This window comes from Campylobacter sp. RM12642 (assembly GCF_020137635.1).
Taxonomy (GTDB): domain Bacteria; phylum Campylobacterota; class Campylobacteria; order Campylobacterales; family Campylobacteraceae; genus Campylobacter_E.
The window spans coordinates 57672-115342 of the sequence record NZ_JACGAT010000001.1; the positions used below are offsets into that span (position 1 = coordinate 57672).

53 protein-coding genes and 1 pseudogene (2 of these 54 cut by a window edge) are annotated in these 57671 nt (G+C 28.0%); 8 read left to right on the top strand and 46 right to left on the bottom strand.

The genetic code is table 11. The features are described from left to right. Window positions 1–6625, top strand: the 3' portion of a protein-coding gene (locus tag AVBRAN12642_RS00285; RefSeq protein ID WP_336607804.1) for a hypothetical protein. 1565 nt of this gene lie to the left of the window's left edge; only the last 6625 of its 8190 coding nucleotides appear in the window; its start codon lies beyond the left edge, outside the window; it ends in the stop codon at window positions 6623–6625. A gap of 157 nt (window positions 6626–6782) precedes the next feature. Here the strand turns inward: AVBRAN12642_RS00285 and ychF are convergent, their stop codons facing one another. From ychF to AVBRAN12642_RS00325, 8 genes are read right to left on the bottom strand one after another with little or no spacing between them, the layout of a single operon-like run. Further along, complete coding sequence (gene ychF / locus AVBRAN12642_RS00290; RefSeq protein ID WP_336607805.1) at window positions 6783–7886, bottom strand: redox-regulated ATPase YchF; 1104 nt, start codon at window positions 7884–7886, stop codon at window positions 6783–6785. Continuing rightward, window positions 7883–9295: a leucyl aminopeptidase gene (locus AVBRAN12642_RS00295; protein WP_214115784.1), complete on the bottom strand. Its 1413-nt coding sequence runs from the start codon at window positions 9293–9295 to the stop codon at window positions 7883–7885. Before AVBRAN12642_RS00295 ends, ychF begins: the two co-directional genes overlap by 4 nt. Further along, entirely contained in the window at window positions 9279–9929 is a 651-nt protein-coding gene (locus AVBRAN12642_RS00300) for a DedA family protein (RefSeq protein WP_250325095.1), read from the bottom strand. The genes AVBRAN12642_RS00295 and AVBRAN12642_RS00300 overlap by 17 nt, the downstream gene beginning before the upstream one ends. Window positions 9930–9931: 2 nt before the next feature. Beyond that, on the bottom strand, window positions 9932–10480 hold the full coding sequence (gene apt, locus AVBRAN12642_RS00305) for an adenine phosphoribosyltransferase (RefSeq protein ID WP_442862231.1): 549 nt from the start codon (window positions 10478–10480) through the stop codon (window positions 9932–9934). After that, window positions 10474–10806, bottom strand: a complete 333-nt coding sequence (locus AVBRAN12642_RS00310; RefSeq protein WP_214115786.1) for a hypothetical protein — start codon at window positions 10804–10806, stop codon at window positions 10474–10476. Before AVBRAN12642_RS00310 ends, apt begins: the two co-directional genes overlap by 7 nt. Beyond that, the gene (locus tag AVBRAN12642_RS00315) at window positions 10807–11247 is read right to left on the bottom strand and encodes an RpiB/LacA/LacB family sugar-phosphate isomerase (protein WP_214119885.1); all 441 of its coding nucleotides are present in this window, start codon (window positions 11245–11247) and stop codon (window positions 10807–10809) included. A gap of 32 nt (window positions 11248–11279) precedes the next feature. Next, on the bottom strand, window positions 11280–11717 hold the full coding sequence (smpB, locus tag AVBRAN12642_RS00320; RefSeq protein WP_336607806.1) for an SsrA-binding protein SmpB: 438 nt from the start codon (window positions 11715–11717) through the stop codon (window positions 11280–11282). A gap of 8 nt (window positions 11718–11725) precedes the next feature. Beyond that, window positions 11726–12631: a lipoprotein N-acyltransferase Lnb domain-containing protein gene (locus AVBRAN12642_RS00325; protein WP_336607807.1), complete on the bottom strand. Its 906-nt coding sequence runs from the start codon at window positions 12629–12631 to the stop codon at window positions 11726–11728. A gap of 51 nt (window positions 12632–12682) precedes the next feature. Between AVBRAN12642_RS00325 and AVBRAN12642_RS00330 the strand changes: the two genes are divergently transcribed. Then, window positions 12683–13762, top strand: a complete 1080-nt coding sequence (locus AVBRAN12642_RS00330) for an Mrp/NBP35 family ATP-binding protein (RefSeq protein ID WP_336607808.1) — start codon at window positions 12683–12685, stop codon at window positions 13760–13762. A gap of 32 nt (window positions 13763–13794) precedes the next feature. Here AVBRAN12642_RS00330 and AVBRAN12642_RS00335 read toward each other — a convergent pair whose 3' ends face one another. Then, on the bottom strand, window positions 13795–17937 hold the full coding sequence (locus tag AVBRAN12642_RS00335) for a hypothetical protein (protein ID WP_336607809.1): 4143 nt from the start codon (window positions 17935–17937) through the stop codon (window positions 13795–13797). Between the two features lie 95 nt (window positions 17938–18032). Between AVBRAN12642_RS00335 and AVBRAN12642_RS00340 the strand changes: the two genes are divergently transcribed. Continuing rightward, window positions 18033–18803 carry a DUF5718 family protein gene (locus AVBRAN12642_RS00340; RefSeq protein WP_336606802.1) on the top strand — a complete coding sequence of 257 codons (771 nt, stop codon included), beginning with the start codon at window positions 18033–18035 and terminating at the stop codon, window positions 18801–18803. A 4-nt stretch (window positions 18804–18807) separates the two neighbouring features. Here the strand turns inward: AVBRAN12642_RS00340 and AVBRAN12642_RS00345 are convergent, their stop codons facing one another. The 14 genes and pseudogenes from AVBRAN12642_RS00345 to aspA form a co-directional block, all read right to left on the bottom strand. Continuing rightward, complete coding sequence (locus AVBRAN12642_RS00345; protein ID WP_336606803.1) at window positions 18808–19182, bottom strand: hypothetical protein; 375 nt, start codon at window positions 19180–19182, stop codon at window positions 18808–18810. Beyond that, window positions 19182–20039, bottom strand: a complete 858-nt coding sequence (locus AVBRAN12642_RS00350) for a helix-turn-helix transcriptional regulator (RefSeq protein WP_267525300.1) — start codon at window positions 20037–20039, stop codon at window positions 19182–19184. Before AVBRAN12642_RS00350 ends, AVBRAN12642_RS00345 begins: the two co-directional genes overlap by 1 nt. After that, window positions 20020–21084 carry a 23S rRNA (adenine(2503)-C(2))-methyltransferase RlmN gene (gene rlmN / locus AVBRAN12642_RS00355; protein ID WP_214115794.1) on the bottom strand — a complete coding sequence of 355 codons (1065 nt, stop codon included), beginning with the start codon at window positions 21082–21084 and terminating at the stop codon, window positions 20020–20022. Before rlmN ends, AVBRAN12642_RS00350 begins: the two co-directional genes overlap by 20 nt. Beyond that, window positions 21081–21590 carry a phosphorylase family protein gene (locus AVBRAN12642_RS00360; protein WP_336606804.1) on the bottom strand — a complete coding sequence of 170 codons (510 nt, stop codon included), beginning with the start codon at window positions 21588–21590 and terminating at the stop codon, window positions 21081–21083. Before AVBRAN12642_RS00360 ends, rlmN begins: the two co-directional genes overlap by 4 nt. Next, the gene (gene dxs, locus AVBRAN12642_RS00365) at window positions 21587–23392 is read right to left on the bottom strand and encodes a 1-deoxy-D-xylulose-5-phosphate synthase (protein WP_214115796.1); all 1806 of its coding nucleotides are present in this window, start codon (window positions 23390–23392) and stop codon (window positions 21587–21589) included. The genes AVBRAN12642_RS00360 and dxs overlap by 4 nt, the downstream gene beginning before the upstream one ends. Further along, complete coding sequence (locus tag AVBRAN12642_RS00370; protein WP_336606805.1) at window positions 23382–24164, bottom strand: FliH/SctL family protein; 783 nt, start codon at window positions 24162–24164, stop codon at window positions 23382–23384. The genes dxs and AVBRAN12642_RS00370 overlap by 11 nt, the downstream gene beginning before the upstream one ends. Continuing rightward, the gene (fliG, locus tag AVBRAN12642_RS00375; protein ID WP_336606806.1) at window positions 24164–25192 is read right to left on the bottom strand and encodes a flagellar motor switch protein FliG; all 1029 of its coding nucleotides are present in this window, start codon (window positions 25190–25192) and stop codon (window positions 24164–24166) included. Before fliG ends, AVBRAN12642_RS00370 begins: the two co-directional genes overlap by 1 nt. After that, entirely contained in the window at window positions 25192–26880 is a 1689-nt protein-coding gene (fliF, locus tag AVBRAN12642_RS00380; RefSeq protein WP_336606807.1) for a flagellar basal-body MS-ring/collar protein FliF, read from the bottom strand. The genes fliG and fliF overlap by 1 nt, the downstream gene beginning before the upstream one ends. Then, a complete protein-coding gene (gene pheA / locus AVBRAN12642_RS00385) occupies window positions 26877–27941 on the bottom strand; it encodes a prephenate dehydratase (protein WP_336606871.1) in 1065 nt (354 codons plus the stop codon). The genes fliF and pheA overlap by 4 nt, the downstream gene beginning before the upstream one ends. 4 nt (window positions 27942–27945) lie before the next feature. Further along, complete coding sequence (gene lysA / locus AVBRAN12642_RS00390; protein WP_336607810.1) at window positions 27946–29157, bottom strand: diaminopimelate decarboxylase; 1212 nt, start codon at window positions 29155–29157, stop codon at window positions 27946–27948. A gap of 18 nt (window positions 29158–29175) precedes the next feature. Next, window positions 29176–30219: an LptF/LptG family permease gene (locus tag AVBRAN12642_RS00395; RefSeq protein ID WP_336607811.1), complete on the bottom strand. Its 1044-nt coding sequence runs from the start codon at window positions 30217–30219 to the stop codon at window positions 29176–29178. Next, window positions 30220–30660 carry a hypothetical protein gene (locus AVBRAN12642_RS00400; protein WP_336607812.1) on the bottom strand — a complete coding sequence of 147 codons (441 nt, stop codon included), beginning with the start codon at window positions 30658–30660 and terminating at the stop codon, window positions 30220–30222. Beyond that, a pseudogene (gene ccsA, locus AVBRAN12642_RS00405) lies at window positions 30657–32705 on the bottom strand (cytochrome c biogenesis protein CcsA); the annotation flags it as partial. The pseudogene ccsA and the gene AVBRAN12642_RS00400, both read right to left, overlap by 4 nt. A 1086-nt stretch (window positions 32706–33791) precedes the next feature. Further along, the gene (gene aspA, locus AVBRAN12642_RS00410; RefSeq protein ID WP_214115804.1) at window positions 33792–35192 is read right to left on the bottom strand and encodes an aspartate ammonia-lyase; all 1401 of its coding nucleotides are present in this window, start codon (window positions 35190–35192) and stop codon (window positions 33792–33794) included. A 61-nt stretch (window positions 35193–35253) separates the two neighbouring features. Between aspA and AVBRAN12642_RS00415 the strand changes: the two genes are divergently transcribed. From AVBRAN12642_RS00415 to AVBRAN12642_RS00435, 5 genes are all read left to right on the top strand, one after another. Next, window positions 35254–35973, top strand: a complete 720-nt coding sequence (locus AVBRAN12642_RS00415; RefSeq protein ID WP_214120322.1) for a TerC family protein — start codon at window positions 35254–35256, stop codon at window positions 35971–35973. Beyond that, on the top strand, window positions 35963–36217 hold the full coding sequence (locus AVBRAN12642_RS00420; protein WP_214115806.1) for a hypothetical protein: 255 nt from the start codon (window positions 35963–35965) through the stop codon (window positions 36215–36217). The genes AVBRAN12642_RS00415 and AVBRAN12642_RS00420 overlap by 11 nt, the downstream gene beginning before the upstream one ends. Window positions 36218–36308: 91 nt before the next feature. Next, window positions 36309–37619, top strand: a complete 1311-nt coding sequence (locus AVBRAN12642_RS00425; RefSeq protein WP_336607813.1) for a phosphoethanolamine transferase — start codon at window positions 36309–36311, stop codon at window positions 37617–37619. A gap of 59 nt (window positions 37620–37678) precedes the next feature. Then, a complete protein-coding gene (gene trxB, locus AVBRAN12642_RS00430) occupies window positions 37679–38611 on the top strand; it encodes a thioredoxin-disulfide reductase (protein WP_239803408.1) in 933 nt (310 codons plus the stop codon). Then, complete coding sequence (locus tag AVBRAN12642_RS00435) at window positions 38608–38841, top strand: hypothetical protein (protein ID WP_214150288.1); 234 nt, start codon at window positions 38608–38610, stop codon at window positions 38839–38841. The genes trxB and AVBRAN12642_RS00435 overlap by 4 nt, the downstream gene beginning before the upstream one ends. Window positions 38842–38860: 19 nt before the next feature. On the opposite strand, the gene AVBRAN12642_RS00440 is transcribed toward AVBRAN12642_RS00435, so the two are convergent. The 23 genes from AVBRAN12642_RS00440 to tig all read right to left on the bottom strand — a co-directional run. Beyond that, complete coding sequence (locus tag AVBRAN12642_RS00440) at window positions 38861–39454, bottom strand: hypothetical protein (protein WP_336606820.1); 594 nt, start codon at window positions 39452–39454, stop codon at window positions 38861–38863. Between the two features lie 4 nt (window positions 39455–39458). Continuing rightward, on the bottom strand, window positions 39459–39836 hold the full coding sequence (locus AVBRAN12642_RS00445) for a TM2 domain-containing protein (protein WP_336607814.1): 378 nt from the start codon (window positions 39834–39836) through the stop codon (window positions 39459–39461). 86 nt (window positions 39837–39922) lie between these two features. Beyond that, window positions 39923–40693: a rod shape-determining protein MreC gene (mreC, locus tag AVBRAN12642_RS00450; RefSeq protein ID WP_336607815.1), complete on the bottom strand. Its 771-nt coding sequence runs from the start codon at window positions 40691–40693 to the stop codon at window positions 39923–39925. Next, entirely contained in the window at window positions 40686–41723 is a 1038-nt protein-coding gene (locus AVBRAN12642_RS00455; protein WP_214115826.1) for a rod shape-determining protein, read from the bottom strand. The genes mreC and AVBRAN12642_RS00455 overlap by 8 nt, the downstream gene beginning before the upstream one ends. After that, entirely contained in the window at window positions 41720–42934 is a 1215-nt protein-coding gene (clpX, locus tag AVBRAN12642_RS00460) for an ATP-dependent Clp protease ATP-binding subunit ClpX (RefSeq protein WP_214115827.1), read from the bottom strand. The genes AVBRAN12642_RS00455 and clpX overlap by 4 nt, the downstream gene beginning before the upstream one ends. Beyond that, window positions 42924–43715 carry an acyl-ACP--UDP-N-acetylglucosamine O-acyltransferase gene (lpxA, locus tag AVBRAN12642_RS00465; protein WP_214150290.1) on the bottom strand — a complete coding sequence of 264 codons (792 nt, stop codon included), beginning with the start codon at window positions 43713–43715 and terminating at the stop codon, window positions 42924–42926. Before lpxA ends, clpX begins: the two co-directional genes overlap by 11 nt. Beyond that, window positions 43712–44155, bottom strand: coding sequence for a 3-hydroxyacyl-ACP dehydratase FabZ (gene fabZ / locus AVBRAN12642_RS00470; RefSeq protein WP_214115829.1), 444 nt, complete (start codon window positions 44153–44155; stop codon window positions 43712–43714). The genes lpxA and fabZ overlap by 4 nt, the downstream gene beginning before the upstream one ends. 147 nt (window positions 44156–44302) lie before the next feature. After that, the gene (locus tag AVBRAN12642_RS00475) at window positions 44303–45061 is read right to left on the bottom strand and encodes a pseudouridine synthase family protein (protein ID WP_214115830.1); all 759 of its coding nucleotides are present in this window, start codon (window positions 45059–45061) and stop codon (window positions 44303–44305) included. Beyond that, on the bottom strand, window positions 45048–46178 hold the full coding sequence (locus AVBRAN12642_RS00480) for a glycosyltransferase N-terminal domain-containing protein (RefSeq protein WP_336607816.1): 1131 nt from the start codon (window positions 46176–46178) through the stop codon (window positions 45048–45050). The genes AVBRAN12642_RS00475 and AVBRAN12642_RS00480 overlap by 14 nt, the downstream gene beginning before the upstream one ends. 17 nt (window positions 46179–46195) lie before the next feature. Beyond that, complete coding sequence (locus AVBRAN12642_RS00485; protein ID WP_214115832.1) at window positions 46196–46900, bottom strand: zinc ribbon domain-containing protein; 705 nt, start codon at window positions 46898–46900, stop codon at window positions 46196–46198. 9 nt (window positions 46901–46909) lie between these two features. Next, complete coding sequence (locus AVBRAN12642_RS00490) at window positions 46910–47635, bottom strand: Nif3-like dinuclear metal center hexameric protein (protein WP_214115833.1); 726 nt, start codon at window positions 47633–47635, stop codon at window positions 46910–46912. After that, on the bottom strand, window positions 47632–47985 hold the full coding sequence (locus tag AVBRAN12642_RS00495) for a diacylglycerol kinase (protein ID WP_336607817.1): 354 nt from the start codon (window positions 47983–47985) through the stop codon (window positions 47632–47634). The genes AVBRAN12642_RS00490 and AVBRAN12642_RS00495 overlap by 4 nt, the downstream gene beginning before the upstream one ends. Before the next feature lie 44 nt (window positions 47986–48029). Continuing rightward, window positions 48030–49262, bottom strand: coding sequence for an FAD-binding protein (locus AVBRAN12642_RS00500; protein ID WP_336607818.1), 1233 nt, complete (start codon window positions 49260–49262; stop codon window positions 48030–48032). Further along, window positions 49255–50886, bottom strand: coding sequence for a sensor histidine kinase (locus tag AVBRAN12642_RS00505; protein WP_336606826.1), 1632 nt, complete (start codon window positions 50884–50886; stop codon window positions 49255–49257). Before AVBRAN12642_RS00505 ends, AVBRAN12642_RS00500 begins: the two co-directional genes overlap by 8 nt. After that, a complete protein-coding gene (locus AVBRAN12642_RS00510) occupies window positions 50849–51040 on the bottom strand; it encodes a helix-turn-helix domain-containing protein (RefSeq protein WP_336607819.1) in 192 nt (63 codons plus the stop codon). The genes AVBRAN12642_RS00505 and AVBRAN12642_RS00510 overlap by 38 nt, the downstream gene beginning before the upstream one ends. 58 nt (window positions 51041–51098) lie before the next feature. After that, window positions 51099–51506 (bottom strand): response regulator, encoded by a 408-nt coding sequence (locus tag AVBRAN12642_RS00515; protein WP_336607820.1) that lies wholly within the window; start codon window positions 51504–51506, stop codon window positions 51099–51101. Continuing rightward, window positions 51503–52018, bottom strand: coding sequence for a cytochrome c3 family protein (locus AVBRAN12642_RS00520; protein ID WP_214115838.1), 516 nt, complete (start codon window positions 52016–52018; stop codon window positions 51503–51505). Before AVBRAN12642_RS00520 ends, AVBRAN12642_RS00515 begins: the two co-directional genes overlap by 4 nt. Further along, window positions 52015–52359 carry a cytochrome c3 family protein gene (locus AVBRAN12642_RS00525; protein ID WP_214115839.1) on the bottom strand — a complete coding sequence of 115 codons (345 nt, stop codon included), beginning with the start codon at window positions 52357–52359 and terminating at the stop codon, window positions 52015–52017. Before AVBRAN12642_RS00525 ends, AVBRAN12642_RS00520 begins: the two co-directional genes overlap by 4 nt. Further along, complete coding sequence (locus AVBRAN12642_RS00530; RefSeq protein ID WP_336606828.1) at window positions 52360–53847, bottom strand: FAD-dependent oxidoreductase; 1488 nt, start codon at window positions 53845–53847, stop codon at window positions 52360–52362. A gap of 658 nt (window positions 53848–54505) precedes the next feature. Further along, window positions 54506–55024, bottom strand: coding sequence for a peptide deformylase (gene def, locus AVBRAN12642_RS00535; protein WP_214115841.1), 519 nt, complete (start codon window positions 55022–55024; stop codon window positions 54506–54508). After that, window positions 55014–56027, bottom strand: a complete 1014-nt coding sequence (locus AVBRAN12642_RS00540; protein WP_214115842.1) for a GGDEF domain-containing protein — start codon at window positions 56025–56027, stop codon at window positions 55014–55016. Before AVBRAN12642_RS00540 ends, def begins: the two co-directional genes overlap by 11 nt. 9 nt (window positions 56028–56036) lie before the next feature. Further along, window positions 56037–56624: an ATP-dependent Clp endopeptidase proteolytic subunit ClpP gene (clpP, locus tag AVBRAN12642_RS00545; protein WP_214115843.1), complete on the bottom strand. Its 588-nt coding sequence runs from the start codon at window positions 56622–56624 to the stop codon at window positions 56037–56039. Further along, a protein-coding gene (gene tig / locus AVBRAN12642_RS00550; RefSeq protein WP_336607821.1) for a trigger factor crosses the window boundary here: on the bottom strand, window positions 56621–57671 show its 3' portion. The gene runs 239 nt beyond the window's last position; 1051 of the gene's 1290 nt are visible here — the last part of the coding sequence; the start codon falls outside the window, past its right edge; it ends in the stop codon at window positions 56621–56623. The genes clpP and tig overlap by 4 nt, the downstream gene beginning before the upstream one ends.

Genomic DNA, 57671 nt, shown 5'->3' on the forward strand with positions numbered 1-57671 from the left:
AGGTGACGCAACTAATGAAACTACCGGCACTAATAATACAATTAATATCAATTCAGCTGGCTTTAATATAAATTCTAATTTATCAAATGGCACGATAAATACAAAAGGCAGTGGTGTTGCTAATTTCACAAAAGACAATACAACCATAACAGGCACTAAAATCATAGGAGATAATCCTTCAAGCATTAATGTAATGATTGGTCAAGATAAAACTCTCACATTAAAAAATGCTAATGCTACCAATTCTTATTTTGGACAGACTACAGGTAGTGTTACCGGTGGTCTTACAATAAGTGGTGGTAATTATGAGAATGTTATTTTAGGACAAGGTGGTGGAGGAGCAACTATACAAAAACTAACTATCACAGATAATGCAAATATAAGTGGGGATAGAATAAACGCTGATAATCTTACAATAAAGAAAAGCTCTGTAACTACTAGCGGAAATATTAGCACCAATACAAATGTTAAAATTGATGGTTCAAATGTTGATTTTAAAGATGTTATTATGGGTAAAGATAAAGTTACATCAACAATTAATATCACCAATTCAAATCTTACTTCAAGCAATGCTAAAGGTGGTGGTATTTGGGCTAATATAGGCGATAATAAAATAAATGTAACTAACTCTACACTAGATTTAATTAACTTAAAAAGTTCCGGAGATATAACGATTAAAAATAACACAAATGACAAAGCCCTAATGTCAAAAACACAAGTTACATCGTCTAAAGGTAATATAACTTTAGATAATACAGATAGTAATGCAAAGAACATAAATGGTAAAAATATCAATATTACTAACAATTCAAATATACTTTCTGGAACACTTAAAGCTAATGAAAATGTAAATATTAACAATAACTCAAATATCCAATCGGGTAAAATAACAGCTGAAGGTGGAGATATTACGCTAGATAATTCAAACACAAGCGAAAACGCTAATTTAGAAAGTAAGTTTAATAATGTTACTTATAAAGGCAAGTCTAATATACAAGGCAATACCACAGCAGGAGCTGATATTATCATTGAAAGTGGTGCAAATGTAAGCAAAGGAACTCACACAGCTACTAATATTAAATTAAATAAAGATGGAAATATAAGTGGCTCATCAGAGCTAAATGCTACAAATCAAGCCGACATTGGTGGCAATGTAAGTGGTGGTAAAATCACTGCAAATAACACTATAAACATTAATTCTGGTGGTAATGTAAGTAGCGGAGAATTAAATGCAAATGATATATATGTTAAATCAGGTAGCAATGTAAATGGTGGAGTATTTACTAGCACAAATTCTATTAATATTGGAGAATTAGGTAAAGACAAAACTAATGTTAGTGGTGGAGAATTTACAAGTAATTATTTTAAATCTACTAATGCAAGTGTTAGTGGTGCAAATATCAATACAGACGGAGCTTATTTTCAAAACTCAACTTATAATGGAAATAGTTTCAAATCAACTGGCGATGTAATTATAGATAACAACAGCGAAATTAATTCAGCTCTTGATATAGGTGGCAATGCAACAATATCTTATGGAAGTAAGCTTAATGCAGATATTACAAATGTTAAAGACATTACTATTAGCGACAAAGATACAATAATCAATGCCAATATAAATGCAAGTGGATTTGTAGATATGTCAAATGATGCTACCTTAAATGCAGATAAAACAATCAAAGCAAATAGTGCAAGAATAGGAAGTGGAAATATAAAAGGTATTTTAGATATAGATGATAGTGTGGATTTATTAAATGCAAATGTAGAAAAAACTGCAACAATTAAGGCAAATAATAAAATCCAAGCATATTGGGGGACTATAAACGGAGAATTAGAATCTAAAAATAGTGATATACTCTTAGGATATGGAGCTAAGTCAGATGAAAATGCTAAGTTTATAACAAATAGTGGAAGTGTTATTTTAAGTAATAAAATGTTAGATAGCAAATACCCTGCACCTGGCACTCAAGATACCAATATAAAAGGGACAATTAATGCTAATAAATTGCTTGTAAAAGATGGTGCTACATTAAATGCTAATTCTACAATAACTACTACAGCAGAATTTGAAAGCAAAGCTATTTTAGGAGAAAGTGGTGTTGTAAATGCTAATAGCGTTACTTTAAACGATAGTAGCACTAAAACAAACTCACAAATCAATGCTATTAATGATATACAAGTAAATAATGGCTCAACTATACAAGGTGGCTTAAAAGCTAAAGATATAACGATTGATAATTCAAAAACAGACAATGCTACCATAAATGCTAATACAATAACCTTACAAAACAAAAGCGTAATCAACGAAGGCACAAAGCTTAGCACAAATACTAATGGTGGTAAAATCATAATAGATGGAAAAGATACAAAAGTATTAGCGTCAATTGAAGATACTGATAATTTAGAAGTAAGAAATCAAGCTACACTTAGTGGTAATGTAAATATCAAAAGCACTACTACTATAAAAGACGCTAATTTATCGGGAAATCTAACTTCTAATGAAGTTAATTTCATTAATTCTAAATTAGACAATTCAAAAGAAACTACAATCAAAGCTAATAAAACATTATTACAATTAGCTCAAGATATGCTTTTAGAAAAATTAAACATTCAAAATAAAGATGCTAATAAAAATAATGATGTTAGAATTGATGGGAATTTAAAAATTGCTAATTCTAAGATTAGTAATTCTAATATAAATGCAGCAAGTATAGATGATACATTAAATCTTAAAAATGTAGATTTAACTAATGCAAATATAGGTAATGATACTAGCAAACGCTTAAATGATTTAACCTTAGATGATGTTAAATTTACTGGGGATACTATCAGTGCTAAAAATACTAATATCTTAAATACACAAGAAGCTAAAGGAATTAATGCTAATTTAATTAAAGCTGATGAGAAATTAAGCATTACAAATTCTAAAAATATAACAACAAATACTCTAAATGCAAAAAATACTGATATAAGTTCATCTAGCGTAACTTTAAATAATGGTAATTCTAGTGATTTTTCAGCTACTAAACAATCAGTTGTAAATGTTTTAGGAGAATTATTTACAAATAAAGCCTTAATAGATTGCTCTACTACTAATGATGGTTTAATTAAAGGAACTAATTTAGTTACCGTGCAAAATGGCTCTATTGTTAATTCAAATATTAATAGTAGCGGTAGAGTAGATATAATAGGTGGTGGCTCTTGTGCTAATAACACAACTACTACAATTAATAAAGCAATAGAAACTAATGAATTAGTAGCTAGAAGAGGTGCAGTGATTAATGCAGATAGTAATTTTAACAATGCTACAATTGATAACGCTACTATAAAAGGAGATTTAACTAGCAAAAATCCTAGTGGAACGCTACTAATTGCAAATGGGGCTGAAGTTTCTGGCGGAAATATTGATGTAGCAGGTAATATAATCTTAAGCAATGACGCTCAAAATCTAGGAGAGCATAATGGAATTAGTCCAGAACCACCTGCTGCTAATAAGAAAACTACCATTAACTCTACTATAAAAAATGCTAATGATATTACTTTAGGAAAAGATACAACGATAAATGCAGATATTAATAAAGCTAATAATATTACAGCTACAAATGCTACATTGAACTCAAGTAATGTAAATGCTAATAATCTTAATGCTAATAATTCTCAAATAGGTAAAGATGATAAGAGTTCTAATATTATCTTGCAAGGAATGGCAAATATAGCAAATAGCGTAATTGATGCGACAATTAATACTATAAAAGATATTGTTGTAACTTCAGATGATAAGAATAATCCAAGCAAGATTAATTCTAAACTAACTTCAAAAGAAAATATCACAATCAAAGGAAGCGAGCCTACGCAAGTTAATGCTGATTTAAAAGCAGATAAAAATATCAATGTAACTAATGCAACTATAAAAGATAATACGAATTTAAATGCAAATAATGATATTAATTTAAACAACACTAAATCAAATAATATTAAAGCTACTTCAAATTCTGGGAATATTACTATTAGTGGTGGGGAGTTTAAAGGAAAAGACGCAATAATCACTGCAAATAATGGAAAAACCACATTAACTAATAATGCTAAAGTTTGCTCTAGCATTGATACTAAGGATTTGGATTTAAATAACAAAGCTAGTATTTGTAGCGATGATACAACTCCTGTTACAATCACTAGCACAGGCTTAAGCAATATTGATGGTAAAAATGGTGTTAATATAGGCAAAAATGTTACATTTAATGCGAATAATTTGGATATTAAAAATATTGATGATAAATCTAAATTAGACGCTAAATTAAATGCTAGTGGGGAATTTAAAGTAAGTAATTCAACTTTAAAAAATGATATAAGCGTTAAAGGAAATAAAGCTTGTTTTAAACCAGATAGCACGACAACTCTTAAAGGAAAAGTAGAAGTAGATTGTCTAGATTCTAATCAAACTACATTTGATGGCGAAGTTATAGCTAAGAATGTAAAAGATAATGGCTCACAATTTAACAATAAAACTACAATAGATGGTGGGACAAATAATTTAAATAATTCAACATTTAATGATGATTTAACACTAAAAGGCGAAGGCAATACTAAATTAAGCAATGCTTCTATGAAAGATTTAGTAAATGAAGCTATTAAAGTGGTATTAGATAATATTAAATCATTTAATAATATTACAAATCAAAATGGCGGAGATTTAAGCATTAATAATACTGATAAAATCGCTGGAACGAGTATTAAAAATAATGGAAATAAATCTAAATTAGACTTTAATAATATAGGCGAATTAGCAACCAAAATTACAAATGATGATGGCGGTATTTTAAGTCTTACAAATGTTAAAAATGTAAGCGAAGATATTACAAATAATTCAGAATTGAATGTAAATAATTCTATTATTAATGCTGCTATTAAATATGACAATAATAAGTGTGGGACATTAAAAACTAGCAATGGAATTTACAATAACAATGTAGAACAATGCAATATAAATGCGAACTTAAATAATACCTTTAATAAAGATATTTTAGTGCATAATAATTCAGATATTTCAGGTAATTTCACTGCAAACACATTTAAAACAAATACGCTAAATGCTGATAATGCCTTTATAGAAATTACAGGAACTAAACCTATATCAAGCATTGATGATTTGGCTACAAATACTTATGATAAGACAAGCGATTTAAAAAATAGCACTTATACAATCAAAAATTCAACAATAAGAGCTACTAATACAAATAGCAATGGTATAGGTGGAATTAGAGCTGATAATTTAATAGTGGATAATTCACACATTCAAGCACAAGTTGTAACTAATACTCTAAATGCTAATAATTCTAAGTTTTATATTTATGGTGGTGGAATTGATACTAGTTTAGAAGATAAATTCAGTGGTCCTATCATAGTAAATAAAGAAGCTTTAGGAGAAAATAACGAAATCGTTTTATACAATACGAACTTAAGTAAGTTAATAAATACAAGAGTTCCTATTGCTATTGTAAATGGTAAAAAAGAAGATAATGAAAAAGATAAAGCTTATTTTAAAGTAACTTATAAAACCGTTTTAGCTACTTATAATACTAAGGTTTTAAGCTTTGATGAAATAGGTAAAGATGGAGTATGGAGTTTAGGTTTAACAGATAAAGAACCAATAATTAATAAAGATAGCATTAGGTCTAATTTAGAAATAGATAAAGAAGCTTTAAAAGGTTTTGGTAAGGTTAGTGCTGATGATAAGGATTTATTGACTTTAGAATATCTTGACCCAGCTGTTACAAGTGCGATTAAAAACATAATGTATACACCATATTATGTTGCTAGATATTATATTGATGATAATGACTTAAGATTTAATTACTTAAGAAATGATGATAAAAATAAAGGTTTTTGGATAAATTCTGATTATGGTTATTTTGAAACAGATTCAAATAATTTAAAAGGTAGCAGAGTTAATGTCGGAGTAGATAATAAAGTATCTTTAAAAAATCTTGATGTAGCTTATGGTATAAAAGCTTCTAAAGCAAAACTAAAAGCTAATAAAGCATTAAGCACTGATGTTGGAATAACTGGCATTGGACTTTATGCTAGCACGAATTTTAATTCAGGATTTTTCGTTGATTATGACTTAAATTTACTAACTTTAAAGGGTAATTATAAGAGTGATTTAGCGATGATAAATACTACAAGATATGATAATTTATGGCAAGCAAAAGTTAAAGTAGGACAAAGATTTGGCTCTGATTATTATGTAGAACCTAATGTTAAATTAATAGCTACTCGCTATCCAAAAGTAAATATTGATGGAGCAGTATTAGGAATTCAAACAGAACAAGCAGCTCAATATACTGCAAAAGCAGGTATTAAAGCTGGTGCTAAAATCAATGATAAAGTAGGTTTAAATACTGAATTTGCTTATATTAAAGACTTAAACGAAAGTCCAAGTAATAGTGCTAATGATGGTATGACTTATTATTTTGAAAGGGTTCAAGATAGAGGATTTGAAATCAAATTCGGAGCTGATTATAAACCTAGTGCTAATACTAACATTAATTTAGATTTTGCTAAGAGCATTACAAATCACTTTAATAATAACTACAATATAAACTTAGGATTTTCTTATAATTTTTAAAATCAAGCAAGGCTTTTTTAAGTCTTGTTTGATTTATCTTCAATCAACAATGCTTTTAATATTTTTAACTTATAAAAATTTTTATCTTTTCTAAATTCTATAAATAAAAAAGGATTTTTAAAAGATTAGCAAGACTTTTAAGCCTTGCTAATAAGGTTTATACATTAAATCTAAAGTGCATTATATCGCCGTCAATTACTTCGTAATCTTTACCTTCTAAGCGTAATTTACCTGCTTCTTTAGCTTTTGCTTCGCCACCACAATTTACGAAATCATCATAGCTAATTACTTCAGCTTTGATAAAGCCTTTTTCAAAATCATTATGAATTACACTTGCAGCCTTAGGAGCTTTATAACCTTTATGAATAGTCCAAGACCTAACTTCTTTAACCCCGCAAGTAAAATAAGAAATCAAATTAAGCTTAGCAAAACTTGTCCTAATAATAGCTGCTAAACCGCTTTCATTTACGCCTAATTCTTTTAAAAACTCATTAGCTTCAGCTTCGTCCATTCCGACCAAATCTTCTTCAAGCTTAGCACATAATTTTAAAACGCTATGATTTGATTTAGCTGCATATTCACGCACCTTTTTTACATAATCATTATCATCTAATAATTCATCTTCGCTTACATTAACGCCATAAATTACTTCTTTAGCACTAAGTAATCTTAATTCTTTATTTAAAGTTATAAAAGCTTCACTATCACGATTTGCATATTCACTAGCTAATCTGCCATCTTCAAGGTGTTTTAATAAATCCTGTGCTAATTCAAGGCATTCTTTAGCACCTTTAAGATTTGCTCTTGCTTCTTTGCTAAGTCTATCAAGCTTTTTATTAAGTTGTTCAATATCAGCTAAGATTAATTCAAGATTTATGATTTCTATATCTCTTAACGGGTCAACCCCGCCTTCAACATGAGTGATATTCTCATCATCAAAACATCTTACTATATGTAAAATCAAATCAGTTTCACGAATATTTGCTAAGAATTTATTCCCTAAACCTTCGCCTTTGCTAGCACCCTTTACAAGACCTGCAATATCTACAAATTCTATCATTGAGTGCATTATTCTTTCAGGATTTACTATATTTGCTAAGACTTTTAATCTCTCATCAGGCACTTCAACAATAGCTTTATTTGGCTCAATGGTGCAAAATGGATAATTTGCTGCTTGAGCGTTTGCTGCCTTTGTTAAAGCATTAAAAGTCGTGCTTTTACCAACATTAGGAAGTCCAACAATACCTACACTAAGGCTCATTTTGCACTCCTTGCCATTCTAAGTAAGTTTATAATATTCATTCTAACTCCAGCTGCACTTGCTCCATAAGCATTCTCGCCCCACACTTTTTCTACATAAGCAGGTCCAGCAATGTCTAAATGCAACCATTTGTCTTTATATTCTTTTCTAATAAACTCGCCTAAGAACATTCCTGCACTAATAGCTCCACCATATCTTGAGCTACCTGTATTGCTAACATCAGCTATTTTGCTTTTGATAAGCTCTTTAATGTGTGGGTTAAAATGTAAAACGCAAGTATATTCGCCACTTCTTTTTGAATTGTTATAAAACTCGTTTTGCAAGTCTTCATTATATCCCATAATACCACTTGTATATTCGCTAAGCCCAACCACACAAGCACCTGTTAAAGTAGCTAAATCTATTAATAAATCAGGCTTTAAATCTTGAGCAAAACTCAAGCAATCTGCTAAAACCAATCTTCCTTCAGCATCAGTATTTCTTACTTCTATACTTACACCTTCTCTTGAAATCAATACATCATCAGGCATATATGATTTTTCGCTTATGCAGTTTTGTGCTGCACCTATAATTCCGTGTATTTCATAAGGTAGTTTTAACATACTAGCTGCTTTTAAAATACCTAAAACAGCAGCTGCACCACTCTTATCAGCTTTCATAGTTAGCATATAATCAGCCGGTTTAAGACTTAGCCCACCTGTATCATATACAAGTCCTTTTCCTACATAAACTATTTTTTTAATAGCGTTTTGTGGTTTATAAGCTAAGTGGATTAATTTTGCAGGATAACTACTTGCACGATTTACTGCTAAAAATGCGTTCATTCCTTCTTTTTGTAAATAATCATCGCTATAAACATTGCATTCTAAATCAAATTCTTTAGCTAATTTTAAAGCGTCTTTTTCAAAACTAAGTTGATTATAAGTGCTTGGAATTTCATTTACTATATTTTTTACATCTTCACAAGCATTTGCTAATACTTTACCTAGCTCAACGCCTTGTTGAATATCATCGTTTTGTTGTGTTTCAAGGCTTATTAATTCTATTTTAGAATTCTTAGGCTCTTTATGATATTTGTTAAACTCATATAAAGATGAAATAACAGCATAAATATGAGCATAAGCACTATAAAACTCACAACCAAGATTAATAAATTCAAGGCTAATGCTTTTTATATTTAAGTTCTTAATGCTCTTAATCGCACTACCTAAACTAGCTATAAAACTAGCATAAGTTAATTCATCATTTAAGCCAACATAAAGCGTTCTTTTAGCTAGATTGCAAATCGCTCCAACTCCTTTATAATCATTTATTTCAAAAAATTCTTTATCATCAAATCTACTTAAATCTTTGTTTTGTATCAAACAAACTTTAAAATCAGTATTTTTTTCATTAAATACTACTTTCATTTTTTTTACCTTTCTTACTTAATAATTTATTTTCTAAACTTTTAAAAGCATATAAAATTAAGCATAAAAATCCTACAACTAAAATTCCTGCCAAATACCAATGGTCTTTCGCCCAATTAATAATCTCCCATATATGCTCGCCAAAAATATACACTATAAAAATAGTAATAGCAGCCCATACTTGAGCTGAAATAAAATTAATTATTGCAAATTTCTTTGCACTATAATTAGTAAGCCCTATACTCATAGGAATAACGGTTCTAAAACCATACATATAGCGTTGAATAAATATTATAGGCCAGCCGTATTTTTGAAGTAAAATCTGTGCTACTGCAAATTTTCGCCTTTGTGTTTTTAGCTTTTTTCTAATATAGCTTTTTGAGTATCTTCCTATATAAAAATATATCTGATCGCCCAAAAATCCCCCACAACCTGCTATAAATGTGATAAGTCCTATATGAATGTGTTCTCCGTGAGCTGCAAGTCCTGCTAGTATTAATGCAGTTTCGCCTTCTAGCGTGCACCATAAAAATATAATAATACTAGCAATTACGATTTTATCTCTAAATAAGGAAGTTAAAACCCCCTCAGGGTCAGCAAAAAAGGAATTTATAAAATTAATTATCATATCCATTGCTAATCCTTTAAAATGCAATAAATATCATCACAATGCTCTTTTAAAGCTTTATATCCACCGATATTTATATCTATTAAAAAACAACTCTTAATTTCTTTAGCACCTGCTAATTTTAATAATTTCATACAAGCAATGCTAGTGCCACCCGTTGCTAATAAATCATCCATAAAAAGAACTTTTACATCTTTTTTGCCTAAAAATGCGTCCTTTTTCATCTCTATTTTATCTTTGCCGTATTCTAAATCATATTCAATACTTAATAGCTCTCCTGGGAGTTTGTTTTTCTTTCTAATTGGAACAAAAGGGATATTTAAAATAGCTCCTAATGCAGCTGCAAAAATAAAGCCACGACTTTCAGCTCCTACTAAAAAATCAAATTCTTCATCTTTATATTTATCTTTTAAGTGATTTATTAAAACTTGCCAACCTTCTTTATCTGCTAAAAGCGTGGTAATATCTGCAAATACAATTCCTTCTTTTGGGTAGTTTGGGTATCTTTTTATCTTCTCATTTAATAATTTTTCTATATTCATATTAATCCTTATAATAAGCTTTCAATTTTTGCTTCTAATTCTTTGATTTTTGTGTTTAATTTATTATTTTCTAAGCGATATTGAGAATTTCTTGTCCTAAGGCTTGTTAATTCACTTTTTACCTTATCTAATTCTTCATTTAATACATCTATATTTCCTAAAGAGCGTTGAAGTTGTGTTTGTAGCTTTCTCATAACTACTTCTGTATCATCAAAATTAGTTTTTAAAAACTCTTTTGAGGCTCTTTCTTTATTAAGTAATGATTTATAATAATAAGTCATCACTAAAAAATAAATACATATACAAACTAAAGCAGTAATAACCATCCAAATAAATAACATTTATTGCCCTAATTTTTTTACTCTATTTTCGTGTCTTCCACCAAGAAATGGGGTATTTATAAAGGTTATGATTAATTTTTTTGCAAGTTCAAAATCAACAAATCTAGCGCCTAAAGATATAACATTAGCGTCATTATGTTCTCTTGCTAATCTTGCATAATCTTCGCAATGACAAAGTGCTGCACGAATATGCTTATGACGATTTGCCGCTATGCTAATTCCTATACCACTTCCACAAATAATAACACCTATTGCATTTGTATCGTTTTTAAGCTCATTTGCTAATTTATTAGCATAATCAGGATAATCCACACTATCATCACTATCACAACCAAGATTTATACATTCGTATTCTTTACTAAAGTATTCAATCAAACTAAACTTTAACTTAGTTGCTGCGTGGTCGTTTGCAAAATAAATTCTCATATTTTTCCTTAATATAAAATAATTTTAGTTTAATATTTAAGAGTTAATTAATAATACGCTCTTGCTTCTCGTTTTAAATCTCTTTCTTTGATTGCTTGACGCTTGTCGTGAAGATTTTTTCCTTTTGCTAAAGCTAGAGTTCCTTTCAAAATCCCACGCTTAAAATAACAATTTAGTATTACTAAAGTAAATCCATCTGTACTGATTTTACCTATTAATTTATCAATTTCTGCACGATGAAGCAATAATTTCCTAGCTCTTCTATCTTCGTGAGTGAAGTATTTATTCGCCGTATTCATACGACCTATGTGGCTATCAAGTAGCCAAGCTTCACCTTTGATTATCCTTACAAAAGAATCTTTTAAATTGATTTTGCCGTGTCTTACAGCTACAACTTCGCTACCTAATAAGGCAAAACCACATTCATAAGTATCAATTATGCTATATTCAAATCTTGCTTTTTTATTCTCTGCAACGCTTTTCATTATTATCCTTAAAATGAGTATATAAGACCGATTTTAGCGTAATTTTGATTAGCAATTAAACTTAAACGATAATTTTTATAATCAAAATAAGTATTAAGATTTATATGTTTTTTATCAGCACTAATTTTTATACCAAAATTATCAAAATCCTTTAAATAACCTATATTTAAGCCGTAATTATTAGCCCCTATAAAAAAACCTTCATAATAATACCCTAAGAAAAAATTAGCAAATACCCTAGCCTTTTTATATCTAATTCCTAATTCAAATTCATAGCTAATCTTTTCGTATTCTCTAATTTTTATAGGGCTAATGTAGTTTTTATTAAAGTTTAATATATTTAAACTATGAGATAATTTATCATTTAGACTAAGAATACTTATATCAAAATCAAGGCTATTTTTTTTATCATATTCATAAAATAATCCTACTTTATGAAAGTTCTTTTTATAATCAGTATTAAGCGATACAAAACGAATTGGAATTAGGCTTGATTTAAGATTAACACCATAGTTTTTGGCATACATACTTAAAGCTGATGAGCAATTTTTATGCAAAAATGTATAAGTATCATAAATCTCATCTTCGTAAAATAAAGCTGATAGATTGGCTTCTTGGCTATCATCTAAATTAAGCGGATAGCATTTTACTTGTCTTTCATCATCTTCATAAAACTTAATTAATTTATCCTTAGGCAAAATTTGCATAATGCCTTCTACTCCAAAAAGTGCTGATAAATTATCTTTAATATTTAAATTACTATTTAGATTAAAACTAGCCGCTTTATTGTTATAAGCTAAAAATATATGCCCAAACATAGTATCAAGTCGCTTGTAGCTATCACTTACATAACAAACACTAATATCACTTGCTCTTAAAAAAATACTAATAATTAATAAAAATACAAATTTCATCTTATTATTTTACTTTTTTTGTTAGCATAAAAGGTAAAAAAAGGAGAAAAAATGGAAATAATTGAACTATTCAAAAATGTCAAATATCCTAATTTTCAAAAGGATATTGTAAGTTTTGGTTTTGTAAAAAGGTGCGAATTAGCAGGAGATATTATCCTAATGGATATTGAAATTCCAGCTGCAAGTGTAGAAATAGCAAATGCTATTAGAAATGAATGTGAAGCAATAGCTAGAAATAATCATTATAAACTTGAGCTTAAAATCATTCAACCAAAATTAGAAGAACCAGAAGTAAAAAGACCAAAAATCAAAAATCTAGCTCCACAAATTAAGCATTTTGTGATGATTAGTAGTGGAAAAGGTGGAGTTGGCAAAAGCACAACTACTCTAAATCTAGCATTATCACTTGCAAAACTTGGTAAAAAAGTAGGAGTGCTAGATGCTGATATATATGGTCCTAATATGCCAAGAATGCTTGGTGCTGAAAACGAAAAACCTGTAGTAGTAGGCAATAAAATCCGTCCTGTTAAAGCTTATGGAATTGAGTTTATGAGTATGGGAATTTTAATTGAAGAAGGACAAGGATTAATGTGGAGAGGTTCTATGGTTATGAAAGCAATTGAGCAGCTTTTATGCGATGTGTTATGGAGTGAGCTTGATGTATTATTACTTGATATGCCTCCAGGAACAGGTGATGCACAAATTACTCTAGCTCAAAGTGTGCCTGTTAGTGCAGGAGTTTGCGTTAGCACCCCACAAGCAGTAAGCCTTGATGATAGTAAAAGAGCTTTAGATATGTTTAATAAATTAAATATACCTGTAGCTGGTGTAATTGAGAATATGAGTGGTTTTATTTGTCCTAATTGCGATGTTGAGCATGAGATTTTTGGTAAAGGTGGAGCGCTTAATTTAGCTCATGAATATGATTGCTCTGTTTTAGCTTGTATTCCTATTGATTTATCAATTAGAACGGGTGGAGATAGTGGTAAGCCTATTTCTATGTGTGAGCCAAATTCAATAGTAGCAAAAAGATATGAAGAAGCTGCATTTAAATTAGTTGAGTTTTTAAACACTACTAAAGCTGATAATTCTAGTATTCAACCAACGACAAACACTCCAGCTTGTCATTAATAAAAAGAAGGGTTTTTAAACCCTTCTTAAAATTACTTAGCATTTGTAAATTCTAAACTGAACTTACCACCATGTAAATCACTTGTATTATTAAGATTAATTACTTCTTTAATGTATTGCTTTTTAGCATTATCAGGTGATAGCGTAATAGTTACTTCGCCTGTTTTTGGATTTTTAAAAAAGCTTGAACCATATTCAGCATTAAATGATAATTCATTAATAATAGCACTAGCGTCTTTATCATATAAAGAACTCTTTAAAGGTATTTTTGTTCTTTCGTTTTTCTTATTTAAATAATAAAGCTCTAAATCTGTTGTAGGATTTAAAGTAATTTTGTCAGTATTTGTTACTTTATTATCTTTATAAGTAACATTAGTAAAGATAAATGAGTATTCATTAGCTAAATTAGTGCTAGCTCCATCTAAAGAAACTTTTGATGATTTTAATAATGAAAACTCAGCAACACTTGGCTTAGCTAAACTTGCATTAGTATCTATTGTTTTATTATCTGGAGTTTTTTTGTATTTAGTGTAAGCTAATTCTAAATCTACAGATATTTTATCTTTTGGTGCAGCAAATCCAGCTATAACAGCATTAATGTTATTTGTTTTTGTATTGTTATATAAATCTTCTAATTTTTTATCAAAATCTTTATTTAACTTATCTTTTGTAATGATAACTCTATCTACTAGAATTTGATTTGCACCATTAATTGTCGTATTAAAGCTTTTATCCGTATAATTTTCATCAATATTTACTAAATATCTATCTTTAGCTTGTTTATCAGTATTATCAAAATTTAATTCATACTCAAGATTATGGTCTTTGCTAAATTTATGATATACATAATTTAAGCTATTTGTATCCTTAGCACCTAAATTATTAAATACATAATAAATCTTTAAGCTATTATTATCGCCTACTTCACTCTTAAAGAATGTTTTTTCATCTGTAAAGGCATTGTTTATTATAGGAGTTCTTAAAACATACTCTTTAGTACTACTAAAGTTAATATCTATAGCACTTTTACTATCAATTAAACAACCTACTTTTCCATATTCATCTACTTTATTATTGATAGCATTTGCATTACATAAACCTTTAATGCTATCTGGTTTTGTGAATTTACCTTCGTATAATTTAAGTTTTGCATCAGTTGATAATGGGAAATTTACAACTGCGTCATTGATTTTATAGGTATTATTATTGTCTTTTACAAACGCAACTTCATTGCTATCAGATATAGTATTTTTATTAGTTGCATTTAAACTAAAATCATAATTTTTACCTTGACTATCTTCTACACTTAAAGTAGTTTTTGTTAAAGCAAATTCTTCATTTGTTACTATTAGCTTATCATCAGCATCTTTTAATCCCGCATTAAATACTGCTACTTTTCCACCCGCAAGAGCATTTTCTCCAGCTGTAAATGTAGTGCTTGTAGTGTATTCAACTAAAGCAGGTCTTAAACTAAAATCATTAGTACAATTTCTAGCTTTTACAGGCACTTCAATTAGGCTTTTAGCGTCTTTATTGTTATTGTTTTTATTGATTTCTTCTTGAACTTGAGATTTAGAATATATTGTATAGCATACTTTATATCTACCTACTTTTAAATCATCAATTCTAACAACGCCATTATAAAACGGATAAGCACCACTAAATCCTGTTTGAGTAAATATTGGATTACCTACTAAATAATCATTGTCGTGACTAATATTAACCTTGCTTGTTCCATTGTCATAATAAGTAAGATTTGCTGTTTTCAATATTGCATTAGTATTTGCGTCTATTACATCAAAGGTTACAAAATTATCAATATTATTTAATTTATTTGATGATTTTGCGCTTTGAATACCTAAATAAACAGGTTTTCCAGCTATTCTCGTATTTGCAGTCGTAGTATTAAAGCCTGTGCTAGTGCTGTTTAATACAGGCATTTTATCAGGGTCTTGTTTGTTCCAAATAGAACCAAAATCTACATTACTAGCATTAAAATTAATATCACTAATAATTACATAAAACTTACCTGATGATTTAGCATTAATGATAGTAGTTGAATTGGTTTCAAAAAATGGTCTATCATCAGCATAAAAACCTCTATCAAGTGTAAGTTCTAACAAGATTGATTCACCAGATTTATATTTAATTGCATCTAGTAATCCTTCATCAACTCTTAACGCCATCACATCAGTTGTATAATCACTTGCAAAATAGCCATTCTTTTCACTATCTTCACTAATTACTTTAAAGCCACCATCAGTTTTGCTTAATTTATAAGTTTTGTATTTGAAATCTTTAAATTTAAATTTCATATTAGAGCAGTTTTTACCACTACTTATATCGCATTCTTGTTTATTTTCAAAGCCTAATCTATTAGGGTCTAAATCAACGCCTTCGTATGTAAATGATAATTGAGCGTTATTATTTACCCCGTATTTAAGCTCTGTTACAACATAAAATTCTTTTTCATTAAAGCTACTTGGTAAATTTTCAACTTTTGCTTTTCTAGGAACTAAATTTTTATCAATTTCAGCAGTTTTAGCTCCATCAGCGTCAGGATAAAAATATAAATTATATTGAGCATTAATAGCAGTATTTACTGGAGAATTTCCGTATTTTTTCGCATCAGCATATCTAAAACTTGTAGGTCTAGTATTTAAAGTAAATATATGCTTTTCACCAGAAGTTGCTCTAGTATAAATATTACTTCTATCTATTGAGTAATTAGCGATTGCATATTTACCATCTAAACTACTTATATAGTTTTGCAAAAACTCATTAGCTGGTTTATTCCATAATAATTTGCTAGATTGCATAGCTTCAAACTTTGCATAACCATTTTGATTTTTACTTCCATAATATTGTAAATTAATAAAATAACATTTTCCTATCTTATTATCATTACCAAAAGCATTAGAATTATTGCTACCTTGGTCTAAATTCTTATTAAAAAAAGGAAACACATTATCTTTATTATTAAACTCATTAGTTCCGTATAAACTTATATTTTTTAAAGTAATTGCTTCAGTTATTTTTCTTAAATTATAAGTTTGGTAATACAAATCTCTTTTATAGCCTTCTGGATAATGTCTAACATGCCAATCATCCCCTCTAAATTCTGCAGAACCATAAAGGTCTCCACTAATTCCAAAAGGAACTACTTGACCATATTCATTTTTTATTCCACCATATTGAGCCGCACCTGTTTTCATATCGTAAACATGGTCACTAGCAGTAGAAGCTCTAAATTGATAACCTAAACCCCATAAAGAATGGAAAAATCTAACATATTTTCCATGAGCGCTTAAACTATTCCAATCACTAGAACCACAACCTTTACCATTTTTAAAATTACGATTATCCCAATGATAAATCTGATTACACCAAGCACCTCTATCTTTGCCACCTGATATTGTTCTTTGAGCTAAAAGAGCCCAACTTTGATACATATGAGAGCGTTTTGAGCCTGTTCCTGGTATCATTTGTCCATTTTGTATGCCTAGATTTTGATTTACGAAGTTTTTAAAATCATTAGGAAAAGAGCCAAGATTAATATTATCGCTTAGATAAAAACTAAATTGTTTACTCTCATCACTTTTAGCAATTACCAATAGCCTACCTGTAGTATTTACGCCAAAATCTTTATATGATTCTTGATAATTTCCTAAACTATAATTATATACACTAGTATTGTATGGAACATGTGGACTTACCTTATCTTTTGAAACATATAATACTTTAGGTTTATTAGGTTCATCTTTTTCATCAAGATTAGCTTTATTAATATTTGCAATAAACTCACTAGCAGTTGGAATTTTATTTGTTCCTAAATCATTACTACCTTGAGCTATACACCATACATTATCTCTATAATTTGCATTATCTGCTTCAGGATTTCCGCTACCATCTTTATAACTATAAACTTGCATTAAAGAAGCGCAATCATAATAAGCCCAAGCATCACTACCAGGTCTTCCGTGAAGACAACCAATGATTGCATTATCACGACCATAATTATAAAAGTCTTGTATTAATTCAAGTTTAGTATGTGCAGCACCATACGCATTATCAACATTTCCAATAAAAATACCTTTAATTTTATTTTCTGTTGTTACCATACTTCCGTGCAATACACTTATCGCACATAGGGATAGAAATATCGTTTTTTTCATATTTTCTCCTAAAATAAAAAAAGTATATTTATTTTACATAAAACTTATCAATTAATGCTATAAATTATAAAAATATTTCAATTTAAGGAAAAATAATGTTTAAAGACTATTTATGCTTAGGTGTAATAGGAAATGTCCCTAATCATTTAAATCAAGCTAACGAAGCTAAAGATTTTACTGAATTACACACAAGTGATTTTGCACCTAAAGGTGTGTTTCCATTCTACTCTAAAGATAGTGATAAAGAATATTTAAAGAGATTTTGTATTAGTGAAAATGAGCTTATTTTAGATGGAGATTTTGTTCAAATTGAACCTGAATTATGTGTAATTTTTAAAGCTTTTTATGAAAATGATAAACTAAGTGATTTAAAACCACAATTTTATGCAGCGTTTAATGACGCTAGTAAAAGAGTAAATGAAAATAAAATATCTTCTAAAAAGAACTTCTCAACTGCTAGTAAAGGTATTGGGAATTTAGTTCCTTTAAATAATCTTGATGAATTAAATGATTATAAAATCCACTGCTATTTAAAAAGAGATAATGAGATAATAAAATACGCAAACGAAGATTATATAAAAAATTATTTTTATTATTCAAATACATTAATCACTTGGCTAATTGATACTATAAATAATCAAATAGACATAGCAACCCTTGAAGATATAAGACCTTTAATAGCTAGTAAGCCTGCAAATTTATTGATATGTTTAGGTGCTTTATCTTATACTCCTTTTGGAGAAAAACACTATTTAAAAAATAATGATGAAATCTTTGTAGCTATTTCTAAAAATGATGAATTTATAAATGTTAAAGATGGCTCTTGTCTTCATCAAATAGTAAAAAACAATAATTCTAGTAAATAATCTACTAGAATTTATCTTCTAACTTATCGTAACTTTCTTTTAATTGCAACATTATTAAACATTTTTCAAGGTCTTTAAAATGCATTGTATCATCTAAGAGCAAAAAGCATTTTTTTAATAATTCTTTATGTTCTTCATAATCATCGCTTACTAATTTTGCAGCTATACTAAAAGCATTTATTAAACTATTTTTAGTGTTAATTTCTAATAAAATATAAGCAAAATCAATATATCTTAAATCATTATAAGAAATCTTATTTGAGCTTTTTAGACAAAAAATCTCTTCATTTATTATGCTAAATCCTTCAATATTTACTATGCTAATTTGCTTTTCTTTACACTCATTACAAATTATTTCAAATATCTTTTGCTTTTGCATTAAATATTCTTTAAATATTCTTTAATTCTAGCCTTGCACTCATTTGCTAAGCTTTTTGGCTCAAGAATTTTAATATGTGGAATCCATTTAAAAACTAGCCTAATAATCTCATCTTCATAACTTGTTTCTGTTTCTATTATGATTTTGTCTAAATGGCTTGAGATTATTCTTTGATTTTTTAATATTGCTCTTTTTAAAAAATATTCTTTAGCAACACAATCTAATTCTAAAATAACATTTGTAATATTATTTGATATAAAACTACTTGAATTATTGTTAATCAGCTCTTGTGTGCTTTCATTTGGGATAAATTCTTCTTGTGTGATTAATAAATTTTTGATTTTATATAAAGTAAAGCTTTTAAGTTCAGCTTCTTCACAAGCTAATAAATACCAAATATCTTGATGATTTACTAATTTATAAGGCATTAGAGTTCTTTCTTTTGCATTATAAGTTATTTTAATTTTTACCTTATTTAAAATCGCATTAGTTAAGCTCTCATAAACACTACTAATATCATCAATTTCGTTATTTTTAATATTAGTAATTGGTAGTTCTTTTTGAGTAAAAAGATTGTTTAAAAACTCATCGCTAAGCCTTGTTGGAAGCATAGTAATATCAAATATTTTTATAAGTTTTCTAATCTCTTCGTGATTGCTTTTAATATAAGCTTTATCTAAACTATAATCCCCATTTCTTCTAGCAATTATTGGTAATTTTGATAATCTTTCATTAATATCACGCTGAATAGTCTTAGCATTTACTCCAAATTCTTCAGCTAAATCGTGCTTATTTAATATCTCTTCATTATAAAGTCTTACTAATATTTGAGCTATTCTATATGATGGTTTTTGCATTTTCATCCTCGTTATTTCTTAATTGCCCGCACGCTGCACTAATATCAAGCCCTTTGCTTTGTCTAATGGTAGCGTTTTGTCCGTGTGCTTGTAAATAATCTCTAAAAGCAATTACTTTTTCTTCACTTGGGCGTTTATAGATACTGCCTTCGTGTGGGTTAAAATAAATTAAATTTATCTTAGCTTTTATTCCGTGTAGTAATTTTACTAAAGCCTTTGCGTGGCTTAAATCATCATTAATCCCACCTAAACATAAATATTCAAATAACACTCTTTTTCTAGCATCTATTGGGAAATTCCTTACCGCATTTAAAACGCTTTCAATATTATAAGCCTTATTAATAGGCATTAATTCATCTCTTAAAGTATCATTTACAGCGTGAAGCGAAATTGCAAGTAATACACCTAAATTCATCTTGCCTAATTCTTCAATTTGCTTTGCAAGACCGCTTGTTGAGATTGTTTGACGGCGTGGAGATATTGCTAGAGTATCGTTATGAGAAAAGATTTTAATAGCCTTGCTAACTGCTTTTAAATTATCAAGTGGCTCTCCCATACCCATAAAAACTATATTAATACCTTGCTCATAAGGGATTTTTGCGTATTTTTTGATAAATAATACTTGAGCTACTATTTCAGCTGTGCTAAGATTTCTAATAAGCCCACTTTTACCCGTTAAACAAAAGGCACAACCACTTTTGCAACCTACTTGGCTACTTATACAAATAGTGTATTTTGCACTTTTTTTCACACCATTTTCTATTCTTTCTTTTTTCATAGGTAGCAAAACGCTTTCTATTGTGTGATTATCGTGCAAGGAAAATAAGAATTTAATACTCCCATCAATGCTTGTTTGAGCTATTTTTAAGCTAAGTGGCATAATGTTAAATTCATTTTTTAATTGCTCTCTTAGAGCTTTTGATAAACTTGTAGCTTCGCTAAAATCATTTATATATTTTTGATATACAAATTTTGCTAATTCATTATTTAGATATTTTGGACTAAGGTTATATTCTTCTGGTAAAAAATCTAATAATTCTTTCATAAAAGTCCTTTGTTTTCTAAGTAATTTTCTAATATTTCATTAGCTTTTGCTATGTTTTTTATATATTCTTCGTGTGCGAATTCATCACAATAATTAGTCGCTACTAAAATTGCACTAGCTGGGATTTTATAATAATTAGCAGTCGCAAAAAAACTAAAACACTCCATATTTTCGCCTAATATCCCGTATTTTTCATTCATTTTCTTAGCGTATTCATAATTTTTACAAATATAATTAGAAGAATTTAAAACAGGAATTTCATCCATTTTCATAGGGGTATAAACTAAATCATCTAACATAGCTAATTCAATATTTACAGCACTTTTAAACTCATTTACGCTAAAAAGCTCAATTTCTTTAGTATAAAGCCCCATTGAACCTATGAAAATCAATCTTTTTGGCTGCTTTTTAAGTATTAATTCGCTAAGTTTTATAGAACAATTACTGCCTAATCCAATAGGCTCTGCGTAATCATAAATCTCACTTATTCCTGCACTAACTATCATTTATTGCCTTTAATTTTATTTATAATACTTTTTGCATCAAGCCCTAAGCTTTGCATAACTTCATTTGTATTTCCGTGAGTTATAAACTCATCTTCGTATTCATAAGATATTAATTTAATGTCTAAATCATATTCTTTTAAAAAGCTAGAAATTATAGAATTTAATCCGCCTATTTTTGCACTTTCGCTAAAAATATGCCATTCTTTTGAACTCTTAGCAAGATTTAATAAAAACTCTTTATCAAGTGGTTTAGCAAATACTAAATCAATTACATTTGCATTTATTTCTTCACTAACTGCTAAAGCTTTTGCAACGCCTTCTCCAAAACCTAAAAAGCTTATATTAGAATTTACATTTTTAATAAAATGAGTTTTTAAGCTTGGCTCATAGCTCTCATCTAAGGCAAAACTTCCCCTTGGATAGCGAATAGCAATTAGCCCAACTTTACTTGTAGCGTATTCAAGCAATAATTTAAAACTTTTAGCATTCGTTGGAGCACAAATTTTAAAATTAGGTATGCAAGATATATATGAAATATCAAAAGCTCCTTGATGAGTTTTGCCATCATTTCCTACAATCCCTGCACGATCAAGTGCAAAAACCATATTAAGATTAAGTATTGCACAATCGTGAATTAAACTATCATAAGCTCTTTGCAAAAAAGTTGAATAAATAGCTACTACAGGCATAAAACCACATTTACTCATAGCAGCCATTGAAGTTACTGCGTGAGCTTCTGCTATTCCTACATCATAAAATCTATTAGGATATTTTGCTATTAATTTATCAATTCCAGTGCCACTTGGCATAGCTGCACTAAGACCTACTATTTTTTCATTTTTACTTGCTAGTTCATCTAAAATATCACTAAAAATTGCCGTTGCACTAGGTTTTTTTGAACTACTTAAACTCTTACCTGTTTTTATATCAAAAGCTCCAACTCCGTGCCAACTACCCTCATCATTTAAAGAATACTCATAACCATAGCCTTTAATTGTTTGAATATGCAATAATACAGGCTTTTTAAGACTTTTTGCTAGATTTAATGCAGTTATTAAATCAGCAATATTATGCCCATCAATTGGGCCAATATATTCAAGCCCTAATTCTTCAAAAAACATTCCAGCAGGAGTGATTAATTTAAATCCATCTTCAAATCTTTTTGCAGTATATCTAGCACCTTCAGGCAAGTATTCAAGCATTGCTTCAACGCCTTTTTTAAATTTTTGATAAATTGGACTTGATAAACTTTTTGATAAAAATCTTGAAACTGCACCAATAGGCTTACTAATACTCATTTTATTATCATTTAAGATAATAATACTTGGATATTTTCTATCTCCTAATTCATTTAAAGCTTCATAAGCTAATCCACAGCCCATCGCCCCATCACCAATAATAGCAATTGGAATTGCATCTTTTTTATTAAGACTAAAAGCCTTTGCAACCCCCGTTGCAAGAGATATTGAAGTAGATGAATGCCCTGCTATAAAAAAATCATACTCGCTCTCATTTGGCTCGGTATAACCACTAATTCCATTAAATTGTCTTAGATTTTCTAAATTCCTATTTGTTAATATTTTATGTGCGTAGCATTGATGAGATACATCAAAAATTAAAGGATTTTCCTTTATATCAAATAAATGATGAAGAACAACGCTTAGTTCAACCACGCCTAAATTAGACGATAAATGACCGCCGTTTTTGCTAACTTGCTCAATGATTGTAGCTCTTATATCACTACATAATTCTTTTAATTCGTTTTCATTAAGGCTTTTGATATTTTCAATTTTACGCTTCATCTAATATCATACTCCTTGCTTGTGCTAATCTTTCTTTTAAGTTAATTTGAGTATTTAATGTATCTGAATTAATAATCAAACAACCCTTATTAATAGCATCATCAGCTAAGATTTCAATCCTATTTGAACTTAATTCTTTATTTAAATAATCAAAATCCTTAGGATTTACGCTGATTTTAATCTTAATGCTTTTATCAATTCCTTGCATTATCGTATTTGCATAAGCTAGAGCAATTTTTGCTGAACTTGTTTCTAGCTCTTTATTTACTACTTCTTTAGCTATTAAATAAGCAGCTTCGTTTAAATCGCTTTTTGTTTTTTCACAAAAATTACTTAATTCTTGGCATTTATTTTCAAGCTTTTTAATACTATTTGATACATTTATACTAAGCTCGTTTATTTTATCTTCGTTTTGAGATTTACCTGCGTTTAAACCTTCTTCATAAGCGTTTTTTTTAGCTATTTCAATCTCATTTAAAAGTCTTTTTTCAAATTCTTCTTCTTGTTTTTCAAGTTTCATTTGAAGTTTTACTACATTATCGCTTAAAGTTTCCATTTTTTTAAGCATTTCTTCATTGATTGGATTTGGTGGCGGTGGTGGTGGCGGAGTAATTTCTTTAATTATTACAGGCTCTTCTTTTATTTCTTGTGGAGTTTCAACAACTTCACTAAGCTGCTCTTCACTTGTATCAGTGTCAAATGAGCTTAGAATTTTAAATTTATAATTTTGAATATGATGCTCTTTGGCTTTATTATCAATAATAGTTTTCATCATTCTATCATCTCATCACTTTCGCCTAATTGTATTACTCCGCTTTCATTAAGCTTTTGAACAACTTCAACGATTTTTCTTTGTGCTTCTTCTACATCTTTTACCCTAACAGCACCTAAAAATCCCATTTCTTCATTAAAACTCTCCGCTGCTCTTTGGCTCATATTAGATAAAAACATACCTTTTAAATCTTCCGTGCTTCCTTTTAAAGCTATCATTAAATCTTTTTTATCAGCAACTTTTAATATCTCTCTAATTGCTGTTGTGCCTAATTTAGTAATATCATCAAAAGTAAACATCATATCTTTAATAGTAGTTGCAAGTTTTTCATCAGTTTGCTCTAAATATGCAATAGTTGATTTACTTGATTTTTGACCTAGACGATTAAGCACTTCAGCAACTGCTCTAGTCCCACCAACTTCAACTTTATAAGATGTAAGAGATTGTAATTTACTCTCTAAAACGGTTGAAACTCTTTTAATAATACTTGGGCTAATATCACCTAAAGTAGCAATTCTATGAATTACTTCACTTCTTAAATTATCTTCAAAAAACTCTAAAGTCTCAGCCGCTTTAGTAGGCTCCATATGTGCAATAATTAAAGCTATTGTTTGTGGATATTCATTTACGATAAAGTCAGCTAATTGTTGAGGTTTAATATTGCTAAGGTAAGAAAATGCTTGATTTCCATCTAAAGTTTTTGCTAATTTTGATAAGATTTTTTCAGCTTCTTCAATCCCATAAGTATTATATAAAATCTCTTTAGCAAATTCCAAACCACCATTTTTAATATACTGATTTGATTTAAGTAAAGCGTGAAATTCTTCTAATACAGCAGTAGCTACTGCTCTATCAACGCTTCTTGCACTAGCTATATATTTTGTAATTTCTGAAACCATAGCAATATCAAGATTAGAAAATATCAATGTGCTTGGCTCTTCTCCCATTTGGATTAAAAATATTGCAATTTTTTCTAAGATACTTAAATCATTATATAAGGCTTTTTGCTCGTTAGTTAAATTTGCCATTACATTTCCTTTTGAGATTGATTAAATTCATTGTCGTTTTTAAGTAAGCTAGTAAATAGCATAGCAACCTCATCACTTTTTTCTGTGCTAATAGTTTTTAATTTTTCAAGTAAAATATCATATTGTAATTCATCTTCACTAAATCCAGCGTCAATTCCAAGTTGTTCTTCAACTCTTTTTTTAGCTTGTTGATATTTTTCTATCGCATCTTCTTCATCATCAGCACCTTCTTCACGCCTAATTTCTTCTAATTCTTCAGGTGTAAATACCTTATCCTCAAGCATTTTCTTGATAAACGGAGATATAACCTTTTTATAAAATATAAACATTAACACCATAGCAAAAATATATTTTGCAGGTGGAATAAACGGCATTATATAACTTTCTAAGAAATTAGTAATTTTAATTGATGGTGGAACTGGAGCTTTAATATTATTAAATCTAATATTATCAACACTAACGCTATCTCCTCTAGTATCATTAAATCCTATTGCGTTTTTTACTAAACCTTGTAATTTTTTAAGCTCATCATCGCTAATTGCTACATATTTTACTTCGCCATTTTCATCAATTTCGTATTTTCCATCTACTACTACTGCTGCACTAATTCTATTTAAGGTTGCAAATTGACCTTTGATAGTTGTAATTTTTTTAGATATTTCATAATTAATTGTGCTTTGATTTTTGCTATAACTTTCTTTATTTTCTCCATCTTCAATGCCTTGAACTGGTCCAATATTTGATATTGCTCCTGGCACTCCGCCTACTTCTTTGCCTTTTTTGCCTTCTTTTTTCTCTTCTAAACTTTGCTCACTTCTAGCGACTGAATTTGGGTCAAATACTTCACTTTGACTATTTGCCTTATCAAAATTAAAATCAGCATTAACTCTAGCAACAACTCTATCCCAACCACCAAGAACAGGTGCTAAAACATTTATAATCTTTTGCTCTAATGAATTTTCATATTCTTTTTTATAATTTATTTGTGCGTTTAATTCATCTACATCAAGCCCTACTTCATCAGCGCCTAAATTAACCCCATTTTGGTCAATTATCTTAACATTTTCAACACTTAAACTAGCAACAGATGAAGCAACAAGATTTTTAATCCCTAAAACTTGTTTTTGACCTAATTTCATACCCATTTTAATATTTAAAACTACTGAAGCTGTTGGCGGCTCTTTTTCTTTTACAAATAAAGATTCTTTACCAAAAGCAATATGAACTGCAGCTTTATTAATAGGATTTAAGCTCTCAATAGTTCTTGATAATTCACCTTCTAAAGCTCTTTTAAACTTGATTTTTTGCTCTTCATCAGTAGCTCCAAATTCTTGTTTATCAAAAATCTCAAAACCTACTTTATTATCCTTTAAAATTCCAGCACTTGCCACTTCTAAACGCTGCTTATAAACATCAGCACTTGGAACTAAAATGGTGCTTTCATCTTTTAAAATATAATTTATTTGATTTTTTTCTAATATTGATACAACTGCAGCTGAATTTTTAGTATCTAATTCATCAAATAAAACAGAATAACCAGAGTAGTTTTTATTATTACCAGAATTATATACAAGTAAAAAAACTATAAAAGCAACGGTTGCAATAATGGCTGCTAATATAGTTAGTTTTTGTTTTTTTTCTAAACCTGAATAGAACTTGCCTATTCCTTGTAAAAATTGCTTAATCATTTATCATTCTTTAAATATGAGCCAAGCCATTTTATATTTGTTTTATTTTTTAAGATTTTTTGCACATTCAAATCATCAATATGTCCGTCAAAATCAATAAAAAAACTATATTCAAATTCTTTTTTCTTTAAAGGTCTTGATTCAATTTTAGTTAAATTGATATTTGCTTCTTTAAACTCATTAAGCAAATCAACTAAAGCACCTGCTTTATGTGCTGTATTTGCTAGAATTGATGTTTTAGAATTGCTTGATTTTTCGCAAGAATGTTTGCTAAGCACTAAAAATCTAGTTTTATTTGCCTTATTATCTTCAATACATTCAAACATTAAAGGCAAATCGCTTAGTTTTGCTGCAATTTTTGAGCAAATTGCAGCTGAGTTTGGCGTATCTTTTGCTAATTTTGCAGCAGCGGCTGTGCTTTTAGTAGGGACAAACTCAACATCTAAAATATTATGAGCTTCTAAGAATTTTTTACACTGATTATAGCCTTGTGGATGAGAAAAAATCACTTTAATATCTCTTATATCATCAGTTGTGCTTGCGAATGAATGATGAATATCTAAATAATTTTCAGCAAAAATCAAAATATCATCGTATTTTGCAAGACAATCAAGAGTAGCTCCAACCCCACCTTCTGTATTGTTTTCTATAGGAACTACTGCATAAGATACTTCATCGTTATTTAAACTAACAAAAACATCTTCAATAGTAGCAATCTCAATATATTCACTAAGCGCTCCAAACCACAATCTTGCTGCTTGATGAGTATAAGTGCCAATTGGACCTAAAAACGCAACTCTTTGTGGTAATTCAAGATTTCTTGAAATTGCAAAAATCTCTTGATAAATTGCTTTAATTGCGTCTTTTTCTAATAAGCCTTTGCTATTTTCGCTTAGTCTATTTATTATCTCATTTTCTCTTACAGGACGATAAATTGGACTACCTTCATTATGCTTTAAAATACCAACTTGCTTTACAAATTCCATTCTTTGATTTAATAATTTAATTATTTCATCATCAATTTTATTTATATTTTGTCTAATTTCTTCTAAATTCATAATATACTCACAAACAAGATAATTCATTAGCTATTAATTCATCAAAACTTTGAGCTTTATTTATTAATTTTAACTCATTGTTATATAAAGAATATTCAGCAACCTTTGTTCTTGAATTATAATTTGAGCTCATTACAAATCCGTAAGCTCCTGAACTTTTAATAACTACTAAATCATTTGCCATTAAAGGTGGTAAAACTACATCTTTTGCTAAGAAATCTCCACTTTCACAAACTCCACCAACCAAATCAGCCTTGCTACTTTCATTTAATTTATTTACACTAGGAAAGCTTAAAATCTCGTGGTATGCTTCGTATAAACTTGGGCGAATTAGCTCACACATAGAAGCATCGCATATTACAAATCTTTTGCCTTCGTTAATTTTTTCATATAAAACCTTGCTTACTAAATAACCTGCATTTCCTACAATATAGCGACCTGGCTCACAGCAAATTGTCAAATCCTGTGCTTTTGCAATATTTTTAATCATATGTGCAAACTCATCTAAATTAGGCTCAATTTCATCATTTTTGTATTTAATACCAACTCCGCCACCAATATCAAAAAACTTAATATTTAGCCCTGCGGTATTTAGCTCTTTTATAAATTTTTCTACCAAAATAGCAGCTTGGATAATACTACTTAATTCTAAGATATTTGAACCTATATGAAAATGAACTCCTACTGGATTTAAATAATCTGATTTATGTGCTTTTAAAAACATAGCCCTAGCATTATCTAGGCTAACTCCAAATTTGTTTTCTTTAAGACCTGTTGAAATATAAGGATGGGTTTTTGCATCTATATTAGGATTTACACGAATACTTATATTTACTACTTGGTTTTTACTCTTTGCAATACTTTCTAAAAGCTCTAATTCAGCACTACTTTCTACATTTATATAAAGTATTTTTTGCTCTATTGCAAATTCTAATTCACTTGCACTTTTACCAACCCCACTAAAAATTATTTTATAAGGTTTAGCACCTACTTTTAAAGCTCTTCTAATCTCATTTGCACTAACACAATCAAATCCACTATCTAAATTCGCTAAAAACTTTAATAAAGATAAATTTGAATTAGCCTTAACCGCGTAAAAAATATTATTTTTAGCTCCACTAAATGCTTTTTTAATACTATTAAATCTATTTTCAATCTCGTTAAAATCATACAAATAAAAAGGTGTATTAATACCATTTGCAAGTTTTAAAAAGTCCATTTTTTGCTCCTTTTATAATCACTTATTTTTATTAAACTTCATTAATGAATATACAATAATTATACTTATTGGCAAAAGAATAGCTAGTTCAGGATTTATACTACCATTACTAGCAAATCTTAATAACAAAAATAAAATTCCATAAACTAATAAAGATAAACTTGTATATGTTAAAGCATAGATATTTAAATCATTATATCTTGGCATAATAGGAATATTATAAAAAATTATAAGCATAAAAAATGGAGCATATAATAAAAATATACTTTGCTTATAAATACTAGCTCTTGCTATGTTTTTATTAGCTTCAAAATTATTAAGATAAAAAAATGCGTCTTTTAAAGAGCTATCATCAGTGCCTAAATTATCAAGCAAACTTGGGTTAAAATCTTTTAAAATCATTTCTTTTTCTAAATTTTGATTAATTATAAAGGTATCATCAAAATTATTTCCTAATTTAAATTCCATAACTTTTGCGTCTTCTAAAACCCAATTATTATCAATAAAATTTGCTCTTTTTGCTAAGATGATTTTAGATATTTCATTATTTGTTTTTTTGATAATTTTAATATCATTCATTGTAGATTTATCATAGCTTTTTATATAAATATAATCATCTTGATATTTAAAAAACAAATCTATTTGTTCTTTGCTTAAATATCCGTATTTTAAAATATTGCTTTTATAGTTTTCTGCATAAGCAATATTTGTATAGTTTAAAAAAATTGCGATAAAACTTATTATTAAACTTATAAACATTATAGGCGTAACACTTGCGTTTTTGCTAAGCCCTAAAGAATAAAACGCTATAAATTCATTTTTTTTAATAAGAGATATTTTTGTAAAAATCATAGCAAGTATTAAAGCTATTGGCAATATATAATAAAAAGCTGTAAGCATTGTATATACAATATATAATAAGAATATATTAGTGTTTAAATGCAGCTTTTTATAATTAATTAAAATATCTATAAATAAATAAAATCCTACAAAAGCAATAATGAAAATTAAACAATTTTTAAGATAAAGGCTAGCAAGATACCTAAAATAAAGTTTATTCAATTACTTCATCCTTCTTCTTGCAAGTCCTAAATTCTCATATAAATCTATTTCTCTTTTGTAACTTGGATATTTTTTACCCAATTCGTGATTTAAAAAAGCAATTAATTTTGCTTCAGCACATTTGTTAGCACAAACAACACTAATAAATCCTAATTTTTTTTTAGCATCTTCACTTAAAGTTGTAAGACTTGCTCTATTTTCAAGACTTTGACTTTGTAAAAACGCTAAAACTACTTTATTTAAAGCAGCTGGAGTTTTTGCACTCTTTGCTGCTTTTATCAAATCATCTAAAGCATTTACTTTCTTGACTACTTCTTGCTTTTCTTGTGGAAGAATTTGATTTTCTTTATTTTTTGAGCTCTTAATTATAAAATAAAAAACTAGAGCAATAATTACTAAAAAAGCTACTACGCCGACAATTATAAATACATTATCTCTCATAAAAGTTCTGCTTCCTTTTTATTTTTACTTGCAACAATTGCTAATAATGCCATAACTCCTACGCTAATGTAAGCATAAATAGGCACGCTAGCAGCTTCTCCTGCAGCATATGAGTGCATACCTGTTAAAAAGTAATTCACTCCAAAATAAGTCATAATAATACTCAAATATGCAAACATAGAGCATACTGCAAATGTAAATTGATTATTTATTCCTTTAATCATTCTAATGTGTAAAACTGCAGCATAAACTAAAATAGATACTAAAGCCCAAGTTTCTTTACTATCCCAGCCCCAATATCTTCCCCAAGATTCATTAGCCCAAACACCACCTAAGAAATTACCTAAAGTAAGCAATGATAAGCCTAAAATCATAGCCATTTCGTTAATCATTGTAGCTTCTTTTATATTTGATTTTATTCTTTCATTTAGCTTTTTATTTTTTCCTAACATAATAAATAAAACTAATACAAAAATTCCAAGTAAAGCACATAGACCTAAAAATCCATAACTAGCAGTTATGATACTAACATGAATTGTTAGCCAATAACTTTGTAAAACAGGTGCGAGATTGCCTATTTGTGGGTCAATTGAACTAAGATGAGCTACCATTAAAACAATAGCTGCAAGAATTGATGTAAGTGATAATGAAATAGGACTTTTTTTAGAAAATACAATACCACTTAAGCTTAATGCCCAAGAAATATACAATAAACTTTCATAAGAATTTGACCAAGGTGCATGACCACTTAAATATCCCCTAATAGCAAGTGCAATTGTATGAACTATGAAAACTAAAATATTTAGATAATAAACTATTTTAAAGGCAGTTTTTAGACTTGTTTTACCACTAATCATTCTTGAAAATACTAAAATTAATAGCACTAAACCACCTAATAAATAAACAGGGCTTAATTTTGTAAAAATCCCTACCTTATCAAAAGCGATTTCTAATTTAAATTTTGCTTCATCAATATTAGTTCCTTGACTAGCTTTAATCTCATTTAAAATCTTTGAGCTTAAAGCATAATTATTGTCTTTATTTGCATTTATTAATGATAAAAAATAAGCTTTTAAATCAGGTTTGCTAGTTTCTAAAACATTTAAAGCTTTACCATCTTCAAAACTAGCTCTTACATAACCACCTAAAGAAGCGTAATATAAAAGATTTAAACGCTCATCAACTTTTAATAATTCTTTTTCATAAGTTCCACGCTTGTTTGGATTGGTTCTTAAAGCTTTATCTACTTCATCTTTTAAAGCATATACATTATTTGGAAAAAAATCGTAAAAACTAGCATATTTACCCTTGCCAAGATTTAAAAAATCTCTTATTTCTTGATTGCTTAGATAAATAAATTTTTCTTTAGAAAAGTCTTTAAAATCACTCATAATCCATATTAAAAGCTCTGTTGCATCTTTGCCTTGATAAGTGCTTGTTTTATGAATTTTATTTACTAAATCAAGTGCTAATGAGCCAAATGGAGCTATTCTTCCATTGTCTTTTTGAACTGGTAAAACGCTTAATTCTTTTACATGTTCTTCTAGGCTAACTGGGGCTAGATTTTTATTAGCATTATCTATAGCTTCATTAATGTCATCAGAATGTAAAAGCGGAGTTAAAGCACTAAGTAAAAGCACTAATGAACTCATTTTTGCTAAGCGTTTTGTTAAAATCATAAAGCGTGAATTTTTATAAATCAAGTTTAAAAATAATCCTATACCTAATAATAAGTATCCAATATAAGTTGGTATTTTGCCTGGGTCTTGATTTACACTTAAAATAGTTCCTAGCTCATCTTTATCGTATGAGCTTTGATAAAATCTATAACCCTTATGGTCTAATACATTATTCATATAAATCTTATAATCCTTACTTTCATCATCATTTATTCTAATATAACTTGCATAAGATTTCGGAGAATTTGAAGCCATATAACGCTCTAATTCAAATTTGTTTAAAGTAAAGCTAAATGGTAATTCAAGTAATTTAGCAGTATAAGATATGCTAAAAGTTTGATTTGCTAGAGTGATTTTTTGCCCTTCTCCTTCAAATAAATATGCGTATAAACTATCATTATCATAAGTTACTTTTACTAAATAAGCATTTGGATACTCGCTATCTTTGCTATCTTCGTAGTATTTAACGCCGTTTTTGTAAAATTTATCAAATCCAATTTTGTAATTTTCAAATGAAATTACCATTCCATCATCAAGGCTAAATTCATTATCAGCTAATAATTTTATATTTTTCTTATTTTTAACATCAAATATTTCTAAATCAAAATTCGCTTTAATTTTGTTTTCGTTAAATTCTAAAAGCTTAGCATTCATTGAAATAGTTTTTTTATTTGCTATTACAACTTCTCCTAATACAACAAATCTACCTTCATCAAGGGCTAATGCACTTGAGCCTTGCTCTCCTGAAACATTTAATAACACAAAAGGTTTTCCACCTATTTCTTCTTTATAAGCTGGTTTTGCGTGTAAAATAACTTTTTCTAATTTTAAATTAGCTATTTTGCCATCTAAATCTAAGTTAATATCTACATCATTATGACCTATTACGCTTATATATTTAAACTCATCGCTTGAATAGTATTTATTATCTTTCATAGCAGAAATACTAAAAAATGCTTCTCTTGAGCTTACTATATTTGAAGTTTCATTTTCTCTTATATGAATATATCCTTCAAATCCATAATACCTAGTAAGTGCCGAGCCAAGTAGCATAAATAAAAAACTAAGATGGAATATAAAAAGCGGTAATTTTTCATACATTTTATATCTAAATATTGCAAAAAATAAATTAATTCCTAGCAATACCTGAATAGCAGCAAACCACCAGCTAGCATATATTAAAGCCCAAGCTGTAGGAGTTCCATATTTGCTTTCTATAAAAGTTGCTAAACCACTAGCAAAAGCAAACAACAAAAACAAAATTATGCTTAATTTCATACTTGATATCATCTTATACATTGTTATTCCTTGTGATTGTTAAAGATAAATTTTAACTAAAAAAAATTAGCTAAATTTAAACAAAAGCAATAAATAATAATTTTTATTATTTAGATTAAATTATTATCTATTACTTTTAAAGAAATAGGAATTTAAAATTCCTATTTCAAAATATTATTTAATTTCTCCCATATGTGGCTTTAACATAAACTCAGGGCTTAAAATCTTATCAAGCTTTTCTTTATCCATTAATTTACGCTCTAAAACTAAATCATAAACTCTTGCACCCGTTTGCAATGCAACTTTTGCAATACTTGCACTATTTTCATAACCTATATAAGGATTTAGTGCGGTTACAATTCCTATACTATTCATCACAAAATCTTCGCATATTTGTTTATTTGCTGTGATACCATCTATACATTTATCAGCTAAAGTCTTCATAGAACGCTCAAGCATACAAATACTATTTAATAAACTATATGCTGCAAGTGGTTCAAATACATTTAATTGTAATTGTCCGCCCTCGCAAGCTAAAGTAACACTAACATCAGCACCAATTACATAATAACACACTTGATTTACTACTTCAGGGATAACTGGATTTACCTTACCTGGCATAATTGATGAGCCTGGTTGCATTTTTGGTAAGTTAATTTCATTTAAACCACATTTTGGACCACTAGAAAGCAATCTTAAATCATTGCAAACTTTACTTAATTTTGTTGCAACTCTTTTTAAAACTCCACTAATTTGAACGAAAGCTCCTGTATCTTGTGTAGCTTCTATTAAATCATCTGCTATTACAAAATTTGCACCTGTTATGTATTGAAGGTGTTTTGCAACGATTGGTGGATAATCAGGATGAGAATTAATTCCTGTTCCAATAGCAGTTGCACCCAAGTTAATTTCTAAAATTAAGCTTCTTGCTTCGCTAACTCTTTGTATATCTTCGCCAAGCATTACAGCAAAAGTTTTAAATTCTCTTCCTAAAGTCATCGGAACTGCGTCTTGAAGCTGGGTTCTTCCCATTTTTATAATATCTTTAAACTCAATTGCTTTTCTTTCATAAGCTGCTTTTAAATAATTCATAGCTTTCATTAAATCGCTTAAATAATCATATAAAGCAACTCTTAAAGATGTTGGATAAGCATCATTTGTGCTTTGAGATAAATTCACATGGTCATTTGGATGGCAATACTCATACTCACCTTTTTTATGCCCTAATTTTTCTAAAGCAATATTTGCTATAACTTCATTTGCATTCATATTTGTAGAAGTTCCTGCACCACCTTGTATCATATCTACAACAAATTGGTCTTTATATTTTCCAGCTATTAATTCATCACAAGCAAAACAAATAGCGTTTTTAATCTCTTCATTAATTAAGCCTAATTCATAATTAGCTAAAGCTGCTGCTTTTTTTACTTTCGCAAAAGATATAATTAGTCTTGGAAAGTCCTTTAAACGCTTTCCTGAAATGTCAAAATTTTGCACTGCTCTTAAGGTCTGAACTCCATAATAAATATCATCAGCAATTTCAAGTTCGCCTAAAAAATCGTGTTCTAATCTCATTTAATCTCCTTTAAAAAATTTCGGTTAGGATAGCATTTTTTAATCAATAAAAAGGACAATTATGTTTGAATGGATTTTCACTTCAGAAGGCATATTATCTTTCGTAACTTTAGTATTACTTGAGATAGTTTTAGGAATAGATAATATTATTTTTCTTACTATTTTAGTAAGTAAATTACCAAAACACCTTCAAAATAAAGGCCGTATTTTAGGACTTGGTTTTGCTATGCTAACTCGTATAGCACTTTTATTTAGTATCTTTTGGCTTGTTAAACTTACAAAACCTTTATTTAATATCTTAGGTCAAGATTTTAGCGGTAGAGATATTGTCTTAATTGGTGGGGGAATATTTTTAATAATTAAATCAATTAAAGAACTAATATCAATGCAAAAAAACGAGCATAGTGATAATAGTAATTTTAAGGCTAGCTCAAATTTCTTTGTTGTAATAATTGAAATTGCTTTAATTGATATAATTTTTTCTTTAGATAGTGTAATTACTGCAGTAGGAATTGCTGATGAGCTTAGCATTATGATATTAGCTGTAATAATTGCTATGATGTTTATGATGATTGCTAGTAAATGGATTGGAGATTTAGTAGAAAAATTCCAAGAATTAAAAACTCTAGCTTTAACATTTTTAGTCTTAGTTGGTGGCGTTTTAATAGTTGAAGGTTTAAATATTCATATAAATAAAGCATATATTTATACTGCTTTAGCATTTAGTATAGTAAATACAACCCTAAATATCTTGCAAAAAAAGGCTAAAGATGAAGAATAATTTTACTGAATTTGTTTTAAAGCATTTTGGAATATTTTTATATTTTACACTAAGCAATATTTTTTGCTTAGTATTGTTTTCTAATAAGATTATAAATCAAGGCATTATTCAAGATTTAAAATATATAAAATCTACTTCAGTTACGCTAATTTTTATAATCTTGTTTGTATATTTTCTAATCTATATTCTAAAATCTAAAATCCCTTATGGGGGGGGGTATTTTAAGATTTTTAATAATTTATAATTTCTTTGTAATCTTTATTCAATCTTTTTTAGTAATTAATTTTAATAATTTTTTAAATCCAAGTTTCTTAGAAGCATTTTTAAATACAAATATGGCTGAAAGTATTGAGTTTGTATCAATATATATTAATTTTAAATTCTTTGGAATTTTAATTTTTATGATTGTGGCTTTATTTTTATTAAAAATTAAAATAAATATAAAAATAAATAACAAATTAAACATAGCTTTTATTATTTTAATATTTGCAGTGTGCTTTGGGAATGATTTAAGAAGAGCTATTAAATATGATTTTAGTAGATATATAAATATTCCTTTTATTAAATTTAATAAAGAATTAATTTATACAGATGATATTTTGATTAATTCTAAAATAATGCAAGAGAGTTATTTAAAAATTGCTAATAATCACGAAAAATTAAAAGCTAATGAAAACATAAAAAATATAGTTTTAATAATAGGAGAAAGCTCAAGAAGAAGTGCTTATCAAGACTACGGACAAGAATTAAACACCACACCTAATCTAATAAATATAAAAAATAAAATAATTTATTCTGATGTTATTGCCCCTTATGCTTCTACAAATCCAGTAATGAGTGTATTACTTAATTTTGCTAATTTAGATAATTTAAGTGAAAGAAAATTTTATGAGAATTTAGATATTATTAATTTATTCAAATTAGCAAATTACAAAACCTTTTGGATATCTAATCAAGACTATATTAGCGAATGGGGAAATAATGCTGCTAGTGTTGGTATTATGAGTGATTTTTCTTATTTTACAAATAAATATATGAGCTCTAGCGATACTTTAAGTTATGCAAAATATGATGGGGTTTTATTGCCTATTATTAAAAACCTAAAATTAAGTGATAATAATTTCATAGTAATTCATCTTTTAGGAAATCACGGAAATTATAAAAAACGCTATCCTAAAGAATTTGCAAAATTTAATGAAAGCGATATTAAAACTAATATAAGCGATAAAAAAAGCATAGCAGAATATTATAATTCCATACTTTATACTGATTATATAATTCAAAATATTTATGATATATTTAAAAATGATGATAGTTTGATAATTTATTTAAGTGACCATGCTGAAAGCTTATATGATGATAAAAGTAAATCTGTTTTAGGGCATATTTTAGATAAAATTACTGCTGAAATACCTTTTATAATTCTTTATTCAAATTCTTTTGAAGAAAATCATAAAAAACTATTAAAAGATTTAAATAAAGCTAAAGATTTGCCTTTTATGAGCGATGATTTAATACATTTAATTTGTGATATTGCAGGAATTTATCCTATTGAATATAAAAGTTATTTAAGCCCACTTAGAAGCGATTATAAAAAAGACAAAATTAGATTGTTTGGTAACGAATTAAAGTATAATAAATTTTAAACTTGATTAACTTAATAAAGTTATTATTAAATAATAAAAATTATTAATTAGGAGATAAAATGTTAGATTTAGCTATTATTGGTGGTGGCCCTGCTGGTCTTAGTGCGGGATTATATGCAACTCGTGGTGGGCTTAAAAATGTTGTAATGTATGAAAAATTTATGCCAGGCGGACAAATCACAAGCTCAAGTGAGATGGAGAATTACCCAGGCGTTGCAACCGTAATGGATGGAATTAGCTTTATGGCACCTTGGAGTGAGCAAAGCACTAGATTTGGTCTAAAAATTGAGCAAAAAGAAGTAATTAGAGTTGAAAAAAATGGCGAGAATTTTAAAATAATTTTCTCTGATAATTCAAGCGAAGATGCTAAAGCTGTTATAGTTTGCACAGGAGCAGCTCCTAAAAAAGCTGGTTTTATAGGCGAAAATGAATTTTTTGGTCGTGGAGTAAGCACATGTGCAACTTGCGATGGTGCGTTTTATAGAAAAAAAGAAGTAGCAGTTTTAGGTGGTGGAGATACCGCACTTGAAGAAGCACTTTATCTAGCTAATCTATGCTCTAAAGTATATTTAATCCACAGAAGAGAAGGTTTTCGTGCAGCTCCATCAACCGTTGAAAGAGCTAAGAAAAATGAAAAAATTGAGTTCATTTTAAATGCTAAAGTAGAAGAAGTTGTAGGAGATAATGCTGGAGTTACTGGGGTTAAAATAGTATTTAATGATGGCAGTAAAAAAGATTTAGCAGTTCCAGGGATATTTACTTTCGTAGGACTTGATGTAAGAAATGAAGTATTAAAACAAACTGATGGCTCATTTTTATGCGAAATGGTAGGAGATGCTGTTAAGGTTGATTTAAAAATGAGAACGAGTGTTGAAGGCTTGTTTGCTGCAGGAGATTTAAGAGTAGATGCTCCAAGACAAGTTGTTTGTGCTGCGGCTGATGGTGCTAACGCTGCTTTAGGCGTAATTTCATATTTAGAGAGTAAACATTGATAACTAAAATCAAATTAGCATTAGTTAATGAAGACTTTTACGAATTAGAAAGTTTAGCCAATGAGCTAGAAGATAAAATTAATAGCGGTTGGCTAGATACTCTAAGTAAAGATGAATTAGTAGAATTACAAGCTTTGCATACTCAATTAATTGAAACTTTACTAAAATTAAAGCATAAAGATTTAGAAAGATTAAAAAAGCTTAAAAAATCTTTAAGCTATATAAAATAGGAATTTTAAATTCCTATTCTCACCATCTAGTTACACCACCAATAGCCATTACACTAGCACCTACAATAAAAAGGCTAATTAATTTTATAACTAACAATAAAGCAATAATAAATCCAATAGCTATTAAAATATTTATGGGTTTTCTAGGTTTGCTAATAGGCGTTAGCTCGTATTTAGTGAAAAATTCTTTTAATAAAAAATATCTATAAGTTGCACTTGTTAAAACGCTGATAATCACATAAATTAAAGCATAGCTAATATAAGAAAAATCAAAAGAATTTGATAAGCCCTTTGGTTTAAAATAAAAATAACCAAAAAAAGATAAAACCACAATTGCCCCATAAACAATTCCTGCATAAATCCACATAGAACGCAACGCATAACTAAAATAACTAAACAATAATGTAGGAAGGCATATATCTTTTAGTCTAAAAGAATATCTTGCTGTATTTGATTCGCCATTATTTGTATAGTATTTTGCCGCATTGCTTAATTCATCAACTATTGCAGCATTTGGCAATTCTCCTACAAATTCACTCAACTTTACTCTCAATTCTTCTTCGTTTTTGATTAATTCTTGACCTTTGTTAGAAATTAAAAAATCTGTTTTCATAAAATCATCCTATTATTTGTAATATTTTTGTGTAATTGTCTTTTTGAACTGCTTTATATACAAAATATATATCAACTAATACATAAATATATAAAGCCCATAAAATAAAAACTCCGATAAATATGAGTGTCGAAGCCAAGCCTATTAAAAATAGACCTATTTTTAAAAATCCTAAAAGCATATTTCCTTGATAAAATCTATCAACACCCCAAACTCCGAAGAAAAATCCTAAAACTGCTGCTAAAATTGGGCTTTTTAACGGGATTAGTGGAAGGTTTTTATATTTTTCTTCGCTTAAATTATCAAGTTTATCATTTAGCATAAACTTTTGCTCACTTAAAATTTTATTATCAAGCAACATTAAAATGGAACTCTTATCCATAATTACTCCTTTTTTAAAATGAAGTAATTATTCTACACCCCCCCCCTATTAACAAAGGGTAAATTAATAAAAAATAATTTAAGATTTTAATTTTTAATTTCTTGTGAGTTCTCTTTAGCACTTACCATATAAACATATCTATAAGGACTAAGAGTTTTTGTATCTTCTAAAATAGCTCTTTTATACCCAGCTTCATCTATGATTTTTACTACTTTTCCAACATAAATACCCTCTGGAAAAATCAAATCCTTTCCACTCGTATAAACCAAATCTCCTATATTTAATTCTTTATAATCAGTAACGAAATTAACATAAATTGAATTTTTACTACCCTGTAAAATAGCAGGAGTTTTATTTTCCCCAACAACCACAGAAAAAACACATTTTTCATCATTTAAACTAAGCGCATAAGCTCTATTATTATTTGAATACATAATCCCCACTGCATTATTATCATATATCAAACCATAAGTAATATCAGGCTTTATACCATCATAACTCATCCAAAATTTAGTTAAACTTCCAATTTTTTCATAAGATAATACCCTAGTTAAGGCTAATTCAAATTCATATTTTTTAAGATTATGAGCTTTTGCAAGATTGTTATATTCTATAACCAAATTATCATATAAGAATTTGTATTGTTTTAGCTTTTTATTTTCTGTGCTTAATTCATCTATCTGATTTACTTGATTAAAATATTTAGTAATATTTTGTTTGGTGTAATCATAAGTATTATAAAGCTTATTTAAAACAAAATCATTAACCCCTAAAACAGCATTTTTAACATCTGCTACAAAATAATAAGAAGATGTAAGCAAAACGCATATTAGGAGTAATAATTTAAATTTATTCATCATTTACTATTTGTCTTAGTAAAGAAATCTCTTCAAGTATTTTTCCAGTTCCCCTTGCTACTGCGTGAAGTGGCTCATCAGCAACATAAACAGGTAATTTTACAATATCGCTTAAATATTTATCAATTCCACGGATTAATGCTCCACCACCAGTTAGCACTATACCATTTTCTACAATATCGCCTGCAAGTTCTGGTTTTGTATTTTCTAATACAAACTTAAGTGCATCAGCAATTTCTTTTAAAGGCTCTTTTATAGCTTCACGAATATCTTCACTACTTAGCTCAACCTTACTTAAAAGCCCTTTTACTTGGTCTTTTCCTTTAACAACTATAGTTAATTCTTCAGGCAATTGAATAGCTGAGCCAACTTGGATTTTAATATCTTCGCTAGTTCTTTCACCTATTATTAGATTGTATTTTTCTTTTACATAATTTACAATTGAGCTATCTAGCTTATCTCCTGCTGTTCTAATACTTTTTGCAGTATGAAGACCACCTAGAGTAATAACTCCTATTTCAGTAGTTCCACCACCAATATCAACTACTAATGAGCCTACAGGCTCTTGCACGGGAAGATTTGCACCAATTGCTGCAGCCATTGGCTCTTCAACCAAATACACTTCTCTTGCACCAGCACTCAAAGCACTTTCGCGAACTGCTTTTCTTTCAACTTGAGTTAGACCATAAGGAACTGATATTAATATTCTAGGGCGTAAAAAACTCTTTCTTTTATGTGTTTTTTCAATAAAATATCTAATCATTTTTTCAGTCATATCAAAATCAGCTATAACCCCATCTCTCATAGGGCGAATTGCTTGAATATCACTAGGAGTTTTGCCTAGCATTTCTTTAGCTTCTTTACCAACTGCTAAAATTTTACTCTTTCCATATTTTGTATGTTGAACTGCTACAACACTTGGCTCATCAATTACTACACCCTTATCTTTTACCAATACAAGAGTATTTGCTGTGCCTAAATCAATACCCATATCACTTGAAAATAACCCTATTAAATGGTCTAGTATCATTTATTATCCTTAATTTTTAAAAAAATAGCATCGCCTTCGCCATTAACAAAATCTTTATTTATAACGATTTCATAACCTTCATATTTATCTAAATCAAACATTAAATCAAGTAATAATTGTTCTAATATCCCACGAAGACCTCTTGCTCCTGTTTTTCTATCAAGAGCTTTTTTAGCAATAGCTAAAAGTGCGTCTTTATCAAATTCTAATTTAACACCATCAAATTCAAAAATCTTTTGATACTGCTTGATTATTGAATTTTTTGGCTCAATTAAAATTCTTACCATATCTTCTTCGCTAATTTCATTAAGACTTGCAATTGCGTGCAATCTTCCAACTAATTCAGGAATTAGACCAAATTTAATCAAATCATCAGGCTCAATATGTGAATACAATTCATCTTCACTAAGTTTAACGCTAGTAGTATCAAAACCCATTACATTCTCGCCTTGCTTTTGCTTTAAAATCTCTTCAATTCCATCAAAAGCACCACCACAAATAAATAAAATATTTGAAGTATCAACTTGAATAAATTCTTGATTTGGGTGTTTTCTACCGCCTTGTGGTGGGACATTTACAACGCTACCTTCTATTATCTTAAGCAATGCTTGCTGAACGCCTTCTCCACTTACATCTCTTGTAATTGAGCGGTTTTCTCCCTTTCTTGCGATTTTATCAATTTCATCAATGAAAATTATCCCACATTCTGCACGCTCAACATTATAATCAGCTGCTTGTAAAAGTCTTGTTAAGATATTTTCAACATCTTCTCCTACATATCCAGCTTCAGTTAAACTCGTAGCATCGCAAATTGCTATAGGAATATCAAGTGCTTTTGCCATAGTTTGAGCTAAAAGTGTCTTACCACTTCCTGTAGGTCCTACTAATAAAACATTTGATTTTGCTAATTCTACATCACTCTCATCAGCATTACTCATAAGCCTTTTATAATGATTATGAACGCTTACGCTTAAAACCTTTTTTGCTCTATCCTGACCTATTACATAATTATCCAAATGAGATTTTAAAGCTTTTGAACTTATATCTTTTAAACTATCAGCTACCTCATCTACTGCTAATTCTTTATTTTTAGCATCATACATTTTAAATATAACACCAGCACAAGTAGGACAAATTGTATTATTTTTGCCATTTGAAAGTAGGTCAAACGGATAAGATTTGCCACAAAAACTACAAATATTATTGCTCATTATCATTTCCTTTCACTGGAATTCCACGCTTTGTATTTAAAATAAACGAGCATAATTTAACAACTTCGGCAGAATTTGAACTCTCATATAAAGCTTTTGCTCTATCGCTAATTAGCCCTGTTTTACTTCTAAAAATCTTACTAAATGCTTCACTTAATTCATTTATTTTATCTTTTTCTAAATGTCTTCTAAGCCCTACTAAATTAAGACTTCTAACATAAGCACGATTACCTTCAGCTAGACAAAAATGTGGTAAATCTTGAGATAATGCTGAAGCACCTCCAAGCATACAATAATCGCCTATTTTAACCCATTGATGAACCGGAGTAAGTCCGCCAATCACACTAAATGAGCCAACTTCAACATGCCCTGCTAAGGTTACATTATTTGCTAAAATTATATTATCAGCCAAGGTGCAATCGTGTGCAATATGAACATAAGCCATTATGAAATTATTATTTCCAACTCTTGTGTATCCATCGCCTTTTTGTGTGCCACAATTTATAGTACAAAACTCACGAATAGTTGTGTTATCACCTATTATTAAAGCTGAAAAATCATCGTTTTTATAAGAAATATCTTGTGGAATATCACCTAAAATAGCATAAGAAAAAATCTTGCAATTATTTCCTATTTTTGTATTTCCTAAAATTCTTGCACCACTTTTAATAATGCAATTATCACCAATTTCTACATTACTTCCTATATATGCAAAAGGCTCAATGTTAACATTTTTGCCTATTTTTGCACCATTTTCTATTATTGCTAAATCTGAAATCATTTATCTACTATCATCGCTTTTAAAATTGCTTGAGTGCATAATGTATCATCTACATAAGCCTCGCCACTAAACACCCACATTGCTCCACGATTTTTAACAACGCTCATTTTATATACTAATTTATCGCCTGGTCTTACTGGTGATTTGAATTTTACTTCTTCCATTCCTGTAAAATATACTACCTTGCTTTTAGGATCAACACTATCTTTCATACTCTGAAAAGCTAAAATTCCACCCGTTTGAGCCATTCCTTCTAATATTAAAACTCCTGGATAAATCGGATGACCTGGAAAGTGTCCTGCAAATACTTGATCACTTATACTAACATTTTTATAACCTAATACATAACCTTCATCAAGATTGATTTCTGTGATTTTATCAACTAACAAAAATGGTGGTCTATGTGGTAAAATTTCTTGAATTTGCATTACATCTAACATTATTATTCCTTTACTATGCTTAAAGGGATTTATTTTAATTTCAGCAATTAAACAAAGTGTAATAATTATAAGCTTTATCGTTGGTAAAGTATAATTTATAAAATTCCAATGCTTTTAAAATAAAAACTATCTTAAAAGCATTAAAAATTAAAATAAAAAGTCTAAATTAAGCCCTTTTAATTCAAAGTCTTTATGAAAATCATTTGGCATAGGAGTTTTTATATCATAATCAAATATTTTTGTCCTCGCACAATGAAGCATTAGCCTTGAGCTAATTATTTTACTATATTTAACATCACCTAAAATCCCTAGCCCAACGCTATTTAAATGCACTCTTATTTGATGAGTTCTACCTGTTGCAATTTGCACTTTTAATAAAGTTTTTTTGCCTTCTATAATTAAAGGCTCTATTTTAGTATAAGCGTATTTTGCGTTTTCGCTATTACTAATTTTGCTAAATGCACTTTTGCCTTTTATGGTTAAAATCGGCTCATCAATCTCCATTCCTTCGCTTACGATTTTATTAGTAATTGCTAGGTAGAGTTTTTGCACTTTTTCTTTTTTATATTCGTTTTTTGCAGCCTTTAAAAACTCTTCATTTTTAGCAAATAATACAATGCCACTTGTATCCTTATCAAGTCTATTTAAAAGAGTGTAATTATTTTTAATATGTTCGCTCGCAATACCAATTGGCTTATTAATAGCTAATAAATTATCATCTTCAAACAATACGCTAAGCTCTGGTTTTGCAAGTTTAAAAATAGTATTAACAGGCATAAGACCCCTTGCAATCTCTAATCTTTTGCCCCCGTGCATTACTAAACCTAAATCTATTAATTCTTTAGCAGCTGAATTTGAAATTCCTTCTTGAATTGCTAATAATTTATATGCTTTATCTTGTTTCATTTATTTTCCTATCTAATATTTCGCATAATGCGTTGAAAGTATATTCGTTTTTGATTTTAGCATTTTTAACATTTGTAAAATCAATATCATCACTAATTTTTATATTTTCTATACATTTTAGGCTTGAGTATTGAGAAAACACATTAGTTCCTGAAGTGATTTTGCAGCCAAAAAACGCAGCTTCGGCGAAATTGTGTCCGCCTATTTTAACATAAGAACCACCCAAAATCACATAATCACTAATTGAATAAAAATTAATTAATTCTCCTAAAGTATCTAGCAAAAATACTTCACTTTTTAAATATCCATCACAATCATTGCTATATTTTACAATGTTAAAGCCTTTATTATAAAGTAATTTTTCAACCTTGTGAAATCTTTCAGGGTGTCTTGGTGCTATTATTAGACATTTATCTTTTAAAAAATTTTTATCTAATTTATTTAAAATTATTTCTTCTTCATTTTCGTGAGTGCTTGCAATTAAAATTATTTCTTTATTTTTGCTTAATTGCTTAGTAACTATTGGCTTATTTGTAATCTTTATATTTGTAAAAACTTCTATATTTTTAGCATTAAAATATTCTAATCTTTCTTTATCTTCATTACTTTGAGCAAGGATTAAATCAAAATATGAAAATATTTTTGCATAATAAAAACTAAATTTTTTATAATTTTTAAAGCTATTTTCTTTCATTCTAGCGTTTAATAAAATAGTATTTTTATCAAAATCTTTATATATTTTAAGTAAAGCTAACCATAATTCTGCTTCAAATACTATTAAAGTCTTAGCAGGTTTAAGCCATAAATATAATAATGGCTCATAAGGTAGTAAAAAAGCATTATCATCAAATTCTTTTGCTTTCATAAGTCCTGTTTTTGATGAACAAGTAAGTAATATTTTAAAACCTTTATTTTTATAATATTTAATCAACTCGCCTAAAGCGACAGCTTCTCCATAACTTGCAAAGTGAAAATGAATATCTGCTATTTTATGCTTTTTGAATGGTAAAAATTTTTGATAAAGTTTAGAATATTTATCCTTAAAACTTAGAGGAATTAAAACCAATAAGAATAAAGGATAAATTAAAATAGAAACAAGAATATAAAAAAAATACATTTTTTAAATTATAAAAATTACTCTTCTATGTATAAAATTCTTCCACAATGTGGGCAGTTATTAATCTCTTCACTTTTTAAAACTGCACTAAAAGTTTTGCTATTTAGTTGCATAAAACAACCATAGCAAGCTTGTTTTTTAACAGGAACTACTGCAGTATTCTTAGCCCATTTTCTAATTTTTTCATAAAATCCGAAAACTTTGCTATCAATTTCGCTAGCTAACTTATCTTTTCTTACATAAATTTCTTTTCTTTTTTCTTCAATAGCATCAAGTGCTGATTTTTGATTAGCTATTGCTATAGTTAAATCATCATTTAATTTAGTAATTTCTTTTTGATTTTCTTTAATTTCTTCTTTTTTATTATCTACTATTTTTTCTAATTTTGATATTTCTTCATTTGCAGCTTCTAATTGCTCTCTTGCGATTTCTTCTTCTAATTTTAAAGCATTTGCTTCTTTTTCTGTTTTTACTAAAGCAATTTTTTTAGCTGTTTCATTTATCTTTGTTGAAAATTGAGCTATGTGATTTTCTACTTTTACTTTACTCTCACTAATTTCTTTTATGCTTTCTTCTAATTTTGAATTTTTATTCTCAAGACTTTTAATTTTATCTTCTAAATTGTTAGCTTCTCTTTTAGCACTTTCAATTTGTGGTAAAAAACTATCTATTTCTTTATCTAATTTAGAAAGCTCTACTAATTGTGATAGGTGTTTATTCATAGTATGTCCTTAATACTCTAAAAATGGATTTTTTGAAGAGCTGATTATAATCTCTATCGGTAATTTTTGCAAATTACTCGCTAAAGAATTAGCAAAACAAATCTCACTTTCATAATGCTTAATATCAATTAAACTTATATTATTTTCACTAAGAGCTAAAGCGTCGTGATATTTAATATCTCCTGTTAAAAATATATTACTCTTAAGCTCACTAGCCAATGAAATTCCAGAACCCGTGCAAATTCCTATTAAATCAGTTTGAATTATTTCTTTTGCTAAAGATATTGATATTTTTTTTAAGTTTAATTTAGCCTTTAAAAAATCAGCCAATTCATAAATATCTTTAAAATTATTCTTAGCATAAGCTAAAAACCCATCGCTTTCAATTATTTCTAAGCCTAAAAACTTTTCACAAAAATATCTATTTAAATGACTTAAATCATAATTCGTATGCATAGAAATTAAAGCACAATTTTTTTTGATTAATTCTTTTAAAATATTACCAGCATAATCATTTTTAATACTTTTAATACCCTTAAAAATCAAAGGATGATGAGTAATAATCAATGAATTTGGTAAAAATGATTTTACTTGATTAAAATCTAAATCAAGGCTAAGGTAAATCCTTTCGCAACTATCATCATTACTTAAAATTAACCCACTATTATCCCAACTTTCTTGGGTATTAAAAGGACTTAATTCATCTAAAATCTTATAAATCTCACTTATTTTCATAAAAATTCCTTATATAAAACGCTAAGCCAAGTTAAAACAGCTATTAAAATAGTAAAAAATACTCCAGCAGAGCCTAAGTCTTTTGCATCTTTTGCAAGTTTATGGTATTTTGAAGTTGCTAAATCCACAACACTCTCAATAGCGGTATTAAAGCATTCAGCGGCAAGTACTAAAATAATAACACCTATTAAAAATGCCTTTTCAAATAAAGAAAAAGGATAAAATAAAGCAAATAAAATAAAGCAAATTCCTATTACAAATTCTATCCTAAAAGCACTTTCATTTAAAGCTCTTTTAACCCCTGCTAAAGCATAACTTGCGTTTTTAAAAAATGAGTATTTCTTCTTCATATTTTCTCCTATTTAGCTAGATTATAAAAAAATTATTAATACTTTCAAATTGATAGCATAAATTGACTAGCATTCATAGCAAATACAATACAAGCTATGCTAGCAACTCCACTAAGCCTTGCTTCTCCAAACATAGAACTAACTTCTCCTATAGCAAACATATTATTCTTAGCTGTATTAGTATCTATATCAACTACTCTTGCAAATATATCTGATTTAACCCCACCTAAAGTATAGTTTAAATAAACATCTACATTAGCCAAATAAAACATAGGCTTATTAATTGCTTTAATAGAAATATTATTAAGATTTTTACCCAATTTATCAATCCTATTACTAAAATAACTATTGTATTCATCAACGCAATTAATTAATCTTTTATCAATTTCTTCTAAAGAATAGTATTTGTAAAATATACTTGTATCATTTATATAATTTATTCCGTGATTATCTAGGAGTAATTTAACTAATTTATTATTTTTAATTTCATTTAAAATCGCTATTGCTAAATCTTGCCTTGAGCTATCTTCTCTAACAAATCTTTTAAAATCAGAATTAATTAAAATTCCATATTTAAAAATATCCATAGGCAAAACAAAAGCAAATCTCATTAGACTTAATTGAGTTGGGATTGCTCCATTTTTTAATAAAATCTTTAAAGAATTTGAATTATTCTTAGACATAGTTTTAGCATAATAAGCTAGTGGATAATGAATTTTTATAAATTCTTTATCGTTTGCAAATCCACCAGTGCAAAAAGCTATATTTTTAACCTTAATTTTTATGATTTCATCTTTATGTAAAATACTTGCAATACCATTATCAAAATCAATTAATTTAGCCTTAGTTAATATATTTACATTTTTACTAAGCAATCTGTTGATTAATGGATTTATCACACTTTCTTTAGCATTTTTTAAAGGGTGTAATTCTCTAGGAACTGAATGATTTAAGCTATTTAATATAGCTAATTCAAATTCAACCCCAAAACTTTTTAAAAGTTGAGTAGCTTGTGCTGATTTTTCACTAAGCTCTTTTAATAAAGTAAAATCAGCATAATTAGTTGAATAAGAAATCAAATCATCATAAAATTTATCATCTTTTATATTTGCTAGTTGCTGAAAAGATGAATTACTAGCAGCAAAATTTAAATAACTCTTAGCTCCGCCTAATTCATCATCTTGCTCAATTAATAAAATATCTTGTTTAACCAATAAATTCGCCAATGTTAAACCACTAATACCACTACCTACAATTAAACAAAACAACTCATTCATAAGCAATCCTAATATAAAAATTAGCTCCAATTTTTCTAGTTTTTAAAAATACATCAGCATTTAACTCGCTATTTAAAATATTTTTTATCATAAAAAGCCCAAGCCCTGAACCATTTTTCGTGCTAAAATAAGGTTTAAAAATTTCTTCTTCTAAATCCTTTTTAACCCCTATTCCATTATCTTTTATACTAATATAAATATTATTTTTATAAGCATAAAGATTAATTATAATATAAGGATTTTTTATATTAACTAAAGCATCTTTTGCATTTGTAATGAGATTGATTATTGCATGAGCTAAACTATTTTTATATGAATTTATTTTTAAATTCTTATCAAGTCTTAAAGTAGTATTAATTGCATTCCTTGTAAGGCTTGCATTACAAATCGTTAAAGAATTTAAAATAGCTTCATAAACATAAAAAGAGCTTTTTTCTTGCTTTGTCTTATAAAAATCATAAAATTCATCAATAGTTTTTGACATATAATTTAAAATAGGATTTATCTCTTTTAATTTTTGATGAAACTTATCATCAATTTTTTGTTTTTCTAAACTAATCTCAAGATAACTAGAAATTGCACCTAAAGTTGCTAATGGCTGTCTATATTCATGAGCTATACAAGCTATCATTTCACCTAATGCAGCTAATTTTGATTGATGATTTAGCAATTGCTCTTTTTGTGTATTTTCATCTAATTTAGCCTTAATTATTTCAACTTGATTTTTTACTTCTTCTTGTAAATTTGCATTTAATTTTCTTAGTTTTTCTTCAGTTTTTAATAATTTATTAATTAAAAATCCTAAAACAAAATATACCCCAATAAAAGCAAAAAATACCAAAATCACACTAATTATAAAAGCCTTTTTTATTATATGTAAATGAGTTTTATAATCTTTTGTAATATCTTTTTTAATCAATATTAAAAATCTATCATTTAAAATAATTTCATTACTTAAATAATATTTATCATCTAACTTAATTATATCTTCATCATTTTTTAAAAGTTTAGTTTTATTTTGCCAATCAAATTCATTATAAAAATACTCATTTTCATACTTTAAAGCAGCTAAAAAATCATCTTGAATTTTTAAATTATCTAATAATTTTTTTGCACTTATTGTATAAGTAATCGCATAATTTTCATTTATTTTTAAATTAATTAAATAAACTGGTTCGGTATTTAATCTAAGTAAAATATCTGTTTGATTATTAAAATCATATTGGCAATTTAATTTTATTTTATCTTTTTCTATGCAAATATTTTCTTTTAAAATAAATAATTTAATATCCTTTAAATACGCCTCATTTGAGCTTAGATTTAAAAATAATTTATTTAATTTATTTAGCTTTTCATCATTTTTTAAATAATCTAAATTAGAACTAAATTCATAACTAATACTAAGCGTATTGTTTAATAAATTATTTAAAAAATCACTATAAAAATATTCAAACCTATCATTAAAACTATTTTTGTTTTGAAATAAATAATTTTTATGCCAAGAAATATATAAAAAATTCAAAATAAAACATAAAAAAATAATCAAAGTTAAAACAAATATAAAAGCTTTTTTGCGAATGCTTATATTAAGTAATTTTGATATAGTATCCACGAGAATTTGCATTATGAATTATACCTTTATCGCCTAATTTCTTTCTAAGATTTTTAATGAGTGATTTAATAGCATCAGAACTTACATCATAATCATTATATACATAATCGCAAATCTTATAAATATCTACAATGTTAGGACTACTTTTTAACAAAATTTCAAGCAATAAAAATTCTTTTTTGCTAAGCTTAATAATCTCATCATTTATTAATAACTCATTTAAATCAATATCTAAATATATTATTGCTTAATTTAATTTTATTATTAATACTTTTTATAGCCTTTTTTAAAGCATCTTCAAGTTTAATCCTATCAAAAGGTTTTATTAAATACTTGCAAATATTAAGCTCAACTGCACTTAATAAAGTTTGTTTATCACTTAAAGCTGTAATCATAATAGCAGGAATTTTATTATCAGAATTTCTTATATTTTCTAATAAATTTAAACCATCAAGTTTTGGCATAGAAATATCAAGTAATAATATATCAGGCTTTTTAGCCAAATATATATCTAAAGCACTTAAGCCATCTTTAGCATAAAGCACATTAAAATCAAGTAGTTCTAGCAAATCAATAACTTGATTTGCTAGATTTAAATCATCTTCTGCATATAAAATTGTGTATTTTTTCATTTTTTATCTAATTTACCCCTTAAACCATCATGACCTACATGGGTATGACAACTTACACATTTTAATTCATTTGCGTAATCTAAATATCTTTTATGCATTGTATTTTGCATTTCATTTTTAGAATTAATTTTAGTAATATCTTGATGACATTTTAAGCATCCACTATCATAAACATAATCTTTTTTATGATTGAGTTTTTCATACCAATCTATCTTTTCATCAGCTCCAATAGCAGTGATACTAAATTCTTTAATGCCATTATAAGCTTTTGTGCTTAGATAATTTACTATATTATCGTGTGGCAAATGACAATCTACACAATTTGCCTTTATACCTAGATTATTATTACCACTATGAACATCTTTAATATAAGCTTCCTTCATCGGTTGCATTACATGACAACTCGCACAAAATTTATCATCTCCAGTCATTTGTATAGCTTTATGAGATAAAAATACAAAAATTAAAGTTAAAACCACAATAGATGAAACAAAAATAATAGTTTTTTTCATTTTATCTCCCTCATCCAAGTTTTAGTATTATGGCAAGTATTACACATATTAAATGATGGCTTATGCTCATTATGACAGGTGTAACAATTTAAATTCGCATTATCATGAATACTATTATGCGGGTTTTTACCTTTTAAAAAATCAAGCCTTTTTGCTAATTTCTCTTTACTTCCATGACAACTTAGACATGAATTAGAATCAAGTGCTTTATAATCTTTTTCATTTGCTTCTTTATGACAATCTGTGCATTTTAATTTCACTTCAATATGATGTGGTTTTATTGCAAATTCATTACCTAATGCAAAAATACTTAATATCAAAATCATTAATAATTTTTGCATTTATACTCCTTTTAAAATATCTTTCGCACAAGCAATTCCTGAAGTCATACAATCAGGAATAGAACAACTAGTAAGCCTTGATTGTCCATGAACACCACCAGTTGCCTCACCAATCGCATAAAGCCCTTTAATTGGCTCATAGTTACTAATATTTAAAACTCTCATATTTATATCAGCATAAACACCACCTGGAGTATAACTAAGACCTGGTGCAGCTGTCATTGCATAAAAAGGTGCTTTGCTCATACTAGAATTTTTAATCTTACTTAAATCTTTTTTGAACTCATCTTTATTATTTGAAATGCCTGTTTCATAATCTTGCATTGTCTTTGATAAATCATTTTCATTAAGCTTAAAATTATTAGCTAAATCACTTAAGCTATCAAATTTCTTCATTTTCCCTGCAGTAATAAAACTTTGCATTCTATTAGGGTCGTGCGAATTAGCAAATCCTGTGCTATCAAAAATAATTATTGGATAAATTGTTGTGTTAATCTTTTCCATATGAGCTAAGATTTTATTTGATAAACCTTGTCTATCCCCATCTTCATTTAAAAATCTTTTAGCATTGCAATCAACCATAATCCCATAAATTAAATCTTCTGTAGGAATTCCAAAAGAAAATCTACTAAGTGCTAATTGAGTTGGTATTGCTCCTACCCTTAACATTTGTTTTAATGCACCAGCAGTCTGACCTAAACTTGAAGGGCTTTTTGCCAACCTTAATCTAGGATTTACTATACTTCTAAACTCAATATCACGGCTAAATCCACCTGTTGCAAAAACTACCGCAAGCCTTGCTTTATAGTGCTTTTTATCTCCACTTAAATTCTCTCTATCATCATTTGCTAGATTTCTATTAAATCTATAATTTTCTCTAACGCTTACGCCAATTATTTTGCCACTTTCATCTTGAATGATTTCATCGCATTTAGTTTCGTTTTTAATCTTTCCATTATGTTTTATAAAAAATTCATTTAAAGTGCTAATACAAGCACCGCCACCGCCAATAGTCTCAACACTTCTAGCAACACTATGACCGCCTAAAAACTTAAGCTTATCAGCATATTTAACCCCACAACTTTTAGCAAATTCATATGCTTCATTTGAATTTCTTATAATTCTTAAAGAATGTTCTAAATGATTATATCCAGCTCCAGCTTTATTTAAATCATTTAAAAATAATTCTTCGCTATCTTTTATACCAGCTTTAATTTGTAAATCTGAATTAAGAACAGCAAAATCTTGTTGAGAAAGAACTGAATTACCACCAATTCTATCCATCTTTTCAATCATTAAAACATCAATTTTATTCTTTACTAAATAAGCAGCACAAATATGAGCACTCACACCACTTCCGATTATAATAACATCAGCTATTTCATCAAATTTTATGTCTTTTCCTAAATTATCATTAGCGTTTAATGCTAAAGGTGCACTAAGGCCAACTCCCGCTACTCCTTTTATAAAATTTCTCCTTGATAACATCTATACTCCTTCTAAAAAATCAATTTATTATAAAAATATGTAGTGGCAAAAAAGTGTCAAATATAAATTTATTTTTAAGATTTTAATATAAATTTTAAATCTAAGATAGTCAATATTTTAAATTATAGAAATGATATATCAACTATAAAATATTTAAAATCTTGATATTAATTTAATTTCTAGGTTTGTTTAATAGTTTTTAAAAGTATAAAATAACTAATGAAAATCTTATAAAAATATCTAGTATTTAGTGCTTGTATTGTTAAAAATTATTTTGTAATAAAAAATAATATCCGATTTTTTCTGCTTAATTGCAATTTTAATTTTTAGTATCAATTTAAGTATTTTAATATCTTATTAAAACCAATTATTTTATTTAAATTAATATAAATTACTATATTTATAAGCTGCGTAATTTTTAATATTCACTTAAGTTTTAAATATCAAATCTATCTAATAATATTTATAAACTAATCAAATAATTTAAACTACAAGCATAATACAAAGTAAGTTCTATAAAAGCATTGTAAATTAAATTCCAAAAGATTTTAACAATAAATATTTTTATACTTTTTTTAAAATATCACTATGAATTATAAAAGTATAAATTATTTTGAAAAATAAATGAAGATATAAACAATAATCTAAAAAGCCATAATTATTTTTTAGGCTTTTTAGAACTTTTTAAATGTTTTTCTAATTTTTTTCTTCCGCTAAATGATATTTTTTCTATGAATAAATGTCCATCAAGATGGTCGTTTTCGTGTTGAATAGCAACTGCTAAAAGCCCTTCAGCTTCTAAAGTTTTTTGATTTCCAAATCTATCTAAATAATCAACTTTAATTTTATTATATCTAGTTACTTCTTCAAAAAAACCAGGAACACTAAGACAACCTTCTTCATAAACTTGCGTTCCTTCTCCAATAGGTGTTATTATTGGATTAATAAATTCAATCAAATCATCTTTATTTTGTTCTTCATTTTCATTTAATAAATTAATCAAAAATATTCTTAAAGGTTTTGCAACTTGTATTGCTGCTAAACCTATACCACTAGATGAAATCATAGTTTCATACATATCATCTAAAAATGTATGTAACTCTTCATCAAATACCTTAACTTCTTCACTCCTAGTAAATAATAATTTATTAGGATAAGTTATTAATTTAAGCATCATTTTCTTCACTATCTCCAACTACAGCATAAATTTCTTTATTTTTACCAGTATTCGGTAATACGCTAATAGCCTCAAGAATCTGTTCTTCATAATTATCGCCACTAAGTGCTACAACGCTCATTTCTATATTAATATCAATTTCATTATCATTTATAAAAAATGTTGTATTGTAAAATAAGTCTGAAATTCTCTCACAAGCTTTTTTTGCATTAACTATATTTGTATGTTTCATTGCCATTACAAAAATACCATCTCCATAATGTGCCACAACATCGCTTCTTCTTGAGGTTTTTAATAATAATTTCGCAACATTTCTCATCAAAAGATTTTTATCTTTTTGTAATTCAATTGTATTTAATAAACTATCTTTAATCTTTACAAACATCAATGATATTGAATAACCATATTTTTTAATATCTTCTATGTCTTGAGTAATATTATTATATAAATATCTTTTATTAAACACTCCGAATTTATCATCAAATTCACTCTGCTCATTCACCCTATTATGTATTTTTACAATCTCATCATAACCTTTTTTTATACTATTTAATTGAATATCAAGGGCTGTGGTGAGTTTAGCCATATCACTATCTAAAGACCTTAAAATATTTTGAATAGATAAAGAACCAGTAGCGATACTCAAATCGCCTATTTTTTTCTTAATTAAAGCTTTCATTGTGCTTATATTTTTATAAATTGTTGCAATAGAACCTACTAGCTGTTTTATATTTACAAAGGTTTCTTTAATGTCTTGTTCTATTACAGCAACTTTATTACTTTGGTCTTCTTTTTCATAAGTAATCATTTCTGTTACTCTTTTTTTAAAGGCCATAGGCTTAGTATCTAACATTTTTTCAAAATAAATAGAATAATTAGTAGGAGTTGGTGGAACATTATCCTCTATAAGTTGTTTAATTACTTGTTGAGTAAATTTCTCAAATTCTCCACCGCTTAATTTCTGAATCTTAGGAGATTCATCGTGTATTATCTCTTTATTCAAAGCCCTATCCTATTTAAAACTTTTTTCTAATACCTTATCAATTAGTCCGTATTTTAAAGCTTCTTCTGAACTCATAAAATAATCGCGTTCAGTGTCCTTCTCAACTTTTGCCAATTTATTACCGGTATTTTCTGCTAATACTTTGTTAAGCATTGCTTTTAATCTTAAAATTTCTTTTGCTTGAATTTCAATATCAGTCGCTTGACCTCTTGCACCGCCTAAAGGCTGATGTATCATAATTCTAGCATTTGGAAGAGCAAACCTTTTACCTTTAGCTCCAGAACTAAGTAAAAATGCTCCCATTGAAGCAGCTTGTCCTATACAAATTGTACTAACATCAGGTTTAATATAATTCATTGTATCAAATATACTAAGACCACTAGTTACAACTCCACCAGGACTATTTATATACAAATAAATATCTTTAGTAGAATCTTGAGCTTCTAAAAACAATAATTGTGCAACTACGCTAGCAGCTACATCATCATTTATTTCACCACTTAAAAGAATAATTCTATCTTTAAGTAAGCGAGAGTAAATATCATAACTTCTCTCGCCTTTGCTAGTTTTTTCTACTACATAAGGTATGTAGCTCATTTATCTTTTCCTAAAAATAAATCAGCAAATAATTTTTCTTCTACCAAACTCATTCTAACAGCTGGTAATGTGCCATTTTTTGTATAGTTTTCTATTAGTTGTTTAGGGTCCATTCCATATCTTAAAGCTTCAAAATAAATAGCTTGTGCTACTTCTTGGTCATTTACAACTACATTTCTTAATTTTGCTAATTCATCAACAATGAAAGTTAATTTTACGCTTTTTAAAGCTTCTGCTTCATATTCTTTTCTTTTTTCTTCTAAATATTTATCATCTTTTAATTTGTCAAATTCTTCTTTACTAAAGCTTCTTGCAGCTTGATTAAATTGTAAATTAGTTTCTTGTTCTAAAATGTTTTGTGGAACTGCAAAAGTATATTTTTCTAGCATTTTTTCAACAAATTCTTGTTTTAATTTTTCATCAATTTGTTTAAATTTAGCTTCTGTTTCTAATTGTTCTTTTATTTTTTCATCTAAAATTGCTTCAGTTGGGTTTTCTACACCAGGAAGTAATTTTTTAAGCATTTCTTCATCAATTTCAGGTAATTTTCTTGCGTGAATTTCATGTAATTTTACTTTAAATACTGCTTTTTTACCCGCTAAATGAGCTGCTTGATAATTTTCAGGGAAAGTTACTTCTATATCTTTTTCTGCGCCAACTTTAAGCTCTATCATACCATCTTCAAATCCTGGTATAAATTGACCACTTCCAATCTCTAGCATATAATTTTCTGCTTTACCACCTTCAAAAGCAACGCCATCAACAAATCCTTCAAAATCAAACTTAGCATAATCACCTTTTTTTAAGATTTGTTTTTTAGTTTTTTCTAATGGAGCAAATTGCTTAAGCATAGCTTCTTTTCTAGCTTTAATATCTTTTTCTTTAATTTCTTCTATTTTTAATGCAGGAACTAATGCTTCATAACCACTTAAATCAATTGTTGGTCTAAAAGAAACTACGAATTCAAATTCAATTCCATTATCTTTTCTATCGAATTTTTTAAAGCTTGGCTCGCCGATTAATTCTTTTTCATCTTTACCCGTTTCT

Bases quoted from the DNA above. Each gene is read 5' to 3' on its own strand.
- ychF (WP_336607805.1), bottom strand. From the start codon at position 7,886: ATGAGCCTTAGTGTAGGTATTGTTGGACTTCCTAATGTTGGTAAAAGC.
- AVBRAN12642_RS00295 (WP_214115784.1), bottom strand. From the start codon at position 9,295: ATGAAAGTAGTATTTAATGAAAAAAATACTGATTTTAAAGTTTGTTTG.
- AVBRAN12642_RS00300 (WP_250325095.1), bottom strand. From the start codon at position 9,929: ATGGATATGATAATTAATTTTATAAATTCCTTTTTTGCTGACCCTGAG.
- AVBRAN12642_RS00310 (WP_214115786.1), bottom strand. From the start codon at position 10,806: ATGTTATTTATTTGGATGGTTATTACTGCTTTAGTTTGTATATGTATT.
- smpB (WP_336607806.1), bottom strand. From the start codon at position 11,717: ATGAAAAGCGTTGCAGAGAATAAAAAAGCAAGATTTGAATATAGCATA.
- AVBRAN12642_RS00325 (WP_336607807.1), bottom strand. From the start codon at position 12,631: ATGAAATTTGTATTTTTATTAATTATTAGTATTTTTTTAAGAGCAAGT.
- AVBRAN12642_RS00330 (WP_336607808.1), top strand. From the start codon at position 12,683: ATGGAAATAATTGAACTATTCAAAAATGTCAAATATCCTAATTTTCAA.
- AVBRAN12642_RS00335 (WP_336607809.1), bottom strand. From the start codon at position 17,937: ATGAAAAAAACGATATTTCTATCCCTATGTGCGATAAGTGTATTGCAC.
- AVBRAN12642_RS00340 (WP_336606802.1), top strand. From the start codon at position 18,033: ATGTTTAAAGACTATTTATGCTTAGGTGTAATAGGAAATGTCCCTAAT.
- AVBRAN12642_RS00345 (WP_336606803.1), bottom strand. From the start codon at position 19,182: ATGCAAAAGCAAAAGATATTTGAAATAATTTGTAATGAGTGTAAAGAA.
- AVBRAN12642_RS00350 (WP_267525300.1), bottom strand. From the start codon at position 20,039: ATGCAAAAACCATCATATAGAATAGCTCAAATATTAGTAAGACTTTAT.
- rlmN (WP_214115794.1), bottom strand. From the start codon at position 21,084: ATGAAAGAATTATTAGATTTTTTACCAGAAGAATATAACCTTAGTCCA.
- AVBRAN12642_RS00360 (WP_336606804.1), bottom strand. From the start codon at position 21,590: ATGATAGTTAGTGCAGGAATAAGTGAGATTTATGATTACGCAGAGCCT.
- dxs (WP_214115796.1), bottom strand. From the start codon at position 23,392: ATGAAGCGTAAAATTGAAAATATCAAAAGCCTTAATGAAAACGAATTA.
- AVBRAN12642_RS00370 (WP_336606805.1), bottom strand. From the start codon at position 24,164: ATGAAAACTATTATTGATAATAAAGCCAAAGAGCATCATATTCAAAAT.
- fliG (WP_336606806.1), bottom strand. From the start codon at position 25,192: ATGGCAAATTTAACTAACGAGCAAAAAGCCTTATATAATGATTTAAGT.
- fliF (WP_336606807.1), bottom strand. From the start codon at position 26,880: ATGATTAAGCAATTTTTACAAGGAATAGGCAAGTTCTATTCAGGTTTA.
- lysA (WP_336607810.1), bottom strand. From the start codon at position 29,157: ATGGACTTTTTAAAACTTGCAAATGGTATTAATACACCTTTTTATTTG.
- AVBRAN12642_RS00400 (WP_336607812.1), bottom strand. From the start codon at position 30,660: ATGAGAGATAATGTATTTATAATTGTCGGCGTAGTAGCTTTTTTAGTA.
- aspA (WP_214115804.1), bottom strand. From the start codon at position 35,192: ATGAGATTAGAACACGATTTTTTAGGCGAACTTGAAATTGCTGATGAT.
- AVBRAN12642_RS00415 (WP_214120322.1), top strand. From the start codon at position 35,254: ATGTTTGAATGGATTTTCACTTCAGAAGGCATATTATCTTTCGTAACT.
- AVBRAN12642_RS00420 (WP_214115806.1), top strand. From the start codon at position 35,963: ATGAAGAATAATTTTACTGAATTTGTTTTAAAGCATTTTGGAATATTT.
- AVBRAN12642_RS00425 (WP_336607813.1), top strand. From the start codon at position 36,309: ATGGCTGAAAGTATTGAGTTTGTATCAATATATATTAATTTTAAATTC.
- trxB (WP_239803408.1), top strand. From the start codon at position 37,679: ATGTTAGATTTAGCTATTATTGGTGGTGGCCCTGCTGGTCTTAGTGCG.
- AVBRAN12642_RS00440 (WP_336606820.1), bottom strand. From the start codon at position 39,454: ATGAAAACAGATTTTTTAATTTCTAACAAAGGTCAAGAATTAATCAAA.
- AVBRAN12642_RS00445 (WP_336607814.1), bottom strand. From the start codon at position 39,836: ATGGATAAGAGTTCCATTTTAATGTTGCTTGATAATAAAATTTTAAGT.
- mreC (WP_336607815.1), bottom strand. From the start codon at position 40,693: ATGAATAAATTTAAATTATTACTCCTAATATGCGTTTTGCTTACATCT.
- AVBRAN12642_RS00455 (WP_214115826.1), bottom strand. From the start codon at position 41,723: ATGATACTAGACCATTTAATAGGGTTATTTTCAAGTGATATGGGTATT.
- clpX (WP_214115827.1), bottom strand. From the start codon at position 42,934: ATGAGCAATAATATTTGTAGTTTTTGTGGCAAATCTTATCCGTTTGAC.
- lpxA (WP_214150290.1), bottom strand. From the start codon at position 43,715: ATGATTTCAGATTTAGCAATAATAGAAAATGGTGCAAAAATAGGCAAA.
- fabZ (WP_214115829.1), bottom strand. From the start codon at position 44,155: ATGTTAGATGTAATGCAAATTCAAGAAATTTTACCACATAGACCACCA.
- AVBRAN12642_RS00475 (WP_214115830.1), bottom strand. From the start codon at position 45,061: ATGAAACAAGATAAAGCATATAAATTATTAGCAATTCAAGAAGGAATT.
- AVBRAN12642_RS00480 (WP_336607816.1), bottom strand. From the start codon at position 46,178: ATGTATTTTTTTTATATTCTTGTTTCTATTTTAATTTATCCTTTATTC.
- AVBRAN12642_RS00485 (WP_214115832.1), bottom strand. From the start codon at position 46,900: ATGAATAAACACCTATCACAATTAGTAGAGCTTTCTAAATTAGATAAA.
- AVBRAN12642_RS00490 (WP_214115833.1), bottom strand. From the start codon at position 47,635: ATGAAAATAAGTGAGATTTATAAGATTTTAGATGAATTAAGTCCTTTT.
- AVBRAN12642_RS00495 (WP_336607817.1), bottom strand. From the start codon at position 47,985: ATGAAGAAGAAATACTCATTTTTTAAAAACGCAAGTTATGCTTTAGCA.
- AVBRAN12642_RS00500 (WP_336607818.1), bottom strand. From the start codon at position 49,262: ATGAATGAGTTGTTTTGTTTAATTGTAGGTAGTGGTATTAGTGGTTTA.
- AVBRAN12642_RS00505 (WP_336606826.1), bottom strand. From the start codon at position 50,886: ATGCAAATTCTCGTGGATACTATATCAAAATTACTTAATATAAGCATT.
- AVBRAN12642_RS00515 (WP_336607820.1), bottom strand. From the start codon at position 51,506: ATGAAAAAATACACAATTTTATATGCAGAAGATGATTTAAATCTAGCA.
- AVBRAN12642_RS00520 (WP_214115838.1), bottom strand. From the start codon at position 52,018: ATGAAAAAAACTATTATTTTTGTTTCATCTATTGTGGTTTTAACTTTA.
- AVBRAN12642_RS00525 (WP_214115839.1), bottom strand. From the start codon at position 52,359: ATGCAAAAATTATTAATGATTTTGATATTAAGTATTTTTGCATTAGGT.
- AVBRAN12642_RS00530 (WP_336606828.1), bottom strand. From the start codon at position 53,847: ATGTTATCAAGGAGAAATTTTATAAAAGGAGTAGCGGGAGTTGGCCTT.
- def (WP_214115841.1), bottom strand. From the start codon at position 55,024: ATGATGCTTAAATTAATAACTTATCCTAATAAATTATTATTTACTAGG.
- clpP (WP_214115843.1), bottom strand. From the start codon at position 56,624: ATGAGCTACATACCTTATGTAGTAGAAAAAACTAGCAAAGGCGAGAGA.